Origin of the sequence: Pseudoxanthomonas sp. LjRoot143, from assembly GCF_964252945.1 — a bacterium.
Classification (GTDB): Bacteria; Pseudomonadota; Gammaproteobacteria; order Xanthomonadales; family Xanthomonadaceae; genus Pseudoxanthomonas_A.
In genome coordinates, this window is sequence record NZ_CAXUPM020000001.1 from 4,271,584 (window position 1) to 4,327,497 (window position 55,914).

Genomic DNA, 55,914 nt, shown 5'->3' on the forward strand with positions numbered 1-55,914 from the left:
CAGGCGCGGCCTGCCCGCGGCGGGCATCAGAAGTTCCGCATCAGGCCGCGCAGCAGCTTCTTCGCGCCACCTTCTTCCTTCTTCTCCGGGGCCTGCTTGCCGTCGCCATCCCCTTCGTCGGAAGGCATGCCACCCATGTCGCCGAAGTCCATGCCCAGCATCGCCACCGTGGTGGCCTTGGTGCGCACGCGTACGTTCCATTCCGGATCCCACGGCTGCTTCGGGTCCGTGGGCTTCGGCGGCCAGGCGATGTTGGTTTCGGGGCCGTAGGCGATCATGTTGAGCGAGGCGAAGCCGCCCTGCTCACCGCCCTTGGCGGTGTTCTTGAAGATGCCCTGTGGGATTGCGCAGCTGGTCGTGCCGGGCGCGAGCAGTACCTTCTGCTTCAGCCACCGGTCGATGTAGGAACCGGTCAGGTAGTTGACCAGCTCATGGCCGGCGCCGGCCACCTCGGCGCTGCTCCATGTGGTGAAGTTGCGTTCGTCCTGCATCGCGATCGCGTTGAGGAAGTAGGCTTTCGCGCGATCCACCGGCTGCCAGCTCAGGCCGATGCTGTCGGTCAGTTCGCCGCGCGTCTGCAGTGCGATCTTCGGCATGAAGTCCGCGCTCTGTCCCAGCTCGAACTGCAGCGAGGCCGGCACGCCGTCGCCGGTGATGCGGTGCTGGCCGACCATCGAGGACCGTTCGCCGACGCGCCGGTTGTTCTTCAGGTTGGGCCACAACGCGTAGCTGGGATTGACGTCGATGTCGCGGTCCGGGACGAACAGGCCGGGCGCGATCGCGCCGTCCTGCTGGAACTGCCCGTTCTTGATCTTGAGCGTCATCACCTTCGGCTGCCCCGGGCGCACGGTGGTGCCGCAGCCCCAGTACTGGCGGATGGTCACTTCGATGTCATGCATCTCGTGTTCCTTCGGCTCCTCCACGTTCTTGCCGGGAGGCGGCGGCTGCAGTGTCAGCGCCTTGCCGACGCCGAGGCCCGCCGGTACCGCCTGCTCCGCGGGTATGCCCGGCTTGAGGCGGTTGTGCATCGCGATGTCCAGCACGTGCCCCTGGGTGGCGGGGATGTTGCGCGACTGCGGATAGCCCTGCGGGCCTTTCTCGCCCCCCATCATCCTGCCCGCGAGCCCGCCGAGCATGCCCATGTCGGGCATGCCGGCCATCGAATGGGTGGCGACGTCGATCCACACCTGCGTTTCCGGCCCGGCAGGCGGCGCGCTGCTGGCGGGCAGCGCGATGATCAACGCGGTGGCGAGGGCGAGTTTCAGCGGGGGTCGGCGCATGGCGTGCAGCTCCTGGGATAGGCGATGGGGTGGTATGCGAAGAACCGCATCCACAGGGGACACGCAGCGGAAAGCCGGGATCGGTCCCGGAGCGGGACCGGACGCTCAGGCGCCGACGAATGGCATCGCGACGGCCGATACCCGTGCACGGGGCAACGGCCGGCGGCACGTACGCGCGCCGGGGATCAGGGGCCTGGAATCAGGAACAGACGCGGGCGTCAGGCCGCGAGGACGGTCCGGTGCGCGAGCAGGCGCGCATAGAGAGCCGCCCCGTAGTGGGGCTCGTGCAGCGGCGTCTGCAGGGTGAACTGGGGCGAGGCGGCCTGCAGGGCAGCGGCGAAGGGCGCCATCAGCAGGTCGCCCGCGCTGAAGGCCCCGCCGGAGTACGACACGGCGATGCGCTCTTCACTGTCGAAGGCGAGCCGCTGGCGGATGGCCAGCACGATGTCGGCCAGCTCCTGCCCGGCGCGCGCGTAGATGTCCAGGGCCGCACTGTCTGCTTGTCGCGCCGCGTCGGCGACGATGCGCGAGATCTGCGCGATCTCGGCACGTGTGCCCACGCCGGGGCCATAGATGCGCGCGCAGAGGTCCAGATCGGACGCGAGTTCGAGGCGTTCGTTGACGAGGGCATGCAACGGCCCTTTCGGCAGGCGCCCATCGCTCATCCGCGAATACGCGTTCAGCCCCTGCACCGCGATCCAGTAGGCTGAGCCTTCATCGGAGAATGTTTCGCCCCAGCCGCCGCCGCGCGCGTCCACGCCCTGGCGCTGGCCGTAGCCGATCGATCCTGTGCCGGCGACGATGTTGATGCCGTCACCGCAGGCCAGCGAGCCAGCCCAGCCGCAGACCATGTCGTTGTCGCAGCGGTAGCGGTCGTGCCCGAGGATCTGCGCCGGAATCGCATCAAGGCGCGCCGTGGCATGGGTATCCTCGCCATGCGCCGGCAGGCCGAAGAACGCATAGGCGATCGCGCCCGCATCGGCCACCGCCACTTGCCCCAGCACGGCGGCGATGCCGTCCGACAGGATCTGCTGTACGCCGTCGAAGCCGACTTCCGGATGGTAGGTGGTGCCCGTCTGGGTCTGCGCCACCAACTGGCCGTCGTCGTCCATCAGCGCGAACCGGGTCTTGGTTCCACCGCCGTCGACGCCCAGATAGAGGCCTCGGGTCATGGCACCGAATGCAGGCGGACGCCCTGCACGACGCGGTTCACCGTGCCCTGCTTGTTCGGATTGTCGGGCGACAGTCCGAGCGCGCGCGATACGTGGAACGCGAACATCTGGGCGACCGTGACGTAGGGCCACAGCAGGTCGACGTCGTCGGCCTCGGCGAGGAATGGCACGGGGATGGTGTCGGCCGTGGCCTCGGTCCGCGGTTGCGCACTGACTTCGATGACGCGCGCGGCCACACGATCGCCGCGCAGCTCATCGACCAGGTCGTGGTCGTACTGGCGCGTCAACGGATCGTTGGACACGAACACGACGACCAGCGTGCGCGCCTGCAGGAAGGTCTTGGGGCCATGACGGAAGCCGAGCGGCGTGTCGTAGCAGGTCGCCACGGCGCCATTGCTGAGTTCGCCCAGTTTCAACGCCGCCTCGCGCGCCAGTCCCTGCATCACGCCGCTGCCGAGGTAGACGACGCGCTCGTAGCCCGCCAGCGCGAGCGCCTGCGTGGTCGGGCCGGCGTGGTCGATGGTCTGCGCGGTGGCGCGACTGATCGCCGGGATGCGCGATTCCAGTCGGGGCGTGCCGATGAAGGCGGCGAGCGTGGCGTACATCATGCAGCTGAAGCTGGAGGTCATCGCGAAGCTGGCGTCGTGCGTTTCCTCGGGCAACTGCAGGGTCAGCAGGTGGCGCGCCGGCGCGCGACCGAGCGCACCCTCGGGATTGCAGGTGACCACGAGGTGGCGCACATCGGCGACGATCGATTCGACAAGTGCGACGGTCGCGAGGCTCTCGGGGCTGTTGCCCGAGCGGCCGAACGACACCAGCAGCAGCGGCTGTGCCGGATCGAGGTGCAGGTGCGGTGCGCTGACGATATCGGTGGTCGGCACCGCGTCGACGCGCGCCGGCAGGTGGCGGTCGAGCAGGGGTGCCAGGCACTGGCCGATGTAGGCCGACGTGCCTGCACCGGTCAGGATGACGCGCGCGCGCGGATCCTGCGCGATGGGTCCGGCGAACGCGTCGATCTGCGCCTGCAGCCCCGCGAGAAGCGCGTGCGTGCGCTCCAGCATCAGCGGTTGCTGTTCGATCTCGCGCGCGGTCCACAGCGCGCCGCCGGCCTGGAGGTCGGATTCGGGGACGCCGAGGTGGTCAGGGGTTTTCATGGGGATGGCAGGCATGATGGTAGTCGTCCAGGACGGCACTGACATGCGCCATCGCCAGCGACTGCGGATCGGACGTCGCGCGGTCGTGGCGGAGGGCGTGCAATGCGTGGGGGAGGTATTGGCTGATCAGTGGCAGCGGCGGCGGGTTGTCGCGCAGGTTGGCGAACAGCCGCGCGCGTGCCGCTTCGATCACCGGATCGGGCCAGTAATAGCGGATGCGGTCGCTCAGGCTGTACTGCAGATCGACCGTCAACGCATCGCCATCCGCGTGGTAATACCGCTGCCAGTGCTTCGGCTGTTCGCGCATGCGTTGCAACGCAACGTCGCGCAGGTTGGCGCGCTTGCCGGGCGCGATCCAGTCGCGTTCGATGGCATCGAGCGCCCACAGCGCCTCGCGCAGCGCGAAGGTCAGGCCGGGGCCGACTTTGAGGATGGCGAAATGGTCGCGCACCAGCGCCTGCAGTGCCTCGCGCGTCTGGTAGTCGGTGGAATGCGCTTCGTACACCATGCCCTGCAGCGGCACGATGGCGTCGCTCAGGGTCCGCGCCTTGTCGGGCGCATAGTCGATGACGTCATGATGGTCGAACTCGACGCCCGGCTGCACGACGGAGGCGATGACGCGTTCCCACGCGCGGCCGAGGCCGGCGGCAAGGAATGCTTCGCGGTGTGCCTCGATGGTCGCGCGCGCTGCGGCTGGCGTGGTGGTCTCCAGGCCCTCGATGGCTTCGGTGGCGCCACCCGGCACCGGCACTTCGGTACCGATCACGTACACCGGCGGTTCGCCGCCTGCCTGGCCGTAGGCTGCTTCCGCGGCACGGCACAGGCGCACGGCACGGCGCACGATCTCGCTTTCCGGCAACGGCGTGGGATCGCCGGCGCAGGCCATCGAGCAGTCGAGGTGGATCTTGCGGAAGCCGGCCGCGACGTATGCCGCGACCATCACCTCGGCCTTGTCCATCGCCGCGTCCGCGTCGAGCGATGTCCATGGATTCGGGCCCAGGTGGTCGCCGCCCAGCGCGATGCGCGCGGTGTCGAAGCCGGTCCGCCCGGCGATGCCGTGCACGAAGGCGACGAAATCCGCGGGCGTCATGCCGGTATAGCCGCCGTCCTGGTTGACCTGGTTGCAGGTGGCCTCGAACAGCACCAGCGGTGATGCGTTCTCCGCGGCGTGCCGCAGCGTCGCCTCGATGACGATCGGGTGTGCAGAGCACACCGAGGTCACGCCGACGGCGTGGCCTTGCTTGTGGCGGGCGATGAGGTCGAGCAGGGCATGCATGCGGTCGTTCCGGTCAGGCGTCGTGCGGGGTAGGGCGTTCGGGTTCCAGCACCAGCAGCAGCGAGGCAATCAGGGCCAGCGCCAGGCCGACCATCTTCAAGGGGCCTGGCACGACGCTGGCGAACACCAGCGACAGCACTGCCGTCACCAGCGGCGCGCCGGCATTGGTGAGCGGCGCGACGACGATCGCCTTGCCGTAGCGGAAGGCGTACACCAGCATCAGTGCGCCGACCGCATTCAAGACCTGGATCGCCGCGGTCATCCACGGACCGTCCAAGCCGGTATTGATCGGCTGGCTCCAGTCGGTCATCGCCCATGCCACCGGGGCCAGCAGCAGAGCACCGACCATCATGTAGAAGAAGATGCTTTCGGCGCTGACCGTGTGGTTGGCCAGCTTCATGAAGTACGCCTGCACGCCCCACGCCGCCATGATGATCAGCGCCAGCGCGAACCAGCCCAGGCCTTGCGTGCCACCGCCGAACGACAGGTCGAGCAGCGGCAGCGCGACCAGTGCCAGCACGATGCCCAATGCGCCCATCCAGCCGGTACGCTCGCGCAGCAGCGCGAACGACAGCACGATGGTGATGACCGGCGACAGCGAGATGATCGGGAAGATGAAGTAGGCCGGCCCGATGGTCAGCGCCTTGAACAGCAGCATCTGTCCGCCGGCGCCCAGCAGGCCGATCGCCAGGCCGTAGGCGACCGCGCGCGGCGAGCGGTCGAGTTGCCAGCCGGTGCGCCACAGGATGAACAATGCAGGGGGCACCATCGTCAGCGACCACACGCAGTACACCAGTGTGTCGGGGAAGCCGCGCTGTGCCGACAGGCCGGCCAGCGCGCCCCACACGCCCCACAGCGCGACGGTCGTCAGTGCATAGGCCAGCCAGCGGCGGCGCGGTGCGGCGTCGACGGCACTCATGCGGCGGCCTCCGGCGTGGCCTGAAGCAGCAGGAAGCGGCTGAAGCCGGCGCGCAGCGCGTTCGCCTTCGCATCGACCGTGCCGAGATCGGTACCGTTGAACAGGTTGCGCACGCGGTAGCGGCCTTCACCGAGTCCGCGCAGTTCCAGCGTGCCGTTCCAGTCCTTCGCATAGAAGGCGTAGTACATCGCTCCATCCTTGGCGATGGCGTGCGTCTCCGGCGCATCGAAGCCGATGTCGTACAGCTCGCCGCGATAGTCGCCCAGCGGCAGCATGTGTTCCCGGTACAGCGCGACCCACTTCTTCCACAGCACTTCCTTTTCCGGCGTCAGCACGTAACCGCCATCGGGCAGCGGTGCAGTCGGATTGTCGGTGTCGCGCGGCCAGGTGAACTTGGACGAGATCACGGCGCCGATGCCGACACTGGACGCGAAATCGTCGCGGCCGTCGGCCAGTTCCACGTGGTCGCCGGCATAGCTGCTGCCGCGACCCATCAGCGCCTTGACGCTCTTGCCCTTGCTGCGCACCTGCCAGGACGACAACGGGTCGGAGGACGGGAACTGGTCCGTCGCCGGCAGGTTGTGGAAGGCGAACGCGGTGCCGCACGGGCACAGCTCGACCACGGCGTCCGGATTGATATCGTGCGCGGCCTTGTAGATCGCGTTCCAGAAGTCGGGCAGCTTCTCGCAGGAATCGTTCGGGCTGGCGTGCTTGTGCGCCGGGTTGTGGCACGGCGCGACCGCGTTGAGATGCTGGCCGTCGAGCTTGATGCCTTCGAAGCCCCAGTCGCCAATGGCCTTCTTCACCAGCGCGACGTAGTAGTCGATGGTGGGCTGGTAGGCCGGGCATTGGGTCAGCGCATTCCACCAGCTGACCTTCTGGAAGGAGCCGTATTCGTCGAGCAGCAGCATGTCGCTGTGTTTGTAGAGGACTTCGCTGCCGGGATCGGCGGCCAGCGGCGCCAGCCACAGGCGCGGGCGCAGGCCCTCGGCGCGCACCGCCTTCACGAATGCACGCATGTCCTCGTCGCCGCGCGGGAACTTCCTGCGGTCGATCTGCCAGTCGCCTTCGTTGGTCTGCCAGCCATCGTCGAGCACGGCCCACTGGAAGCCGACCTCGCGCACCTTCGGCAACGTCGCCAGGATCTGCGCAACGGTGAAGTCGCGCTCGTAACCCCAGGCGCACCAGGTGGACTCGAAGGCGGAGGCCGGCGCCTGCGGCGCGGCGATGCCTTCGGCCTTCATGAAGTCGCGGTAGAGGACGAGCGGAGCGAAATGGTCGCCGGTGTGCGCACACAGGAAGGTGCGCTCGGTGGAGAGCGCCTGGCCCGGCGCCAGTGTCACCGCCTGCGCGCCTTCCACGGCGATGCTGGCGCCCTTACCGGTCTTGCGTACCGGCAGGTCGAGCGTGCGCGGCACGGGCTCGACATGGCCGACGGCCAGGCCCACGTCGCGGCGCCAGATGTTCGCGACCGGCGTGCCGCCGCCGTAATCCGATGCGTCCATGCCCAGCGTGTTGCGCTGGTCGAAGTCGTTGCCGAGCGGCTGCACCCAGTCGCGCCGGTCTTCATGCGTGGTGCCGGAGAAGCTCCAGAAGCCGCCCGGCGCGTCGGTCAGTTCGTGCGCGGCCGAACGCCAGCCCGCCACCTCGACCGGCTGGGTGCCGGCGTTGCGGTAGCGCACCTGCATCAGCGCCAGTCCGGGAGACTGTTCGAAGAAGGTCACGGCGACCTGCTTCTCGATGCCCTGCTTCGATACGCCGGTGAAGACGTGGCGCAGGCCGGCGCCATGGCGCGCGTCGGTCACCGCTTGCCGCTCCTCGCCACTGAAGGCAAAGGTATCGATGGCGCCGCCGTCCTTCAGCAGCAGCACTTCGCTGGCCTGGAACGGTGTCAGGGTCTTGCCTCGGTAGGCGACGCGGGTGCGCATGGCGCGATCGAACGTCAGCGACAGCAGGGCATCCTGGGCCGTCATGGCGGCGCTGCCGGCGGCCAGGGCGCGGCCCGGCATCCAGGGCAGGGCGGCCAGGGCGGCGCTGCCGACGGCAAGCTTCAAGACGGTGCGGCGACCAATGGGTGGCATGGGCGGCATTCCGGTTGAGGTGCGACCGATTGTGCGCGAGTCCGTGGAGTTGATGCAACACTTTTGTTGCGATATGTTTCGTTTCAGGTTTCGTTACGGTGCAGGTAGCGTGATGATCAAGCGGTGGAAAGTGGCGGCCGCGGCCGCCGTCCTGGGCTGGGTAGGCAGTGGTCTGGCGCAGCCGTCGTCGACGCCCTATGGCATGGACGATTTCGCACGCGTCCCCAAGTTCGACGCCCATGTGCACGCCAACGTCGACCATCCGGCGTTTCTGGAACAGGCGCGCCAGGACGGATTCGAGCTGATGTCGATCAATGTCGACTACCCGGACTTCCCGAGCATCGCCGACCAGCATGCCGCGGCGATCGCGCTCGCCAAGGCCGATCCCGCGAGGCTGCACTGGGCGGCGACGTTCTCGATGGACGGCTTCGGCAAGCCCGGCTGGGTCGATCGCGTCAACGCCGGTCTTGCAGAAGCGAAATCCGAAGGCGCGCGCGCGGTGAAGATCTGGAAGAACGTCGGCATGATCGAGAAGGACGCCGACGGCCGGCTGATCATGCTCGACCATCCCGGCCTGTCGCCGGTGGCGGAGCAGGTGCACTCACTCGGGCTGGTGCTGATCGGCCACCAGGGCGAACCGCACAACTGCTGGCTGCCGCTGGAGCAGATGACCACGGACAACGATCGCGAGTACTTCCGCAACCATCCGCAGTACCACATGTACCTGCATCCGGATCAGCCCAGCTACGACGACCAGATCGCCACGCGCGACCGTTTCGTCGCGGCGCATCCGGGACTGCGCTTCGTCGGGGCGCATATGGGCAGCTTGGAGTACGACGTCGATCGCTTGGGCGCGTTCCTGGATCGGTTCCCGGACGTCACCGTCGATCTGGCCGCGCGCATGAGCCAGGTGCAGTACCAGTCGTTGCGCGACCGCGAGAAGGTGCGCGGCTTCTTCATCCGTTACCAGGACAGGCTGCTCTACGGCACCGACCTGACCGTCAATCCGGACACCGAGCCGGCCGAGTTCCGGGCGGCGGCGCACGCCGTATGGACCGCGGACTGGCGCTATCTGGCGACCGATGGGGTGCAGCGCGTGGACACGCTCGATGCCGATGTGCCCGGACTGGCGTTGCCGCGCGAGGTCATCGACAAGGTCTACTACCGCAATGCCGTGCGCGTGTTCGGCACCGCGTCGCGCAATTAGGCGAGGATGATCTCGAAGCCGAGCTGTTCGGCCGCCTGGACGATGTCGCTCGGCGCACCGCGGTCGGTGATCAGTACGTTGAGGTCGCCGACCGGCACGATGCGGTGCAGGCAGATCTTGCCGAACTTGGAGCTGTCGGTGATCGCGACCACCACGCGCGCCGCTTCCACCATCTTGCGGTTGAGCATGGCTTCCGGCTCGTAATGCGTGGTGATGCCGCGCTCCAGGTCCAGGCCGTCCACGCCGAGGAACAGCATGTCCACGTGCAGGGCGTCCAGCGCCTCGACGGTCAGTCCGCCGTAGAAGGCCATGTTCTTGCGGCGCAGCTCGCCGCCCAGCATGACGATGTTGATGTTGTTCTTGGGCGCCAGCGCGCCGAGGACGCCGAAATCGTTGGTGACCACGGTGACGTCGATATTCGGCAGCGACTCGGCCAGCTGGATGGCGGTGGTGCCGGAATCGATGGCGATGGTATCGCCGGCCTTGACCAGTGCGGCCGCGCGCTGGCCGATGCGCCGCTTTTCGTCCAGGTGGGAGGTCCGCTTGGCTTCGTAGTGCGGCTCGCTGCTGGCGCTGCTGCTGGTACCGATCACGCTGCTGTCGATCGCGCCGCCGTAGGCGCGGGCCATCACGCCGCGCTCGGCCAGGTAGCGCAGGTCCTTGCGCACCGTCTGCATGCTCACCCCGAACCGGCGGGCGAGCGTGGCCACCTGGACGCTGCCGTGCTGGCGCACGAGCTCGCTGATCTGCAGGCGGCGTTGGCTGGTATCACGGGTGGCGGACATGGGACCTCCTTGTAGCGCGAGCAGTATGGATTATTTCGTTACATTTCGCTATTGATACAAAACGAAACATGCTATAGGCTCGGTTTCGTTTGGTTGCGTAACAAAACTGCCACCTTCTGAGGAGAGACCCATGAAGACCGCGCGGCTGCACCGGAACTTGCTCTTTTGTAGTGTGGCCCTGGCTCTGAGCGTGCCGGTCGGCGCGTTGGCCCAGCAGGCGGAGGCCGCGAGCGCGGATCCGGCGCCGGCAGGGCAGGAGAGCCAGGGCGATCCCGCCACCCTGGATACCGTGGTCGTCACCGGCGTGCGCGGCAGCATGGCGCGTGCCCTCGAACTGAAACGCGAGTCCGGCACGGTCCAGGATTCGATCAGCGCGCTGGAACTGGGCAAGTTCCCCGACGACAACGTCGCCGACTCGCTGAGCCATATCACCGGTGTGTCCATCTCGCGCACCGCCGGCGGCGAAGGCCAGAAGGTCAGCGTCCGCGGCCTTGGGCCCGAGTACACCCTCACGACCTTCAATGGCCGCATCCTCGCCACCGACGGCGCGGGCCGTGATTTTGCCTATGACGTACTGCCGGCCGACGTGATCAGCGGCGCCGACGTGGTCAAGGGCGCGCAGGCCTCTTTGTCCGAAGGCGCCATCGGCGGCCTGATCAACCTGCGCTCGGCCAGCCCGTTCGATCAGGACGGTCAGCAGGGCGTCATCCGCCTCGAAGGCGACCGCAACCAGATGTCCGAGTTCAACGGACACAAGTTCTCGGCGACGTACAGCAACCTGTTCGCCGATGACACCATCGGCGTCCTGCTCGGCGTGGTGTACGGCAAGCGCAAGGACCGTACCGACATCGCCGGCAACGACGGTGGCTGGAGCCGCAACGCGGACCCCAACGACGAGAGCTGGCTGTGGGGCAATACCTGGGGCGGCCACATCGACCCCAATGGCAACGGCAATCTGGACGAGGACGAGTACGGCCTGATCGCGCCGGGCCAGTTCCGCGTCGGTTCGATCCTGGAAGAGAAGAAGCGCCGCGCGCTGTCGGCGAAGATCGAGTGGCGTCCGAGCGACAGCTTCAAGCTGACCTTCGACGGCCTGAAGACGCGCCTCGATTCGCCGCAGGTCGGCTACCAGCAGTCCTACTATCCCCTGTTCGCGCCGGGACGCTGGTCCGACATGACGATCCAGAACGGCATCGTCACCGGCTTCACGATGGACAACCCCGATCCGGAACTGCGCCTCAACCCGGAGCTGCTCAACATGACCGAGCACCGGGTGGTCGACACCGACCTCTACGGCGCCAACGCCGAATGGCGGGTCAACGACGACCTCACCCTCACCGGTGACGTCTATCGCTCGACCTCGAAGCGCTACTCGGGCGGACAGGACACGTACGTCGTCCTGCGCATGAACCAGCCCAACGTCGCACGCATCGAGCTCAGCGGCGGCGCCGTGCCCAACGTCACCGCAGTGTTCGATGACGGCCGCCAGCTGGCGAATGGCCTGGCCAACGGGCAGTTCGAGGGTTCGGACTTCAATACCCACTACATGGAACTGCGCGGCGACAACATCGTCGACGAGATCACCGGTGGCACCGTGGGCGGCAAGTGGTTCGTCGGCCGCTTCAATCTGGACGATCTGCACTTCGGCGTCACCGCGACCGACCGCAAGAAGACGCGCGACCTGATCAACAACACGCTCAACGGCGGTGCGGACTACTACTCCGGGGACTATGCGATCAACGTCGGTGCGCTGGGCGGGAACGTGCTGTCGCACTCGTTCACGCTGCCGAACTTCATGCGCGGCGTGAACGCGGACTTCCCGCGGACGTTCCTCGCCTTCGATGTCCCGAACTACCTCAGCCAGCTCGCCGCCTACAACGGCAACGCGCGTCCGGGGGGAGGCAACTACGACTTCTCCAATGCGGCGCCGCAGTGGAATCCGCTGGAAAGCTACCGCGTCAGTGAGGACACCAAGACCGCCTATATCCAGGCCGACTTCTCCGGCGAACGCTGGAACGCCGACGTCGGCGTCCGCTTCGTCAAGACGCGGACCACCTCGCAGGCCTGGGACGCGCCGATCCTCAGCATCACCGAGAACGGGGCGTTCAACTACACCGCGAACTACGCCGATCCCACGCAGATCCGCCAGGATGGCGACTACAGCTACCTGCTGCCGTCGGGCAACTTCACGTGGCGCTTCACCGATGACCTGCAGTTGCGCCTGGGTGCGGCCAGGACGATGGCGCGCCCGCCGGTGGACAAGCTGGCGCCGACCAACACCACCGCCAGCGTGTCGTGGGGCGAGTTCACCCAGATCTACGGCGGCAATGTCGACCTGAAGCCGTACGAAGCCAAGCAGGGCGACGTGTCGCTGGAGTGGTACTTCAGCGAGAACTCGATCTTCAACGTCGCGGTGTTCTACAAGCGCATCGAGAACCAGCTGACGACCAGCTGGGAGCCGGGCCAGGACATCGGCGTCGGACCGATCCTGCGGCCGGACGGTACCCCGATCGGTACTGCGCCGACCCTGTTCAACGTGCAGCGCCCGATCAACGGCGACTACGCCAAGGTGCGCGGCATCGAGGCCGGCCTGCAGCATTTCTGGGAGAACGGCTTCGGTTTCCGTGCGCAGTACACGCGCAACTGGTCCAAGAGCTTCGTCGGCGACCAGGAGCGTCCGCTGGAGGGCATCGCGCCGTCGGTGTACTCGCTGGGCCTGATGTACGAAAAGGGCCCGTGGTCGCTCGGCGCCACTGCCGATCGCACCGATGGCTTCGTCACCGCCATCAACGTGCTGGGCGAGGGCTACAACGAGCAGGCCGATGCGATCACGTGGCTGACGGCGCACGTGTCCTACCAGTTCAACGACCGCTTCACCCTCTCGCTCGAGGGCAGCAACCTGCTCGACAAGGCGCAGACCTACAGCATCAACGGCAACCCGCTGCTGTCGCAGGGCTACTACCGTTACGGCCGCTCGCTGAACCTTGGATTGAGCTACCGGTTCTGATTCTCGCTGAGCATCGCGTACCGGAAGGGCCCCGACAGGGGCCCTTCCTGTTTGGATCGCGTAGGGACGACGACGGCTGCCGAGGAAGGATGCCTGGCACGTCGCGGCCTATGTCCGGAGACGGAAGCCGCTTGAAAAGCGTCGCTCGCTGCCGCTGAGGGGGTCGTTGAACGAGAGCGTCGTCGCGAGAAGCTGCAGCGGCGACGAATAGTCCCCGGCGGCGCGGTGCTGCACGGCAGGATAGATCGGGTCGTTGGCGATCGGTGCTCCCAGCGCGGCCATGTGCACGCGCAGCTGATGCTTCCGGCCGGTGACCGGTTTCAGCGCGTAGTGCCAGCGCCGCTCGCCGTGCGTGAGGACATCGATCCGGGTTTCGCTGTTTGCCGGCCCCTCGATTTCCTGCATCCGGAAGAATGGCTCGCCGGTGACCAGGCGGCTGGCGTGCGTGTACGGAAACGCAAGATCCGGCAGCGGCGGTGCGACTGCCTCGTAGGACTTTTCGATCCTCCGCTCACGAAACAATGCCTGGTAACGCGCGCGGCTATCCGGATTGGTCGAGAACAGCACGAGTCCCGCCGTCTCACGATCGAGGCGGTGCAGCGGCGTCAGCGCAGGGTTGCCGGTACGACGGATCAGCCGCGCCAGCAGGGTTTCATGGACATGGGGGCCAGCGGGCGTCACGGGCAGGAAGTGGGGCTTGTCGGCCACCAGCAGATGGTCGTCCGCATGCACGATGACCTCGTCAAACGGAATCGCCGGCTCGTCCGCCACTTCGCGGTAGTAGTGGACCTCGAGGCCCGCGCGGTACGCGGTTGACGGCGTCACGGCCCCGCCGGCGCTGTCCAGGACCCGTCCGCGCGCCATTCGTTCAACCCATTGCGCGCGCGGCACCGCTGGAAACCGCGCACACAGACAGTCCAGTACCGTCGTCCATGCCCCGGGAGGCAGCTGCAACGTGCTGGCGGCCACTCCATCGATGCAGGGCGGGCGTTCACTCACGTGTATCAGTGTCTCATCTGCGGGGAAGGCAACGGGAAGGGTTCGCGTCTGCCTTCGTCGCCGAACCGGTGCGGGACCTACAATCGCGCTGGCGCCGGTCAGTCGGTGGGACAGGAGAAGGGCATGATCGAACTTCCCGTCAGGCATCCGTGCGACCTTTGCGTGGCGGCACGGGAAGAGGGGTGGAAGATCATAGAGGAGAGCGAACATACGCTCACCGTGATCAACTCCTGGCAGTTCGAGGTTGGCCAGTGTTGCGTCATCACGCGACGGCATGTCGCCACACTGCTCGAGCTTTCCGACCAGGAATGCAGCGCGATACTGGTTTCGGCAAAACGGGTCGCTGCGGCGCTCGTCAGGACGTACCAGCCCCTCGGACTCCTTACGTTTCAGAACAATGGGGTCTACAGCGGGCAGGAAACGCCGCATTTCCATTTCCATGTCGTGCCACGGCAGCCGGGCAGCGACTGGGGAATCGGACCCCCTCAGCTCGCCACATTCGACGGCGCCGGCCGCCAGAGGGGGGCGCCACACGATCAGGGTGGCGATATGGAGCGTCGGGCGCGGGTCCTGGCCTCTGCCGGACAGCTTGCCGAGACGGTCAATCTGATCCGTTCGCACCTCCCCCGCTAGCTTCGCGAACGTGGGTCTGCCGGGGCTTTCGTCAGTCGGGGCTGCTGCCGGACTTTGCTGCGCCGGGATCGTGCCATTATACTACCCCCCACTATCTGGGTCGACGACATGCCGCACGCTCCCGCCGACAAGAAGAAGGCGCTCACCCGCGTAAAACGCATCCGCGGACAGCTGGATGCGCTGGAGCGCGCGCTGGAAGAAGGCGCCGACTGCGCGCCGGTGCTGCAGCAGCTCGCCGCGGTGCGAGGCGCCGTCAACGGCCTGATGTCGGAAATCCTGGAAAGCCATCTGCGCGAGGAGTTCGCGCATCCGGCCTCGACCCCCGAACAGCGCGAGGCCGGCATCGATGCCGCCGTCGCGCTGGTCCGTTCCTATCTCAAGTAAGCAGGAGTGCCCCCATGAAATCCCGTGCCGCTGTCGCCTTCGCCGCAGGCGAACCGCTGAAGATCGTCGAGATCGACGTCGCCCCGCCGCAGAAGGGCGAGGTGCTGGTGAAGATCACCCACACCGGCGTCTGCCACACCGATGCGTTCACGCTGTCGGGCGACGACCCGGAAGGCCTGTTCCCCGTCGTGCTGGGCCATGAGGGCGCCGGCATCGTCGTCGAGGTGGGCGAAGGCGTGACCAGCGTGAAGCCGGGCGACCACGTTATTCCGCTGTACACCGCCGAGTGCGGCGAATGCCTGTTCTGCAAGAGCGGCAAGACCAACCTGTGCACCTCGGTGCGTGCCACGCAGGGCAAGGGCGTGATGCCGGACGGCACCTCGCGCTTCTCCTACGAAGGCCAGCCGCTGTACCACTACATGGGGTGCTCGACCTTCAGCGAATACACCGTGGTCGCCGAGGTGTCGCTCGCCAAGATCAATCCGGACGCCAACCCGGAGCACGTCTGCCTGCTGGGTTGCGGCGTGACCACCGGCATCGGCGCCGTGCACAACACCGCGAAGGTGCAGGAAGGCGATTCGGTCGCCGTGTTCGGCCTGGGCGGCATTGGCCTGGCGGTGATCCAGGGCGCGCGCCAGGCCAAGGCCGGCCGCATCATCGCCATCGACACGAATCCGTCGAAGTTCGAAATGGCGCAGCAGTTCGGCGCCACCGACTGCGTCAACCCGAAGGACTTCGACAAGCCGATCCAGCAGGTCATCGTCGAGATGACCGGCTGGGGCGTCGATCATTCGTTCGAGTGCATCGGCAATGTCAACGTCATGCGCGCCGCGCTGGAATGCGCGCACCGCGGTTGGGGCCAGAGCGTCATCATCGGCGTCGCCGGTGCGGGCCAGGAAATCAGTACGCGTCCGTTCCAGCTGGTGACGGGGCGCAAGTGGATGGGTACGGCGTTCGGTGGCGTGAAGGGCCGCTCGCAGCTGCCGGGCATGGTCGAGGATGCGATGAAGGGCGACATCGAACTTGCTCCGTTCGTGACCCACACCATGCCGCTGGACGGCATCAACGAGGCCTTCGACCTGATGCATGAAGGCAAGTCGATCCGCAGCGTGGTGCACTACTGAGATGACGATGTCCTTGCAGAAGACGGCCCCGGACGCGATGCCGGGCGCGACGATGGATGGCATCTCCCTTGATCAGGACGCGCGCGATGCGATTGCACGCCTAGGCGAGCACGATCTGCAGAAGATCGATCGGGCGATCCTGTCGTCGCTGGGTCGGGAGTGGAAGAAGGCGGGATTCATCACCGCAGGCGTGATGATCGCGGCCCCGGACGAGTACGAGGATCTTCCCGAGGTGTTCTACGCGTCCCGGATCCGGCTGCTTGCCGAGGCATCGCGCATCGAGACGAAAGGCGATGCGTCTGCATTGAAGACCTTCGAGATCCGTCTCGCACCCGCAACGGGAGTTGCCTGACATGACGATCGAGCGCATCGAGCACCGCGCCTGCTTCGGCGGCTGGCAGGACGTCTACGAACATGCGTCGGAAAGCCTCGGCTGCACGATGCGCTTCGCGGTCTATCTGCCGCCGCAGGCCGAAGGCGGAAAGCTCCCGGTACTGTACTGGCTGTCGGGCCTGACCTGCACCGAACAGAATTTCATCACCAAGGCCGGCGCGCAGCGGTACGCCGCCGAGCACGGCGTGATCCTCGTTGCGCCCGACACCAGTCCGCGTGGCGAAGCGGTGGCCGACGCCGAGGGTTATGACCTGGGCAAGGGTGCCGGTTTCTATGTCGACGCGACGCAGGCGCCGTGGTCCGCCCACTACCGCATGTACGACTACATCGTCCATGAGCTGCCGGCGTTGGTCGAAGCGCACTTTCCGGTGACCGATGCGCGCGCGATCAGCGGACACTCGATGGGCGGACATGGCGCGCTGACCATCGCACTGAAGAATCCGGGCCGCTACCGCAGTGTTTCTGCGTTCTCGCCGATCGTCGCGCCGTCGCAGGTGCCGTGGGGCGAGAAGGCGTTCGGTGCATATCTCGGGACCGATCGCGAAAGCTGGAAGCAGTACGATGCCGTCGAACTGGTGCGCGGCGCATCGGAGCGGTTGCCGCTGCTGGTCGACCAAGGTGATGCGGACGAGTTCCTGCAGACCCAGCTTAAGCCGGAACTCTTGCAAGCCGCGGCCGACGCCGTTGGCCATCCGCTGACGCTGCGCCTGCAGCCCGGCTACGACCACAGTTACTACTTCATTGCCAGCTTCATCGGTGAGCACATCGCGCACCACGCGAAGGCGTTGAACGCGTAAGGCGGGCTCTGGCCCGCCATCCTGATCGTCGATGTGTGCGGGATGGCGATGGTGGGCCAAGGCCCACCCTACGAGGCATCCGCAAGCTCGAAGTCGGTGAAGGCGAAGCGCCCGTCGCGCAGTTCGGTGCCGCCCTGCGTCAGCGTGAGCGGCGCATCGAACATCGGGCCGGCCGAAACACAGGTGTGGAACTCGCCGTTCTCGCCACAGGGATCGATGCTTGCCGGCAAGGCGTCCCACAGCGCGGCATCGAAGGCATGGCCGGCGAAGCGCGCCTCCAGCTGTTGCGTATCCACGCAGCACAGGTGCGCACGCAGGCCGCCCTCGACCATCTCACGTGCCAGCGCGGCGGTGTCCGCGCCGAACAGCGGCGTCATCACGTCCCAGCCGATCTTCGCCAGGTTCTGCACGCGGTAGGCGCGGATGTCGTCCAGGAACAGGTCGCCAAAGGCCATCGTGCGCAGAGCCGGCCAGCGTTGCGCCGCACGGGCGAGCGCCTCCGTCATCGCGCGCTCGTAGTCGTCGTTGGTGCAGCGGGCAGGAATCATCGCTTCCAGCAGCGGCAGGCCGGTCGCGTGCGCCTGCGCATGCAGCACGCTGCGGCGGATGCCCTGCATCGAGACGCGGTCGTAGTCTTCGGTCACCGTGGTCAGCAGGCCGACCACCTCGACATCATCGCGCTGGCGCAGGGTGTGCAGCGTCCACGCCGCATCCTTGCCGCCGCTCCAGGCGAGCAGCACGGGCAGGCGCATCCCGCTCACGCGGCGGAGACGTCACGAAGCTCCCACGCGTGCCCCGCCAGCAGGCGAAGGCGGTGCTTGAGGACCTGCCCTGGAATGGATGACGTGGCCACCAGCAGGATGCTGAGGTCGTCCTGACGTCCGTTCACCGTCGCGCCGTCGTCGACCACGCCGAGGCCGGGGTCGACTTCATCGGGGTCTTCCTGGCGGGCGCGCCAGCGGTCGAACAGGTGGCTGGTGCGCAACGCGTGCTGGAGTTGTGCGGCGAATTCCTCCGCGCCATGCGCGTCGAAACTGAAAGCCGGATCGCCGCCGCGCGCGCGGCCGGGATCCGGCAGGCTGATGTAGTAACGGACGGCCATGGCACCCCCGGCAGAAACCTGGGGCATAGCGTTATCCACGGCGTGTTATCCCGCCGTTATGCCACCTTGAACGGGGCCGGTGGTGCGGCGAAGGCGGCGACCACGGCTCCCTTGCCCACGTTGACCATGCCGGTGAGGCTCATGACGCTTTCGAACACCTCGACCTTGTTGTTCTCGCAGACATCGCGCAGGCGCTGGTAGCCGGGCAGGGCACGCAGCTCCGACAGCTCGCCGCCGTAGCTCAGGCAGACGGTCGGCGTCATCAGGCCGGCCATCACGCGGTTGCCGGTGAACTTGAACATCTGCTCCACCGCGTTCTCGAAGCCCTTGATCTTGGCGACCGGCTCGGTGTTTCCCGCATGGCCGTACAGCACCGGCTTGATGTCCAGTGCGCTGCCCAGCGCGGCGCTGAGCAGGCCGACGCTGCGGTCGCCCTTGGTGCGCGCGCGGTTGCGCAGGTAGTACAGGTCGCGCGGGATCATATAGCCGTGCGTGTTCTGGGCCAGCTCTTCCAGGCGCACGCGGATCTGCTGCACGCTGGCGCCAGCGTCGCGCATGCGCACGGCTTCCACCGCGGTGATGCCCTGCGCGGCGAACAGGTTCTGCGTATCGATCACGCGCAGCGCGAACGGCGAGTTGTGGCCCGCCGCCTGGCGCACCGGCTTGTAGTCGTTGAGGATGGCGAAGCTGGCCTGCATCGCGTTCTCGTGGATGGGCGAGCGCGTCTTGGTGATCGTCATGCAGAACACGTGGTCGTAGTCGATCACCAGCCGGCCCAGGAACAGGTCGCGGATCTGGTTGACGGTGAACGGCGTGGTCTCGGCCTCATGGCCACGTTCCGCCACGTGCGCATGCAGGAAGCTCAGCGTCGCCTGCTCGTCGCGATGGTCGGCCAGCACGGCCTCGCCGATGCGCACCGTGATCGGCAGGATCACGATGTTGTGCTTCTCCAGGAACTCCAGCGGCAGGTCGCACGCCGAATCAACGACTATCCCAATGCGCATCTAGCCCCTCCCGGCATTCGTCGCATTTGTATCTATCTCCGGAAAACTAGCGGAGAACGGCAGCCAAGTCGCTGGATAAGCGCATGAAGTGTGCGGTACGTCACCTTTTTGTGACTTGAGCAATGGGAGAAAACGCGTGCCCCGTCAGATCCTTCCCGGGGTACAGGCCCATAATTTATGTGCTTCAAGTCACAAAACTATCGAAATCGGGCTTGTCCGATGCCGGGCCCGGCCCGACACTCGCCGCCAAGGGAAGGGGTGACATGACGCAGCGGTGGTGGTGTTGGCTGCTGCTGTTGGCCCTGCTGCCGGCGGGCGGCGCGCACGGGGAGAACATTGCGCGGATCGACCGCACCCAGCCGTTGGCGCTGGAACAGCAGGCCGGACAGCGTGCAGGACTGTTTTCGGAACGTCGCTTCGACAGCGGCGCCGTCGGCGTGCGCGTGGTCGGCAACGGTGAGTGGCGGGTGTATCCGGCGCCCGGCGTGGTCGAGCCGGTGCTGGTGTTCTATCACCCGTACACCGCCCGCGTGACCGTGCAGGCTCACAGCGGGGGGGCGCCGCGCCGCCAGGACATGTTCAGCCCCGACCTCGATCCGCAATACAGCCGGCGTGGGCTGGTGTTCCCGCTGACCGGCGACGGACCCGTGGACGTGAAGGTCGAAGGCGCGCGCTATCCGCTGCGGGTCGCGGTGGAATCCGCACCCGCCTACGCCGCCGCCGATCTCTGGCACGTGCGACTGGTGCTGCCGGCCATCGGCATGGTGGTGGGCGTGTCGCTGGTGGTGCTGCTGTTCTGGGCGATGCTGCGCGAGCGCGTCTATGGGCTGTACGCCGGCGCCATGCTGTTCCAGCTGCTGTACGCGATGTGCTCGTACGGCGAGGCCTACGCCTGGCCCGGGCTGTCCGCATTGGCGCAGTTCGGCGCGCAGGGCATCTGGTTTTCGGGATCGCTGGCGACTGTCCTGCTGGTTCTGTTGTGGCTGGACTACGCAGGCCTGCGCCAGGTCACGCCACGACTGGCGTTCCTGATGCGGCTGGTCGGCGTGTACGGCTGCGGATTGACGCTGGTGCTGCTGCTGTCGCCCTGGCCTGCGGACAAGGCCTGGTTCCCCGACGTCGCCAACGCGCTGTTCCTGCTGACCAACGCCATCGCTCTGGTCACCTTGATGGTGGCCTGGTGGCGGGGACAGGTGCATGCGGCCTACGTCCTGATCGCATGGGTGCCGACGCTGGTGTTCACCATGTGGCGTGCGCTGCGCTTCAGCGGCGGCGAACGTGCCGAGCCCTGGCTGGAATACGGCGTGCCATGGATGCTCGCGTTCACGGCGGTCGTGCTGGCGCTGGGCCTGGCCGACCGCATGCTGACCTTCCGCCGCGAGCGCGACAGCGCCAAGGCGCACGCAGAGCGCGATGGCCTGACCGGCGTGCTCAACCGCGGCGCGATCGAGCATCGCCTGGACTGGGCACTGATCGAACGGCAGCGCGAACACATCCCGGTGTCGCTGCTCTTCATCGATCTGGACCACTTCAAGCAGGTCAACGACCGTCACGGCCATGCCGTGGGCGATGCCTGCCTGCGCGCGGTCACGCGCGTGGTCAGCCAGCAGTTCCAGTACGGCGACCAGCTTGGCCGGTTGGGGGGCGAGGAGTTCGTGCTGGTGCTGTCCGGCGTCGAACTGCACACGGCGGTCCGCGTCGGCGAGGAAGTCGCCGCACGCATCCGCCACGACTGCGCGCGGGTGGATGGCGTGGCGGTCTACGTCACCGCCAGCATCGGCGCGGCGCAGGCGCGTGGCGGCGATACGGTCGCTGCGCTGATCGCGCGCGCCGACCAGGCCATGTACGCGGCCAAGCGCGCCGGCGGCGATCGCGTCGTCGCCGAGGAAGCGCCCTGCCAGGCCGCGGACAGCACGAAGGCGCCCGCAGGCGCCTCCGTGGACTGATACCGCCGCGCCGCTACTTCGAATACGCGCGCGGCAGCGGGCCGGACGGCTGCAGGTAGCGATCACGCAGCTCGGTCTGGCGCGAGCGCATCGGCATCGCGCGGCCACCCAGCCAGACCTGCTCCGCGGTGCTCGATACATCCAGCGGATCGGCGGTCCACAGCACCAGGTCGGCCAGCTTGCCCGGCGCGATGGTGCCCACGCGGTCGCCCACGCCGAACGTTTCCGCCGGTACACGCGTCAGGCCGGCCAGGCCGTCTTCCCACGGCAGGCCGTTGGCCACCGCATTGCCGGCGAGCTGGCGGATCTTGCGTGCGTTGTGCGAGGCGTCGCCGGCTTGCGAGAAGCTGACGCTTACGCCGGCGGCATCCAGCCGCGCGGCATTCTCCAGCGTGGCGCCGATCTGGTCGAAGTCCGCCGGCAGGTCCGCCAGCGCATCCACGAACACCGGCACCTTCGCCTGCGCCAGTTGCGGTGCGAGCTTCCACGCTTCGGCACCGCCGGCGATGGCGATGCGCACGTTCTCGCGCTGGGACCAGCGCAACAACTGGCGGATGTCCGCCGCGCGGTTCACCTGCACCACGATGCGTCCGTTGCCGGCCAGGTAGCGCGCCAGCGTCGCGCGGCCCGCGGGCGTCAGCAGCGCATGCGGCGAATCCACCGGCACGCGACCGCGCGCCTCGGCCACCATCTGGTCGAGCAGCATCCACTGCGCCGCGCGCGACTTGCCGGCCAGTTCCGCACCGCCGCTGCCCAGTCGCACGAATAGTGCGCGCGGGCCGACCGGATCGGCACTGCCGTCCAGTCGCATCACGCCGCCCTGGCCGGCGATGAAGGAGCCGCCGGTGGATGCCGCCAGCAGGGTGAAGCCGATGCCCTCCACGCGCGACACCGGAATCACCACCGACGCCGGGTTGTACGCCAGCGTCACGTCGAACTCCGGCCGCATCGGTTGGTCCTGCAGGGTCACCGATGCATCCACGGTGGACGACTCGCCCGACACTTCCTCCAGCCCGATCTCGGTGATGCCACCGAAGAGCGCGGGCGTCAGCGGGCGACCGTTGGCCTCCACCACCGTCGCGCCCGGCGCGGTCAGGCCGCTGCCTACCGCGTGCACCATGCCGTTGCGTACCAGCACGTCGGCGTTCTGCAGCGTGCCCTGCGCGCCGGCGGTATGCACGGTGGCGTTGCGGATCAGCATGTCCTGGGCGAGGGCGGTGAACGAGGTCGAGGCCAGTGCGATTGCGACGGCGAGTGATCTCACCGTCATCCCGGCGAACGCCGGGACCCAGTGCCTCCTGCTGTCAGTACCGCGACGCCCATCGGAAGTCGCTGGGTCCCGGCCTGCGCCGGGATGACGGGAGGAAAGATCATGAATGCGGCTCATGGCATCACCTCCTGGCCCAGCATGAAGTCCGACACCGGTTGCCTGCTCCGATCGTTGCGGTCGTAGATGCGCGCGCCGTCGATGTAGACCTGCTCGGCCTTGGCGTACACGCTGAAGGGGTTCTGGTTCCACACCACCACGTCGGCCATCTTGCCGGCCTCCAGCGTGCCGGTGCGCTCGGCGATGCCCAGCGACTTCGCCGCGTTGCTGGTCACCCAGCGGATCGCGCGTTCGGGTGCGATCTCGCCCATGCCGGCGCGACGCGCGTTCGCCATCACCTTCGCCGCTTCCTGGTTCAGGCGCTGGATGCCTTCGTCCGAATCCGAATGCACGATCGCGCAGCTGTTCGCCGGACGATCGACCAGTGCGATGTTCTCCTGGATGCCGTCGAAGGCCTCCATCTTGAAGCCCCACCAGTCGGCCCACAGCGCACCGCACACGCCGTCCTGCGCCAGCCGGTCGGCCAGCTTGTACGCCTCCACGCCGTGGTGGAACGCCGCGACCTTGAAGCCGAATTCCTTCGCCAGGTCGAGCATCGTGGTCATTTCATCGGCGCGGTAGCAGTGGATGTGCACCAGGATCTCGCCATTGATCGCGCCGGCCAGCGTGTCCAGCTTGAGGTCGCGCTTGCCGCCGCTGTCGCCGCCGCTGTCCGCCTTGTCGTCGCCGGACGCACGCTCCCACCAGCGCTTCTTCTTCGGCTGCTGCGGCTTGGGCGCGTTCTTCTTCAGGTACTCGCTGGCATCGATGAAGGCCGCGCGGTAACCGGCCACGTTGCCCATGCGCGTGGCCGGGCCGGCCTTGCCGCCGTAGACGCGCTTGGGGTTCTCGCCGCAGGCCATCTTCAGCCCCCATGGCGCATCGGGGAATTTCATGCCCTGGTAGCTGGTGGACGGCACGTTCTTCAGCGTCACGCCACGGCCGCCGACCAGATTGGCCGAGCCGGGCAGGATCTGCATCGAGGTCACGCCGCCGGCCAGCGCGGTGTGGAAGCCGGGGTCCTGCGCCCAGATCGAATGCTCGGCCCACACGTTCGCGGTCACCGGCGCGGTCATCTCGTTGCCGTCGCTGTGCGCCTTGACGCCGGGGCTGGGGTACACGCCCAGATGCGAGTGCACGTCGATCAGTCCCGGCGTCACCCACTTGCCGGTCGCGTCGATGCGCGTGGCGCCCTCGGGGGCGGACAGGCCGCGACCCACCGCCACCACCTTGCCGTCGGCCAGCAGCACGTCGGCGCCGTCCAGGCGTTCGCCGGTGCCGGTGAGCACGGTGGCGTTGGCCAGCAGCACGGGGCCGGAAGCGAGCGCACGGTAGGTGCTCGGATACGGGTCCTGGGTGAAGCGGGAAGTGGGCGCGGCGGCAAGTGCGCTGCTGCCCAGCGAAGCCAGGATGAGCCCGGCCAGCAAGGTGGGTCGCATGGATGTGTCCCCTGAAAGAGACCCGAAACCTAACCGCCCGTGCGCCACCTTGCCAAGTGCGCGGTGCCCGCTGCGTGCCCCCTACGACACAGGTCGAATGCGATGCGGCGCGGCCGCTTGCTATATTCCGCGCTCGCTCCGACAGGCCTCCATCGACATGCCAGCGCCCGTCCGGTCGTCTTCGCCGCCCCGCGCCACGCCTGCGCGGCGCATCCCGGGCAAGGGGGCGCAGAAGACCACTCCCGCGCGTGCATCGCAGGTGTTGGTGGCCGTCGACAAGGCACTGGTGCAGCACGGGCTGGTGCGATTGCTGGAAACCAGCGGAAAGCCCTTCGACATCCACGTCAGCGCCCATGCGCGCAGCACGCGCGAGTGCGTGCGCGAGACGCCGTTCGACCTGCTGCTGATCGATCCTGCCCAGGTGCGCGAGATCGGCGCGGCGTTGCATGTATCGCCCTGCAAGACCGTCCTGGTCACCGCACGCGACCATGTCGGCATGGCGCCGCTGCCTGGGCGGATGACCGCCTGCGGCATGCTCAGCGAATCCGACGCGGAAGCCAGCGCGCGCAAGCTGTTGCTGACCGTGGCCGAATGCACGTTGGCCTGCTTCGAGCGCGACCGCTGTGGCGGCTGCCTGGCGCAGCGCACCTGGCAGCAGGCGCACCTGCCGCTGTCGCCGCGCGAACGCGAGGTATTCCTGCATATCGGCGCCGGTGCGGGGCCCGCGAAAATCGCCCGCGATCTTGCGCTGTCGGTCAAGACCGTCGAAAGCCACCGCGAGAAGATCAAGCACAAGCTCGGGCTGGACAGCGCCGCCGCCCTGCAGTGCGCCGCGCTGCGCTGGCGGCAGGGCTATGCGTTGACCGAAGAGGGCTGACCGTCCTGCGCGCGTGCCGGCATCAGCCAGCGTGCGGCGAAGTCGGCCGGCGAAAGCGCGGCATCGAAGAGGAAGCCCTGCGCCTGCCCGCAACCGAGCGAAAGCAGCACGTCGGCCTGTGCGGCGCTTTCCACGCCCTCGGCGGTCAGTTGCAGGTCCAGGCTGCGTGCCATGGCGATGGTCGCCACCACGATGGCGTAGTCGTGGCGGTGCTCCAGCATGCCGCGCACGAACGTGCGGTCCAGCTTGAGCCGGTTGAGCGGAAAACCCTTCAGGTGCGCCAGCGACGAGTAGCCCATGCCGAAGTCGTCCAGCGACAATGAAAAGCCCGCCGACTTCAGTTCCGACAGCGTCGCCAGTGACGCGTCCGGATCGGCCATCAGCCCGCTCTCGGTCAGCTCCAGGTCGAAGCGCTGGGGCTGCAGTCCTGCGGCGGCGATCTGTTCGATCAGCAGGCCGGCCATCTCCGGCTCGTCGAACTGCCGCGGCGATAGATTGATCGCCAGCCGGCCCGGCAGCGACAGGCCAGCCGCATCCCAGGCGCGCAACTGCGCACAGGCCGTCGCGATCACCCAGCGTCCGAGCGGCTGGATCAGGCCACGATGCTCGGCCAGCGGTACGAACTCGTCCGGGCTCACCTGCCCCAGCACCGCGTCGCGCCAGCGCAGCAACGCCTCGGCGCCGACCAAGCGGCCGTCTGCGATGGCGACCTGCGGCTGGTAGTGCAGCTCCAGCGAGCCGTCGCGCAGTGCACGTTCCAGGCGGTCGGCCAGCTGCACGCGGCGCTCCAGCCGCGCGCTCATGTCGGGGTGATAGGTACCCACGGTGAGGCGCGACCGCTTGGCCTCGTACATCGCGGTGTCGGCGTTGCGCAGCAGCAGTTCGCTGCTGGCGCCATCCTGCGGATACACCGAAATGCCGATGCTCGCCTTCAGCCCGAACACCGTGCCGCCGATGGTCATCGGCTGGGTGATCGCGTCGTTCAGCCGGCGCGCGATGGCCTGGGCCGTCTTCGTGCGCGTGCCCGGCGCCAGCACCACGAATTCGTCGCCGCCCAGGCGCGCGACGTGCTGACCGGTGTCCAGTTCGTCGCGCAGGCGGCGGCCGATCTCGACCAGCACCGCATCGCCGGTGGTATGGCCCTTGGTGTCGTTGATGTCCTTGAATTCGTCCAGGTCGATGAACAACACCGAGAACACCCGCCCGGACGCGGCCGCATCGGTGATCAGGCGTTCCAGTTCCGCATAGAAGTGGGCGCGGTTCGGCAGTTCGGTGAGGTCGTCGTACAGCGCCAGCTGTTCGATGCGCGAGAGCTGCGACACCTGGTGCGAGATGTCCTGGATAGTGCCCACCACGCGCTTGCCGTGGCCATGGACATCGGCCAGGGCGCGACCACGCTCGCGTAGCATGCGCGGCGGGTGGCCGTCGCCCTCGACGCGGTAGCGCACGTCGTAGGCGATGCCGCTGGCGACCGCAGTGGCGAAGGCGGCGTCCAGCGCCGGGCGGTCCAGCGGATGCACCCAGCGGCGCAGGTGCTCATAGCCGCCGCACTCCAGCAGTTCCTCGGTGCGCAGCATCTCGCGCGCCCGTGCACAGCAATGCAGGCGCCCCTCCGGCAGCAGCAGTTCCCAGCGGGCGAGCTGCGCCAGGTCGTGCGCCTCGGACAGCAGCGACTCGCTTTCCCGCAACGAAGCGGTGGAGTCCGACAATGCCTTGCGGTCGGCCGACACGTAGGCATCCATGACCACGCCGATGTCGAAGAACAGCCGCTTGATGGTGGACTTCAACGCCTGCGCATGGAACTCCGGGTCCTCGCGCAACAGTGGCTTCAGCGAATCCATGATCGCGGTCAGCAGCGTGCTGCAGCCGGCCAGGTACCAGTGCGGTTCCAGTCCGATGCGGTGGTGTACCGCGCCGATCCGCCAGCGGTTCTCCACGTACTGGCGGTCGACATGGGCGGTGAACAGGTCGCGCGAGTAGCGCTTCTGAGCGTGGTGCAGCCGCTGCAGCTGCTGCCAGTCGCGGATGTACGCGCCGGTCTCGGCAAAGGCCCCCACCTGCGCGTAGAAGCGGTCGATGTTGGCGCTCTCGCTGGCCTGCACCACGTCCCACAGCTGCAGCAGGCGGTCGCGGTCGGCGCTGCCGAGATCGAGGAAATCCAGCCTCAGGCGGATGTCGTCGTCGCTGAGGAAGGCGGGATCACCGGGGGAAGGGGGTGTGCCGGGGTCCATGGGCGGTTCGCGGAAGCCGGCTCAGTCCTGCCAGGCGCGCTGTACAAGGGCGTGCCTGTCTCCGCCGGCGTCCGCCGTCCGCCTTCGTCCCCTGCGTGCTCGTTTGCCCAATGCCATTCCCCTTTCCCCGTTCAGGGACGAAACTAAAGGAAGGCAATTCCATGCCACCATCGGGGGATCCCCGATGTCCGTCGCGCGGCTCCTGTGCCGTGCGGCGTCGCGGGACGAACGCAGGCACGCAACGAGGGCAAGATGAAGGACAAGAACGAGATCGTCGACAACTGGCTGCCGCGCTACACCGGCGTACCCCTGGACCAGTTCGGCGAGCATGTGCTGCTGACCAATTTCGGCGGCTACCTCAACGTGTTTTCGCAGCTGACCGGCGCGCCCATCGTCGGCCTGGACCGGCCGATGGCCAGCGCCACCGCCGACGGCATCACCATGATCAACTTCGGCATGGGCAGCCCCAACGCCGCCACGATGATGGACCTGCTGTCGGCGATCATGCCCAAGGCGGTACTGTTCCTCGGCAAGTGCGGCGGGCTGAAGCGCAAGAACCAGCTGGGCGACCTGGTGCTGCCGATCGCGGCGATCCGCGGCGAGGGCACCAGCAACGACTACCTGCTGCCGGAAGTGCCGGCGCTACCGGCATTCGCGCTGCAACGCGCGGTGTCCACGATGATCCGCGACCTGGGCCACGACTACTGGACCGGGACGGTCTACACCACCAACCGCCGCGTGTGGGAACACGACCTGGCGTTCAAGGAGCGCCTGCGCGCGATGCGCTGCATGGCCATCGACATGGAGACCGCCACCGTGTTCGCCGCCGGCTTCGCCAACCGCATCCCCTGCGGCGCGCTGCTGCTGGTCAGCGACCAGCCGATGATTCCCGAAGGCGTGAAGACCGAAGCCAGCGACGCCAAGGTCAGCTCCTCGTTCGTGGAAAACCACATCACCGTCGGCATCGAAGCGCTGAAGCTGATCCGCCGCAACGGGAAGTCGGTACGGCATCTGCGGTTCGATGAGTGAGCTACGGCAATTTCTCGAGCAAATCTCTAACCCAGTAGGCTTCAATTATCCCAGCATTAGTTTCATGCTGGGATAATTCTTCCTTGGTTGTTCCGTGTATTGGATGCTCGACAACATAGCCTGAGATCGTTCCTACTATGCGGACATCGCTGGGCTTGTTTGGAGGTGACCACACAACGGGACCTCCTGAGAATCCCTTGTTGTTGTGGCCATCAAGAAAGAGCGTGTTGAATCCGTGCCGCTCAAAGTCCGTTGCTGACACGAGAGCGGCTTTCACGAAAGGAAGCGGATAGCCACGATTGATGCCGCGATCACTGGTTCGCATTCCACGCGGATATCCCAAGAAATACGCCCATGTGCCGATGATTAAGCCGGCCGGGTTGAGTGAAATTGGATGCCTTGGCGAAATATCTTCATCAAGTAGGAAAACTATGGTGTCTGCGGACCGGCTATCGGCGTTAAACACTACGGTGACAGGTACGCGAACCCAGTTGTCCCTACGATAGATGAGCAAAGAAGTGATGTCGGGAGAGCCGTCGAAGGTGTGTGAGGCAGAGACCAAATACTGCCGATGTCCCTTTTCTATCGTGTAGGCCGTAGCAAGTTTTTCGTTATGGAAGATCTGAAACACTCGCTGGATAATGCTGGTGGTAACGTACACGGCATACCCTCGCGCTAGTGCGGATGAGTTCCTGGTCGCTCATGATCAGCATAAGATGAAATCCCGTTGATTGATCGGGTTAACACTCTGCCGAGCGATTCTGGTTGAGGGGCTGTTGCTACGGCCCATGTTCTCGATGCCATCATCTCGATTAAACATCGGCGCTGACACCATGAAGGCTCTGACAAGGAGCTGGTCGATGCAGAAGCTAGGAAAGCTGGTTCTACGGATGGGTTCTGCGGTCGTCCTGATCGCATCCTTGGGAGCAACCGCAGCCGAAACGTCCACGGAGACCCCTGCCGGGTCCGTTTCTATCGAAGCGCACCACAAACAGCTCAAAGACATAGAAGAGTCGACACGAGACGACGCCCGCGAGCGCGCCCGCCGGATGACGGAGGCCTTCGATCGCGATCTCGCGGCGGTCTATGCGCCGGAGCGTCTGGCGGTCGCCTCCGACGAGGAGCTGGAGGAACTGTTCCAGGCTGCCAGCCGCGTCGTCTTCTACGCGCATGGACCGGCGCATGCGGTGCTGCTGCTGAGGACCGCGCTGTCCCTGGATGCGCGGTCGACGCTGACCGACGAGCATCGCCGTGATTTGTACCGTGCCTGGGTGGTGACGCGTCAGTTCGACGCCGCCAATGCGCTGGCACGCATGCATCCCGGCTTGCAGCTGCAGGTATTGCCAGCGATCCCCACTGCGGATGCCGCCGGAGCAGGCCGTGTCGTGGTGTGGCGTCCGGCGGACGACGCCGAGGCGTTGTCCGCGCAGGCCGTCGAACAGGACGTGCTGCGTATCGTCGTGCTGTCGCACCCGCGCTGCGGGTTCTCGCAACGCGCCATCGCCGCGATCGAGGCGGACCCCGTGTTGTCCGCACGGCTGGGTGATGCGCTGTGGCTTGCGCCGCCCAACGGGTCACTCGACCTGCGCGATATCCAGGCGTGGAATCGTGCGCATCCCGGCGCGCGCCTGAGCTACGCGGTGGCGATGGATGATTGGCCGCAGTTCGACAGCTGGGCGACACCGGTGTTCTATTTCATGCGCGAAGGAAGGGTCGTGGCGACCGTCACGGGCTGGCCCAGGGAGGGCCGTGCACGCGAGCTTCATGAGGCCTTCGCTCAGATGGACGCACCGGAAGACCCCTGAGGAGACAAGGATGCAGGACCACACGAAGCGCAAGCGCTGGATCGGCATGGCGTTGGCCATGTCGCTGGGAAGCACGGCAGTGGCGGCCGAGACGCCGGTGGAGACCGAAGCCCGCAACGCCGCCGCCGGGTTCGCCATCACCACCAGCCTCACCCTGCTGGAAGCCCTGGGCAAACAGTGCGGCACCTACGAAGGCGAGGCCGGCAGCCAGGCGCGTGCCGCGCTGCAGGGTTGGCAGCAGCGCAACCACCGCTACCTGGAGCCCTCGCTGCAGCGCGTGCTCATGCTGACGGATGCGGTCGCTGCGGCAGGGGGTGCGGCGCAAGGCAAGGCGTTCGCGGATGCGCGCAAGGCCGAATTCACCGGCGCCGCCACCACCGCGCTGCGCGCGATGTTCCCCGAAGGCGAAGTGACCACGGCCGCCTGCGCACGCATCGCGGCCGCGACCGCAGGTGGCGCCTATGATTACCGCCAGCATGCGGAGTTCTTCCCTACACTGCAGGTCCTGGAGCGGGGCACGGCCGCGCCGACCAAACCAGCCGCGGAGCAACGATAGGTGACAGAGTCCATGCCGTCCGACACAGCGAACAGCGATAGCGAGAAGTGGCTTCTCCTCCGCTCATTGACGGAAGATCGTCCGCATTTCGTCGGCGTCATTCCCGCGCTTCCGCCGCCCCATGTGCGGGCGGCGTTCCCGCAGCGGATCACGATCGTGGTCGCCTACGAAGAAAACGAGAAGGGCCTGCCTCTCTACGAGGATGACCTGACCGCGCTGAACCATCTGGAAGACGACATCCGCGAATGGGACCCCGAGCGACGTGTGTTTCTCAATGCGGCGCGGAGCACGGGTCTGGGGGAGCGGCGCTGGATCCTCTACGCGACGGACGTCGATGCCATGGAGGCGCTGGTGCCGGAGAACGACTTCATGGACATCTCCGTCGAGCACGATCCGGAATGGTCGGACATCGCCGCCATCCTCGCCGGGATACCGGCGGCCCACTAGCCCCGTCGAGGGAGCCTGCCTCGTCCGCCCCGAGGGTCAGCCCTGCAGGACAGATCGCATGAACCTTGAAACGATCGAGATGAAGGCGTTTGTTCCCGCGCGGGATCTGGCCGAATCCATCGCGTTCTACGAGGCGCTGGGCTTCGGGGTATCGATGGAGTCGGACGACCTGGCCTACATCCATCACGGCAAGACGGCGTTCCTGCTGTCGCAGTTCTACCTGCGCGAGCATGCGGAGAATTTCGTCATGCACCTGCTGGTCGCGAACGCGGACGACTGGCACCGGAACGTCGAAGCGTCGGGTGTGGTCGGGAGATTCTCCGTCCGCGTCAGTCCGCCGGACGATCGGCCCTGGGGCCTCCGCGACTTCACCCTCATCGATCCGACCGGCGTGCTCTGGCGCATCGGGCACGTCATTCCGGATCGATGAACGCATCCAGCGACGCATCCAGGTGGCGCACGAGGCGGGTCATCGCCCTGCGCGTCATCGGAGGGATGACCGTGTCGGCGGGGCTGCTTGTCTGTGCCCTGTGCGCCATCCTGTTCTTCAATCGCTCGCCGGAGGACTTCGAGGGCACGGCCCAGATGGCGGCGGTCCATGTTGGCCTCGTCTACGGTCTTCCCACGCTGTTGGCCGGTAGCATGGTGCTCGGGTTCGCCCACCGGGCACGCAGGGCGACGCCGTCTGATACTTCATACGAACCGAAGGTAACACCATGAACGAATCCAGTGACGTCATCACCTTCTGGAAGAACGCCGGCTACGAGAAGTGGTTCGCCAACGACGATGCGTTCGATGCCGAGTTCGACCAGCGCTTCCGCGGGCTGCACTTCCGCGCGGCGCGGCGCGAGCTGGAAGGCTGGATGGGCGATGCCGAAGGCGCGCTGGCGCTGATCCTGTTGCTGGACCAGTTCCCGCGCAACTGCTTCCGCCAGAGCGCGCACTCTTACGCCACCGACGGCCTGGCACGGCATTACGCCGATCGCGCCATCGAAGCCGGCTTCGATGCGCAGGTCGATCCGGACCTGAAGATCTTCTTCTACATGCCGTACGAACACTCCGAAACCCTGGACGACCAGCAGCGCGCGATGGACCTGTTCCGCGCCACCGGCAACGACGAATACCTCAAGTACGCGCAGCTGCACTACGACCTGATCGCCCGCTTCGGCCGCTTCCCGCATCGCAACGAGGCGATGGGCCGCACCTCCACGCAGGAAGAGCGCGACTACCTGGCGGCGGGCGGCTTCAAGGGCTGATGTAGGGTGGGCCTTGGCCCGCCGTTACCATGTGTCGTGGTCGCGGTCTTTGACGAAATCCCGGAAGTTCAACCGTGATCGAGGCCCGCGATGGTGGGCCAAGGCCCACCCTACGGAGCGCACACCCTGTCCGCCACGCAAAAAGAAAGCGGGCCGAGGCCCGCTTTCCCGTGTGTCGCTTGTGATCAGTACTTGCTGATCGTACCGTCCACGTCGTCGGCCCAGGCATGGATGCCGCCGGTGACGTTGTAGACGTTCGAGAAGCCGAGCGCGCGGAACTCTTCCGCGGCCTGCTGGCTGCGACCGCCGTGGTGGCACAGGAACGCCAGGGCGGTGTCCTTCGGCAGGGCTTCCAGCTCGCTGCGACCGGCGCCGTCGAAGGTCTTGAAGGGCAGCTTCACCGCCGCGAGCGCGCGCTCGTCGGCCGGGCGCACGTCGACCAGCAGCACCTCGCTGGCGCGGATCTTCGCATCGGCGTCCATCGGCGACAGCGCCTGCACCGGCTTCGGCGCGTTGGGGTTGTCGATGGCCAGGCCCTTGCCGCGGATGTCGTCGACCCAGTCGATGGTGATGCCGTCGGCGCGGCGCGCGCTGGCGATGTCGAACTGCACGCGCACGCCGTTGGATTCGGCGGCGATGGCGTTGGCGTCGAACTGCGCCAGCTGGAAGTTCGGCTGGAACTGCGCGTTGATCGACAGCGCCAGCGCGGCGCCCGGGCCGGCGTCGGCCACGGCGTTCTGCAGCATCTCGGCAGCGGCAGACGTGATCGTGATCGCCGGGGGCGTGCGGTCGGGGGCGGCCAGGCCCAGCACGGTGGCCAGCTCACCGGAGTTGGTCATCTGCTCGATGATGTCGCTGCCGCCGACCAGTTCACCGTCGATGTACAGCTGCGGGATGGTCGGCCAATCGCCGTAGACCTTGATGCCCTCGCGGATTTCCTGGTCGGCCAGCACGTTGACGTGTGCGTAGTCCACGCCCAGCGCCGACAGCGCGCCGACCGCCTTGGCCGAGAAGCCGCACTGCGGCATGGTCGGCTGGCCCTTCATGAAGAGCACCACGCGGTTGGACTGCAGGAGGGATTCGATGCGCGAGCGCAGGGCGGGATCAAGGGACATGGTCAGGCACCGGTAAGCGTGAAGGACAAGCGGAAGGGAATTTTACGCCCCGTGGCATCATGGGGCATGAGCACGACAGGAACACTGCATCGTCCGCCGCGCCGTCCCGGACTGATATTGGGCCTGCTGGCGCTGTCGCAAGTGGCCGTGGCGTGGCTGTGGTGGCAGTACGGCTGGCGGATCGGCCTGCCGGCGATGCTGGCCACCCACCTGCCGGTGGTCTGGGCCACGCTGCATCCGCGCGCCACCCTGTTCTGTCCCGCCCTGTCGCGCCTGCCCACCGATGAACGCGTGGTGTGGCTGACCATCGACGACGGCCCCTCGGCCGACACCGCCGCGATGCTCGACCTGCTGGATCGGCACGGGGCGAAGGCGACCTTCTTCCTGGTCGGCGAGCGCGCGGCGGCGCAGCCGGCGGTGGTGCAGGCCATCCGCGACCGCGGCCATGGCATCGGCAACCACAGCGCCACGCATCCGGACACGCGCTTCTGGCGACTGGGCCCGGGCGCGCTGGAGGACGAGATCGGCCGCAGCCAGTCGATACTCACCGCGATCACCGGCGAGACCCCGCGCTGGTACCGCAGCGTGGTGGGCATGACCAATCCCTTCGTCGGCCTGTCGCTGAAGCGCCACGGCCTGACCCGCGTGGCATGGAGCGCGCGCGGCTTCGACGGCGTCGACTGCCAGCCCGACAAGGTGCTGGCGCGCATCACCGGCGGCATCGCCCCCGGCGCCATCGTGCTGCTGCACGAGGGCGCGGCGCACGGGCACAACCTTGCGATCCTGGGGCAGTTGCTGGCATGGCTGGACGCGCAGGGGTATCGCACGGTGTTGCCGGATGAGGAACTCGTGCGTGATGCGTTGGGCGTTGCGGCTTGAATCCTTCTCCCGCCGGGATAAGAGCCCGCCCCGTACTCGATACGGGGTGGCGCGCAGCTATGGATGAGGGTGCCACCGCCGCCCATCCGGAATCTGCGTTGCCTGGAGAGTCAAATCGAGTGGATGATGCAAATAGCCGTTAGGCGGCAAGGGAGTTCCGCTTGAACCGAGAGAAGATCTGGGAGGCAATGTCCTACGCGTGGACTGAAATCGGCTTGGATGACCAGGACTTCCAGCGCTTTGGCAATGAGATTTCAGCTCAGCCCGAGGACATGCCCGAGTTCAATCGCGCTGTGTTCTGGGAGACCTGCGGCGCATTCGCAGTCGAGACGACTCTTGCCTTCCTGCTTCTCGGCATGACACTTCCGGATTGGTACTTTCCTGAAGCAGAGAAAAAGGTTTCCTGTTGGTTGCGTCGCCCCTTGATTCTTTCGCTTGTAAATCCGCTGTGGATAGTTGGCTACCCGATCTCCTGTCTCATGGCATTCAAATACTGGGTCCAATTACGTCGGGCGGTTACATCGTCCGCGTGCGCCGCCTAACCATGATGCAAGCCGCGTAGCGCGCGTCGTGCGCACGGCGCACGCTACGCCAGCAGGTGATGCGCGACCGGGAACGCGAGGCGCGTCCATTCTGTGTACATCGCGGCGGACGGATGCAGGCCGTCGTCGGCGAGCATCGCGGCCTCGCCACCGCGTGCGCGGCTGACCGGGGTGATGTCGACGAAGGCGACGCCGCGTTGCGCGCAGACCTCGCGCGCGGCGAGGTTGTAGGCGTCGAGTTCGCGGGCGATCTGCGCGGTGTCGCGACCGGACTGAGCGGCGAACGGGGTTACGCCCCAGTCGGGGATCGACAGCACCAGCACGCGCCCGGGCCGGTTGCGGGCGAAGCCGATGGCACGCCACACCAGCGCCGCGAACTGCGTGCGGTATTCCTCCACGTCGCGGCCGCGGTACTGGTTGTTCACGCCGATCAGCAGGGTGACGAAGTCGTGCTCGCCCAGCGGTTCCGCCGCGGTGATCGCGGCGTCCAGTTCGTCGGTGGTCCAGCCGGTGGTGGCGATGATGCGCGGGTCGCCGACAAGCACGCCTTCCATCCGCAGCAGGCGCGCCAGCTGCATCGGCCAGCGGCCGGCTTCGTCCACCGCTTCGCCGATGGTGTAGGAATCGCCGAGCGCGAGGTAGCGCAGCTCGGTGGTGAGGGCGATGGTGTGCGGGGCGGCGATGGTGGTCATGGGCGCATGATGCGCCCTTCCGGCTTGTTGTAGGAGCGACGTGAGTCGCGACCGCAAAGCTGGGCGGCCGTGAAAGCATCGATCATCCGCGATACATCACAGGGGGGCTCGCTGTGGGTCGTCCGATGGGGCTTCACCGGTGCGTCATGACGTGCGGTCGCGACTTACGTCGCTCCTACGTTCGAGCAACAGCAGGGCGGCTTACGCCGCCGCTGGCCGCGACTTGCCCTTGATCGGCACGACCTTGGTGGCGGCCTCGGCGCGACGCGAGAGGGCGCGGTCGATGCGGGCGAAGACTTCGCGCATCGTCGCCGCTTCCGGCAGCAGGGTGACGCGGAAGTGGTGGCGGTAGGGCACGTTGAAGCTGGAGCCCGGCACGACCAGCACGCCCTCGGTTTCCATCAGTTCCAGCGCGAACGCGTGGTCGTCGAAGTTCTTGGCCGCGTCGCCGACCACCGCCGGGAACGCGTACAGCGCGCCGGCCGGGTTCACCAGGTCCAGGTGCGGGCTGGCCTCGCAGGCCTCGATCACCGCGCGGCGGGTTTCGTACAGGCGGCCGCCCGGTGCGCACAGCGCGCTGATGGTGTCGGGGCCGTTCACCGCGGCATCGATCGCGTACTGGCCCGGCACGTTGGCGCACAGGCGCAGCGCGCTGAGCAGGTCCATCGCGTGCAGGAAGTCGCGCACCACGTCGCCGTGGCCGGACACCACGCCCCAGCCGACGCGCCAGCCGCAGGCGCGGTGCACCTTGCTCAGGCCGCTGAAGGTGATGCACGGCACGTCGCCTGCGAGGGGCGCGACCGGCACGAACGTGGCGCCGTCGTACAGCACCTGGTCGTAGATCTCGTCGACCATCAGCAGCAGGCGGTGCTTGGCCGCGATGGCGACGATGCGCTCCAGCAGCTCGCGCGAGTAGGTCGCGCCGGTCGGGTTGTTCGGGTTGATCAGCACGATGGCGCGCGTGCGGGAGCTGATCAGCTGCTCGATCTCGTTGGGATCGGGCTGGAAGTCGTTGTCGGGATCGCAGCGGTAATAGACCGGGCGGCCGTCGTTGAGGATGGTGGCGGCCGACCACAGCGGGTAGTCGGGCGAGGGCACCAGCACTTCGTCGCCGGGATTGAGCAGCGCACGCAGCGACAGATCGATCAGTTCCGACACGCCGTTGCCGACGAACACGCGGTCCGGGTGCGCATCCGGCGTGCCGCGCTTGGCGTACGCCGCAGCGATCGCATCGCGCGCGGAGGGCAGGCCCTGCTGGTGCGTGTACGGATCGGTGCGGCCCATGTCGTCGGCGATCGCGCGCTGCAGGTGTTCCGGCGCACGGAAACCGAACGCGCCCGGGTTGCCGATGTTGAGCTTGATCAGCTTCTGCCCCTGCGCTTCCAGCTCCCGAGCTCGCCGTGCCAGTTCGCCCCGGATCTCGTAGCGGACTTCGGACAGGCGTTCGCGCGTGGCGAGCGGTTTGACGGGCGGGGTGGACATGGCGGCGACCGCAGGAGGGCTGGAAGTGAGAGGAGGGCCAGCTTAACGGATATTTAGCCTGCCCGGCCCCGCTGGCTTCAGGGCCCGTCTAGAATGCGCGCCATGTCCGAAACCCCCGTCCTGCCTGTGTCCGACGTCACCCTTCTGCGGTCCATTGGCTGGCCGTACACGGGGGAACCGGAGGACAGCGCATGGCGCGAGGCGATGGCCGCGCACCCGCAGGCCACCCCGGCGCGGGTGATCGAGCAGCACCGTTCCGGCTACGTGGTGGCGAATGCCCCCGGTGTCGGCGTGAAGGCCGAGTCCCTGCCCGAGTGGCAGCGCCCCCGTTTCCCCGCCCATGAACGCCCCGCCGTCGGCGACTGGGTGCTGCTGGAAGACGCGACCTCGAAGCGTCCGCGCATCGTCGCGCTGCTGCCGCGCCACACCGGCATCAAGCGCGGCGCCGCCGGCGAGCATTACCACCAGCAGGTGATCGCGGCGAACATCGATACGGTGTTCATCGTCTGCGGCCTGGATGCCGACTTCAATCCACGCCGCATCGAGCGCTACCTGCTGCTGGTCGGCGGTGGCGGCGCGCAGCCGGTGGTGGTGCTGACCAAGGCCGACCGCACCGAATACGCCGCCGACGCGGTCGAGGTGCTGGCCGATCTCACCGCGCAGGGCGTGCCGGTGTTCACCGTCAACGCCAAGGATCCGGACAGCATGGCGCAACTGGCGCCGTGGCTGGACCCCGGCCATACCGTGGTGCTGGTCGGCTCGTCGGGCGCCGGCAAGTCGACGATCACCAACACGCTGCTCGGCGACGAGCGCATGAAGACCGGCGAAGTGCGCGAGAGCGATTCGCGTGGTCGCCACACCACGACGTACCGCGCGCTGATCCCGCTGGCGGCGGGTGCGTGCCTGATCGACACGCCCGGCATGCGCGAGCTGAAGCCGACCGGCGAGGAAGACCTGGCCGACGGCGGCTTCGCCGACATCGAAGCGCTGGCGGAAGAATGCAAGTTCCGCGACTGCTCGCACGACCGCGAGCCCGGCTGCGCGGTGCGCGCCGCGATCGAGCGCGAGGAACTTGACGAAGGCCGCTTCCTCAACTACCTCAAGCTGCGCGACGAAGTCGCGGCCGCCGCCGACAAGCTCGCCTCGCGCCTGGCCGACAAGGCAAGCGCGAAGGTACAGACCAGGGCATTGAACAAGCGCGTGACCGACAAGTACGGCAAGCGCTAGGTTTTCGCGCGAAGCGGGCGGGACGTTCGATGTGGTAACACGTCCTTGTCGTCATCCCGGCGAAAGCCGGGACCTAGCGTCTTTTCTTACGCTTACCGTCATCCGGACGTTGACGTCACTGGGTCCCGGCTTGCGCCGGGATGACGGTGGTTGGATTCCGGCGGGCGATAGAGTTCAACGGTTGATCGCCATCGATAGCGATCAATCCCAGAGGTTGATGAACCCGGTGATGATCAGCGCGTTGGTGAAGTCGATGAAGAACGCGCCGACCAGCGGGGCGACGAGGAAGGCGCGCGGCGCCATGCCGTAGCGTTCGACCAGCGTGCGCATCACCGCCATCGCGTTCGCGGTGGTGCCGAGCATGAAGCCGATGAAGCCGCCGCCCATCACCGCGGCGTCGTAGTCGCGGCCCATCACGCGGAACACCACGACGCAGAACAGCGCCACCAGCGCCACCTGCAGGCCGAGGTTGACCAGCAGCGGCGCGGCCAGGCCGGCCAGTTCCCACAGCTTGAGGTTCATCAGCGCCACCGACAGGAACAGCGCCAGGCAGACGTTGCCGATCAGGTCCGTGGTCGCCACCGGCAGGCCGATCCAGCCGGTGCGGTCGTCGAAGTAGCGGATCAGCGCGCCGACCATCATCGCGCCGACGTAGGCAGGCAGCGTGAGGCCCGCCGCCGCCAGTCCCTGGCTGACGCCGGCGCCCGCCCACATCGCCACCAGGATCACCACGATGCTCTTCAGCGCGGCCGACTCGCGGGTGGCGAAGTCCAGCGTGTCGCGCGCACCGGTGGGTTCGGCCGCGGATTCGTCGGGCTTGCCGAGGCGCACGCCGCCGTAGAGCTTGTGGCGACGGATCAGCATCGTCGCCACCGGCCCGCCGATCAGGCCGCCACAGAGGATGCCCGCCATCGCCGAGGCGACCGCGATCGATTCCGCGCCTTCCACGCCGGCCTGTTCGAACAGCGGCGCGAACGCCAGGCCGGTCGCAGGTCCGCCGGTCAGCGTGGTGGAGCCGGCCAGTACGCCGAACAGCGGATGCAGGCCGAAGCCCATTGCCACCGCCATGCCCAGCAGGTTCTGCACGACGGCGAACGCGGTGGCCAGCAGCAGGAAGATCACCACCTGGCGCCCGCTGAGCTTCAGCAGCGCCACGCTTGCGTTGACGCCGATGGTGGTGAAGAAGGCGATCATCAGCGGCGCCTGCAGGCTGGTGTCCAGCGTGAACAGGGTGACGTCGCGGCTGCGCGCCACCAGCACCGCCAGCGCCACCGCCAGGCCGCCGATCACCGGCGCCGGCAGGTTGTACCTGGAGAACAGCGGGACGAAGCGACAGAGCGCGTAACCGAGGAACAGGGCGAGGCCGGCGAACGCCAGCGTCTGCACCGCATCGAGCTCCAGCATGCTGCCCCCGCAACCGTTGGACGAGCCCCGAGCATAGTCGAGTGGCGGGCTTCGTGGGCTACAGTGGCGCCCGGAGGATCCCGATGCAGCCCGATATCGCCCATCACGCCGCGCTCGACGCGCGCCTGGTCAAGGCCGTGCGCGGCATCAAGCTGCTGAGCCTGGCCAGCTGGCCCGCCGAGGTGCAGGCGCCGTTCCTCGACGGTGTCGCCCGCGGGCAGCCGCAGCTGCCGGTGATCGACTACCCGCGGCTGGACTTCGGTGAAGCGCGCCGCGAACTTGCCGCCATCGCCGCTGCTGCGGACGAAGCACACCCGCTCGGCTGCTACCTGCGCGAGTCGGTGCGCAGCTGGGACATCGCCGCGCAGCTGCTGGAATCGCTGGGCACGCCGGCGGTGACGACGCACTCGATCGCCCTGTTCGGCACGCCGGAGGAATGCCTGCCCGGCGACGGCCCGACCACGCGCGATGCGGCCGGGCACTTCATCGCCATCGCCAACGACCTGGACCACGAACTGCTGGCGCCGGAGGAACAGATCCCGGTGTCGGCGACCGCGCTGCAGTTGCAGCTGCAGGCGGACCTGGACGACTTCTTCGATGGCCGCGTCATCACGGTGGAACTGGATCGCCAGCTGATCGCCAAGGCCGCCGCGGGCGCGACGCGCATCCGGTTGCGCCACGGCGCGGCCTTCAGCGACTACGACCGCCGCCAGTTGCTGCAGCACGAGGCGCTGGTGCATTCGCTGACCGCGTTGAACGGGCGCGAGCAGACCGTGCTGCCCAGCCTGGCGCTGGCGTCGCCGCGCGTGACCGCCACGCAGGAAGGACTGGCGACGTTCGCTGAGCAGATTACCGGCAGCATCGACATCGAGCGGATGAAGCGCATCAGCCTGCGCATCGAGGCGGTGGCGATGGCACTGGCCGGCGCCGACTTCATCCAGGTGTTCCGCTACTTCATCGAGGCGGGGCAGAACCCGGCCGAGAGCTTCTCGTCGGCGCAGCGCGTGTTCCGTGGCGTGCCCACCGGCGGCGGCGCGGCGTTCACCAAGGACACGGTGTACCTGCGCGGGCTGATCGGCGTGCACACCTTCTTCCGCCGTTCGCTGCAGCAGGACCGGCTGCGGCTGTGCCGGCGCCTGTTCGCCGGCAAGATGACGCTGGAAGACGTCGGCATGTTCGAGCCGATGTTCGACGCCGGCGTGCTGGTGCCGCCGCGCTGGCTGCCGAGCTGGGTCAGCCGCGCCAACGGGCTGGCCGGCATGCTGGCGTTCTCGCTGTTCGCCAACCGGATCCGCCTGGACAAGCTGGATCCGGCGGCGACGTGAGGTAGGGCAGCGGAGCAAGCGCCGCTCTACGAAGGCGACGCCGCTCCACCGTAGAGCCGAGCTCGGCTCCGCGAAGGTCGGCGGTACGGGTGATGGATCCCGAGGCAGCGGAGCAAGCTCCGCTCTACGGAGGGCGGTTGGCTCAGGCCGTCGGTCGCTTGTAGGCGATGCAGTCCACTTCGACCTTGCAGTCGACGACCATCCGCGACTCCACGCAGGCACGTGCCGGCGGATGCTCGCCAAAGTAGTGCTTGAACACGGTGTTGAACGCGTAGAAGTCGCGCGCGTCGTCGAGCCATACGCCGCAGCGCACGACGTGCTCCGGACCGTAGCCGGCGTCGGCCAGGATCGCGAGCACGCTCTGGATCACCACGTGCGCCTGTTCGGTGACGGTGCCGCCGACCAGTTCGCCGTCGCGCATCGGCACCTGGCCGGAGACGTACAGCCAGCCGTCGGCCTGCACCGCGCGTGAGAACGGCATGTGCTGCTTGCCCTGGCCGACGCCGCCCTCGGCGCCGTATCGCGTGATGTCGCTCATGTCGTGTACTCCGTAAAGAAGAAGTCAGGTCGGCGCGAGGAAGCGGCCGTGGCGGCCGACCACCTGTGTGCCGTCGTAGGCGAGCCGGCCCGCCACCCATACCGCGTGCATGCCGGCGGCAGGACGGATCGGGTCGTGGAAGTCGGCGACGTCGCGCACCGTCGCCGGATCGAACAGCACCAGGTCGGCCTGCGCGCCGATGCGCAGCACGCCGCGGTCACGCAGGCCGAAGCGCGCGGCCGGCAGTCCGGTCATCTTGTGCACGGCGGTATGCAGCGGGAACAGACCGACATCGCGCGCGTAGTGGCCGAGCACGCGCGGGAAGCTGCCCCACAGCCGCGGATGCGGGCGCGGATCGCGCGGAAGACCATCGGAGCCGACCATCGTGCGCGGATGCGCCAAGATGCGGCGCACATCGGCTTCGTCCATGCCGTGGTAGACCGCGCCCGCCGGTTGCAGCCGGCGCGCGGCGTCCAGCAACGAGACCTTCCAGTCCGCAGCGATCGCCGCCAGCAGGCGTCCGCCCTGCTCCGGATGCGGCTCGGACCACGTCACCAGGATGTCGTAGGCGTCGGTGACCTGCTTCAGGTCCAGCGTCGACGAACTGGCCGCGTACGGATAGCAGTCGCAGGCGACATCGTGGTCGCGCGCCTCGTGGTCGAGCACGGCGAGCACTTCGGTGCTGCGGCCCCAGTTGTCCGCGCCGGCGCACTTCAGGTGCGACACGCGCACCGGCGCGCCGCTGTGGCGACCGACACCGACCGCTTCCTCCAGTGCGGGCACGATGCCGGCGAACTCGTCGCGCAGGTGGCTGGCATAGGTGTGGCGGTGGCCATCGAGTTCTTCGGACAGCGCACGCACTTCGTTGTCGGGTGCGTGGAACGCAGAGGCGTAAGCCAGGCCGGTGCTGAGGCCGAGCGCGCCGGCTTCCAACGCGTCGCGCAGCTGCGTGCGCATCGCCGCGATCTCGTCGCCGGTCGCGGCGCGATCCAGCCGGTCCAGGTGGTTCTGACGCAACGCCGTGTGGCCGACCAGTGCGGCGACGTTCACCGCCGGCTGCGCGCGTTCCACCGCGGCGCGGTAATCGGCGAAGCGCGGGTAGCGGAACTCGTCGTCGGCGCCGAGCAGGTTCATCGGGTCGGGCACGGCGCGGCCCGGCACCACCGGACTCGCGCTGATGCCGCAGTTGCCGACCACGACGGTGGTGACGCCCTGGCTCAGCTTCGCGGGCATGTCCGGCTGGCGGATCACTTCCAGGTCGTCGTGCGTGTGTACGTCGATGAAGCCCGGCGCCAGCGCGTAGCCGTGGCCTTCGATCACGTGCGTCGCGTCGCCTTGCACGGTGCCGAGCGCAATCACGCGGCCATCGCGCACGGCGACATCGCCATGGACCGGCGGCGTGTCGTTCCCGTCATGGATCCACACATCGCGAATCAGCAGGGTGTCGTCGGGCGTCGTCGCCATGCTCAATCTCCCAGCGGCAGGCGTTCGTCGCCGCCGCCGCGCCAGGTGTCCAGCGCCAGCTTGATGCGGCGCAGGCGCTCGCGGTTGCCGGCGGGATCGCGCAGCGCCACCGTGGTGGCGAGCACGTCGATGGCCAGCAGCAGCGCGTAGCGCGAGGCCGACGGCTTGAATACGAAATCGGTCTCGTCCAGCACCAGCGGCAGCAGCCAGTGCGCATGCGCCGCCAGCGGCGTGTCCGCGCGAGTGAATGCGGCGAGCCGTGCGCCGTAACCGAGTGCGATCTCGCAGGCCTCCAGCAATTCGCGGTTGCGCCCGCTGACCGACAACGCGATCACCAGGTCGCCGTCTTCCAGGGTCGCCGCCAGCATGCGCATCGCCACCGCATCGCTGCAGGCGGCGACCGGCAGGCCCAGGCGGGTCAATCGCTGTTGCAGTTCCTGCGCGAACACGGCCGAGCTGCCGCCCATGCCGAAGATGTGCACGCGCCGCGCGGTCGCCAGCGCATCGGCCAGTGCATGCACGACGGATTCCGACAGGCCGGCGAGGTTGCGGCGCAGCGCGGCCTCGGCATCGCTGCCGATCTGCGCGTGCAGCGCGGGCAGTGGCGGCGCATCGGCGTCGTCGAGGAAACGGCGGCCGACGGTGCCAGCTTCGGCCAACCGCGCACGCAGCTCGCGCACGTGCGCGCAGCCCAGCGTCTTGGCGAAGCGCGACACGGCGGCGACGCTGACGCCGGCACGCGCGGCCAGTTCGCCCACGCCGGACTGTGCGGCGGCCGGCAGGTCGGCGAGGATGGCGTCGGCGATGCGCTGTTCGACCGGGCTGAAGCGGTCGCGGCGCTGGCGCAGCTGGTAGACGAGATCGTGCATGGCGGCCTCAGAGCAGGGCGGCGAGCGCCGCGGTCAAGGCCAGCGCGACCAGCGAGATGATCGTCTCCAGCACCGTCCAGGTGCGGAAGGTCTGCGCCACGCTCATGTTGAAGTACTCCTTCACCAGCCAGAACCCGCCGTCGTTGACGTGCGACAGGATCAGCGCGCCGGCGCCGGTGGCCAGCACCAGCAGTTCCGGGTGCGGATAACCGGCCGCCAGCGCGACCGGCGCGACGATGCCGGCGGCCGTGCTCATCGCCACCGTCGCCGAGCCCGTCGCGATGCGCATCAGCGCGGCGACCGCCCAGCCCATCAGCAGTGGCGACAGTTCGAAGCGGTGCGACAGCGCGGTGATTTCCGCGGCCACGCCGGTCTTCACCAGGATGCCGTTCAAGCCGCCGCCGGCGCCGACCAGCAGGGTGATCGCCGCGGTGGGGGCGAGGCATTCCTGCGAGAACTTCAGGATCTGCTCGCGGGTGAAGCCGCGCATCAGGCCGAGGGTGACGAAGCTCATCAGCGTGGCCAGCAGCAGCGCCACCACCGAGTTGCCGATGAAGTGGAAGAAGCCGTTGAGCGACGTGCCCGGCGTGGCCAGCACGTCGGCCCAGCCACCGAGCAGCATCAGCGCGACCGGCAGCAGCAGCGTGGCGACGGTGATGCCGAAGCCGGGCAGCGCGTCGTCCGGTGCCTGACCATGGCCTTCGTCGAGCAGCGCCTGTTCCATCGGGTGGTGCGCAGGCACCTGCACGCGCGGCGCGATGAACTTGGCGAATACCGGGCCGGCCAGTGCCGCCGTCGGCAGGCCGACCAGCAGCGCGAAGAACACGGTGCGGCCGACATCGGCGCCGTAGGCTTTCACCGCCAGCATCGCCGCCGGATGCGGCGGCACCAGTCCGTGCACGACCGACAGGCCGGCGACCATCGGCAGGCCGACCAGCAGCAGCGGCACGCCGGTGCGGCGCGCGACGTTGAACACGATCGGCACCAGCAGCACGAAGCCGACCTCGAAGAAGATCGGCAGGCCGATGCAGAACGCCACCAGCATCGTCGCCCAGTGCACGTGGCGCGTGCCGAAGCGCGCGATCAGCGTGCGCGCGATGCGCTCGGCGCCGCCGGACTCGGCCATCATCTTGCCGAGCATGGTGCCCAGCGCGACGATCAGCGCGATGTGCCCCAGCGTGCGGCCGACGCCCTGTTCGTAGGCGCCGACGATCTCCGTCGCCGGCATGCCCGCCACCAGCGCCAGCCCCAGCGAGACCAGGGTGAGGGTGATGAACGGATTGAGCCGGTAGCGCGCGATCAGGACGATCAGCGCGATGATCGCAACGGCGGCGTAGACCAGCAGCAGGCTTCCCGGGGACATGCGCGGTTCCGTTCGTGAGGGATCAGAAGTACGTGTGCACCAGGCCGGTCACGCGGACATCGTCGTCCACGCGCAGCAGGTGCCGCCACTTGTCGAAGGTCAGGCAGGGATGGCTGATGTCGAAACACAGCAGGTCGCCGACCTGCACATCGTCGTCGGCCTCCAGGTGCAGGAAGGCGTGCTGGTCCATGATCGCGTCCAGTCGCCAGTGCGCCGGCACCGGGGTCGGTGCGGCATCGCCGGTGCGGTAGCGCAACGCGGGCACCGGCAGACCGGCGTCGAACGCGGCATCGCGCTTGCCCAGGCCGACGATCGCGCGCGTGGCTTCCGGGCGCGACTGCACGCAGGCCCATAGCTGCAACGCCGGCTGCAGGCCTTCGGCCATTTCGCGCGCCACCGGGTTCGACGCATGGATGCGCGTGGCCGCCTCGCGGTAGGCGCCGACATCGTGGGTCAGGTAGCAGCCCGGGCGCAGCAGCACGTGCACGGCGTCGTCGTGCGCAGCCTCGGCGAATTCCTCCGCCACCACGTCGTACCAGGCCGAGCCGGCGCCGGACAGCAGGACGCGCGGTTCGGCGAACGCGTCCTGCGCGCGCAGCGACTGCAGGACGTCGACGCTACGGCGCAGCAACGCGCGCACGCCGGCCTCGTCCTTCAGTACGCCTTCGTAGGTCTCCACGCCGACCAGCGCCAGCGACTGCGGCCAGCGGCGGATGGCCTCGACGACCGCGGCGACCTGCGCGTCGTCGCGTACGCCGGTGCGGCCACCGGTGACGCCGATTTCCAGCAGCAGTCGCAGGCGTTGGCCCTGCCCGGCGAAGAACGCGCCCAGTGCATCGACGTTCGCGGCCGAATCGACCAGGCAGCAGAAGTCGAAGGCGGGATCGCGCAGCAGGTCGGCGACGATGGCCATGTTGGCGCGGTCGACCAGCTGGTTCGCCATCAGCACCCGGCGCACGCCATGGCGGTACGCATCGCGGACCTGCGGCGCGGTGGCCAGGGTGATGCCCCAGGCACCGGCGTCCAGCTGCATCGCGAACAGCTCCGGGCTCATCGTGGTCTTACCGTGCGGCGCCAGGTCGACGCCATAGGCGGCGATGAAGCGCGCCATCCAGTCCAGGTTGTGGCGCAGCGCGCTGTCGCGCAGCACCGCCACGGGCAGGCTGACGTCGCCGTCCAGGACCGACCAGCCGGCCGCGGCGATGGCGTCGGCGGTGCGGGCGTCGGCGCCGAGCCCCTTGCCGGCCGGTTCCGTATGAAATGGATTTTCAGCCATGGTGGCCTGTCTGTCGGGTCGAAGGCCCGATTTGTAGCATGTGTAGCGTCAGGCATGAAAATTATTTGCAGGCCGCCTGGCCGGCTGATGCTTTGGTACTAGGTCCGGAGCCGGGCGCAGGGTGCATGCGAGACTCCCCGCATGAGCACGACGATCCTGGTGGCCGACGACCATCCGCTGTTCCGCACCGCGGTGATCCATGCGCTGCGCGAGGCGTTGCCCGGCGCCACCGTCGCCGAGGCCGCCAGCGCCGCCAGCCTGGGCCAGGCGCTGGACGCGCGGCCGGACACCGACCTGGTGCTGCTGGACCTGACCATGCCAGGCGCGCACGGCTTCTCCGCGCTGCTGCACGTGCGTGGCGAGCATCCCGAAGTGCCGGTGGTGGTGATCTCGTCGAACGAACACCCGCGGGTGATCCGTCGCGCGCAGCAGTTCGGTGCCGCCGGCTTCATTCCGAAGTCGTCCCCCGCCGAGACCATCGGCGAGGCCGTGGCGGCGGTGCTGGACGGCGGCGCGTGGTTCCCGCCGCTGACCGCCGAACGCTCCGAACAGGATGCCGCGCTGGCCGCGCGGCTGGCGCAGCTGACACCGCAGCAGTTCCGCGTGCTGCTGTGCCTCGCCGATGGCCTGCTCAACAAGCAGATCGCGCACGAACTCGGCCTGGCCGAGAACACGGTGAAGGTGCACGTCACTGCGATCCTGAAGAAGCTCGAATGCCACAGCCGCACGCAGGCGGCGGTGCTGGTGAAATCACTGGAGCCGGAAGGCCCGCCGGTCGAGTGAGCCTCAGCCCAGCCAGCGCGGCAGCTGCATCGCCAGCGGCACGGTGGCGGCGGCGAACAGCGTCTGCCAGGTCACCAGCGAGGCCATCAGCGGTGCATCGCCGCCCATCTGCCGCGCCATGATGTAGGCGTTCGATGCCGTGGGCAGCGCCGCGTAGAAGCACGCCGCCACCGTCACCTCCGCACTCGCGTCCAGCCAGCGGCAGACCAGCACGGCCAGCAGCGGCAGCACGAGCATCTTCAGCGCGGAGGTCGCACCGAGCAGCAGCGGGCGCACGTGGTCGCGGTTGAACTGCAGGCCGCCGCCCACGCATAGCAGGCCGAGCGCCAGCGCCGCATCGGCAAGGATGTCGAGCGCGGCCGCCAGCGGTACCGGCAACGGCAGGCCGCTGAGGTTGAACAGCAGGCCGGCCAGCGTCGTCAGGATGATCGGATTGCGTGCCAGCGCCCGTGCGATGCCGCGCGCGCTGGCATCGCCGCTGCCCCAGACCGCCAGCGCGACCACCGCGATGACGTTGACCACCGGCAGGCAGATCGCCAGCGCCAGCATCACCATCGCGGTGGTTTCGGGCGGGAACAGCAGCGCCGCCACCGCCAGCCCGAAGTAGCTGCTCGGCCGTACCGCGCCCTGCACCACCGACGAACGACTGGGATCGGGCAGGCGTTTCGCGAACCGCAGCGCCAGCAGTACCAGGCCGGTCAGCAGCAACGTGGGCAGCAGCGCGGCGAGCGACAGGTCGAGCGCATCGTGGGCGGACAGCTTCAGTCGCGCGGCGCCGACGAACAGCAGCGCGGGGAAGGCGACATAAAAGGAAAACCACTCCATCGCCGGGAACAGGCCATCGGGGACGCGCCGCATCCGTCGCAGCGCGGCGCCGAGCAGCACGATGGCGAGGACGGGAATGACGTAGGTCAGCATCGGCCCGGCATCGGCTTGGTCCTCAGTGCGCGCGGCGCACGTGGAGTTGGGTCATCAGCGCGCGCAGCGCCGCGGGTTTCACCGGCTTGGCGAGGAAGCCCCAGCCGTGCCGCAGCGCCAGCGCGCGCAGCGCATCGTCGCGCTCGGCGGTCACCAGGATCACCGGCGGGGTACTGCCCCAGCGTTCGCACAGGCGGGTGTAAAGCGTCGGCCCGTCGGTGTCGCCGAGCCGCACGTCGAGCAGCAGCAGGTCGGGCGCCTGTCCCGGCATCGCCGCCGCCAGTGCGTCGTCGGGTCCGGAGGCGAGATCGACCTCGCATTCCCAGCGTTGCAGCAAGGCGCGCGTGGCTTCGCAGACGCGGGGATCGTCGTCCACGCACCACACGCGGCGCCCGCGCAGTGGCGAACCGTCATCGATGTCGGCCGCGACCGGTGACGGTTCCGCCGTCGCCGCGCTGGCAACGCCGCGTGGCAGCTCCACCCAGAACACGCTGCCGCGCCCGAGTTGCGAGCGCAGGCCGATGCGGTGGCCGAGCACGCGGCCGATGCGTTCGACGATGGCCAGTCCGAGGCCGGCGCCGCGATCGTTGGCGACGCCGTCGTTGAGGCGGCGGAACTCCTCGAAGATGTCCTTCTGCAGACTTTCGGGGATGCCCGGCCCCTGGTCGTGCACTTCGATGCGGACGCCGTCGCCAGTGCGGCGCACGCCCAGCAGCACGCGGCCGCGCGGCGTGTAGCGGATCGCGTTCGACAGGAAGTTCTGCAGGATGCGCCGCAGCAGGGCCTCGTCGCTGCGCACGACGGTGCGCGTAGGCACGCTGTCCAGCACCAGCCCGCGTTCGGTCGCGGCCATGCCGAACTCGCGGGCCAGTGCTTCCAGCAGCGGCGCCAGCGCGAAGTCGCGCACGCGCGTCGGCAGCGCGCCCGATTCCAGCCGGGCGATATCGAGCAGGCTGTTGAGGATGGCGTCCTGCGCGGTCAGTGCGTTGTCGACGTGGTCGGCGATGCGGCGCGCCTCGTCTTCGTGCAAGCGGCCGCGCAGCGCGGAGACGAACATGCGCGCGGCGTTGAGCGGCTGCAGCAGGTCGTGCACGGCAGACGCGACGAAGCGCGTCTTGTAGCGGTTGGCGTTCTCCGCCGCCTGGGTGGCGTCGGCCAGCGCACGCGTGCGTTCCTCCACGCGGTGTTCCAGCGCATCGGCCAGCGAGCGCAGTTCGCGGGCGGCGTTCTTGTAGCTGGTGATGTCGGCGTAGCTGGTGACGAAGCCGCCATCCGGCAGCGGGTTGCCACGGATCTCCAGCACCACGCCGTCGTCCTTCTCGCTTTCGCGCATGTGCGGCTTGCCGCTGCGCAGGTGCTCGATGCGGCGCTGGATCGCCTCGTCGACCGGACCCGGACCGAGCAAGCCGCGGCGCGCGTTGTAGCGGAATACGTCCTCGATCGGCCGGCCGACGTGGATCAGGTCGGGCGGGAAGCGGAACAGGTCCATGTAGCGCGAGTTCCACGCGACCAGCCGCAGGTCGGCGTCGATGATCACCACGCCCTGCGGCAGGTGTTCCAGGCTGCGGCTGAGGCCGGCGTCGGCCGAGCGCGCGGCTTCGACGATGCCGTCCTGCGCGGTGCGCAATTCCTGCGCGTGCTGCTGCAGGACGGCTTCCAGTTCCTCGCGGCTGCGCCGCTGCAGCAGCGCGAGGCGGCGCCGCTGCTGCATGAACAGCGCCAGGAACGACAGCGCCAGCCAGACGCCGCCGGCGGCGAGCGCGGCGGTGCGGCCCGCCGCGGTGATCGCCGACGCATCATGCAGCAGGTGCAGTTGCCAGCCTTCCTCGGGCAGGGCCATCGACTGCCACAGTACCGGCGCGGGCAGGGCGGGGTCGCGCAGCTGCACGCGCCGCGCACCGTCGCCCGGGGCCGACAGGTCCTGCCACTGCAGCTGACGCAGGGTCTGGCGCGCGTACTGGCGGGTGGCGTCGAGCTCGCGGCGGTCGGCGTCGGTCAGCGTGCGCAGCGTGCGGTAGCGCCAGGCGTCCTGGCTGGCGAGGAAGATCACCCCGTGCGCATCGCTGACCAGCACGATGTCCGGTGTCTGCAGCCATTCCTGTTCCAGCGCATCCAGCTCGATCTTGATGACGATGAGCCCGATGACGTCGCCGCCGTCGCCGATGATCGCCTGCGACAGGAAGTAGCCCGGCTCGCCGGTGGTCAGGCCGATGCCGTAGAACTGCCCCTGTCCGTCGCGCAGCGCCTGTTTCACGTAGGGACGAAAGCTGTAGTCCTCGCCGACGTTGCTGGTGGGCTCACGCCAGTTGCTGGCGGCCAGCGCGGTGCCGTGGCGGTCGATCAGCGTCAGCGTCGACGAGCGGGTGACGCTGTTGGCGTCCTCCAGGCGCTGGTTGAGCGCATTGCGGCGCGCGTCGTCGACCGGCGCGAGCAGCGCATCGCGCAGGTCGGGATCCTGCGCCAGTACCTGCGGCAGCGTGCGGTAGCGGTCGATGCGCTGCTGCAGGGCCTGCGCGTGCAGGTCGAGCTGGCGTTCCAGCTGAGTGGTCTCCGCACGCTGCGCGCGCGTGCCGGCCCAGTGGTAGGCCAGCGTCATCACCAGCGCCGCGCCGCCGAGGATCGCCAGCACGACGGACAGGATCTGGCGGTGGCGGCGGGCACGCAGCATGGGGGCCCAGTCTACTGGGCACTGCCGCAGGCGCGGGGGCTAGTACCAATAGGTTATCGGTGCGGCGGCGATGCGGGGGTACAACATGCCGGCCGCCGATCCGGGTGGCGCCGCCGTTTTCCGGAGTCTCCCCCATGCAACTGGCCGATACCCCTTTCGTGCCGCCGCCGAAGCAGCCGCTGTACAAGCAGCTCTACTTCCAGGTGATCGTGGCGATCGTGCTGGGCGCAGTGCTGGGGCATTTCGAGCCCGCGCTGGCCGAATCGATGAAGCCGCTGGGCGATGCGTTCATCAAGCTGGTGAAGATGATCATCGCGCCGGTGATCTTCCTGACCATCGTCACCGGCATCGCCGGCATGACCCATCTGCGGACCGTGGGGCGGGTGTTCGCCAAGGCGATGGCGTACTTCCTGTTCTTCTCCACGCTGGCGCTCGTCATCGGCATGGTCGTCGCGCACGTGGTCCAGCCCGGCGCCGGCATGAACATCAATCCGGCCGACCTGGACCGGTCCGCGGTCGACGACTACGTGCAGAAGTCGCACGAGCTGTCGCTGGTCGGCTTCCTGATGGACATCATCCCGAAGACGCTGGTCAGCCCGCTGGTGGGCGACAACATCCTGCAGGTGCTGTTCGTCGCGGTGCTGTTCGGCCTGTCGCTGGCGCTGGTCGGCGAGAAGGGCCGTCCGGTGCTGAATCTGCTGGAAGCGCTGACCGCGCCGGTGTTCCGGCTGGTGCACATCCTGATGCGCGCCGCGCCCATCGGTGCGTTCGGTGCCATCGCCTTCACCATCGGCAAGTACGGCGTCGGCATGCTGGTCAACCTGGCGTGGCTGGTCGGTTCGTTCTACATCACATCGCTGCTGTTCGTGATCGTCATCCTCGGCCTGGTGTCGTGGTGGTGCGGGTTCTCGATCTTCCGCCTGATCCGCTACCTCAAGGCCGAGCTGCTGCTGGTGCTGGGCACGTCGTCGTCGGAATCCGCACTGCCGTCGCTGATGGAGAAGATGGAGCGCGCCGGCGCGTCGAAGTCCGTCGTCGGCCTGGTCGTGCCGACCGGCTACTCGTTCAACCTGGACGGCACCAACATCTACATGACGCTGGCCGCGCTGTTCATCGCGCAGGCCACCAATACCGAACTGAGCCTGGGCCACCAGATCATGCTGCTGCTGGTCGCGATGCTGAGTTCGAAGGGCGCGGCCGGCGTGACCGGCGCCGGCTTCATCACGCTGGCCGCGACGCTGGCGGTGGTGCCGGAAGTGCCGGTCGCCGGCATGGCGCTGATCCTCGGCATCGACCGCTTCATGAGCGAGTGCCGCTCGCTGACCAACTTCACCGGCAATGCCGTCGCCACGCTGGTGGTCGCGCGCTGGGAGAACGCGCTCGACCGCGACGCGCTGGCGCGCGCGCTGGGCGGCCCGTCCGCCCCGATCGCCGCCGCGCCGGACCCGGCCGCAGGCCCGGGCGACCCGACACGACTCACGGCCGACTGACGCCGGCCATTTCACGTCTTCAGAGGAGGGACTGAACGATGCATACCTACAACCGACGCACCGCACCGCTGCGGAGCAGTCTGACCCTGGCCTTGCTGGCGGTGATCCACGCTGCCGCGGCCCAGGACACCACGCCACCGGCCGAGCCGGCGCCGCAATCGGCGCCCGCCGAGGAGCCGACCACGCTCGACAAGGTCACCGTGGTCGGCTCGCATATCCAGGGCGCATCGACCACCGACGCGTTGCCGGTGATGGTCGTGGGCGCCGAACAGATCGATGCCGCCGGCGCGATCTCCGGCGACGAGCTGATGCGCACCATCCCGCAGATGGGCGACGTGCTGTTCGACGCGTCCAACAATCCGCAGACCAGCAACGCCGCGCGCGGCGACGTCAACTCGGTCAACCTGCGCTCGCTCGGCGTCGGCAACACGCTGGTGCTGCTCAACGGGCGCCGGCTGGTGCAGCATCCGACCAGCCAGGGCACGTCCGACACCGGCACCGTGCCGGTGCAGAGCTTCAATTCCAATGCGATCCCGGTCTCGGGCCTGGACCGCATGGAGATCCTGCTCGACGGCGCGGCTGCGATCTATGGCGCTGATGCGGTCGCCGGCGTGGTCAACACCGTGCTGCAGACCGACTTCGACGGCGTCAGCGCCAGCACGCGCTACGGCAGTGCCGAAGGCACGGGCATGAACGAGTTCGAGGTGAACCTGTTCGCCGGCAAGAACTACGACCGCGGCAACGTGTCGGCCTTCATCAACTACACCGACCGCTCCGAGCTGATGGCCTCGGACCAGGACTTCACCGCGACCGACGACCTGCGTGCGCTGTTCGCGGACTACCCGGACTTCGCCGGCCTCGCCGCGTTGGACGGCCGTTCGTCGCATACGCCGTGGGCGCGCCTGACGGTCGGTCCGCGCGCGGTGATCCGTTCCAACGGCACGGCGGTGACGAATACCGCCGGTGCGTTCCGCATCCAGCCGTCGAGCTTCGGTTGCGGCGTCAGCGTCGGCACCGACCTGTGCCTGGCCAGCGGCAACCACAACTTCAACACCACCAACCGCGACATGCGTTACGACACGCGCCACGGCACCACGGTGCGGCCGTCGGTGGAGCGCATCAACGTGTTCGTGACCGGCCACCACGACCTCACCGATACGGTCGAGGCGTTCGGCGAAATCGGCTTCTATCATGCGGTCAGCGAAGCGACGCAGCCGCCGGTGGTGAACCTCAACAGCCTGTGGATTCCGGCGACCAACTACTGGAACCCGTTCGGCGCGGCCACGCTGCCCGACGGCACGCCGAACCCGAACCGCCTGCCCGGCTTGACCGGCGTGCCGGCCGCCGGCCTGCCGGTGCAGATGAGCAACTACCGCTACGTCGACACCGGGTTCCAGCGCGTGCGCGTGGAGAACTATCAGGCGCGCTTCCTCGCCGGCCTGCGCGGCGAGTGGAACGGCTGGAACTGGGAAACGGCGCTGCTGTATTCCGAGGCCGAAGCCGAGGACCGGTCGCCCAACATCAACATGACCAAGCTGCAGCAGCAGCTCGCCCTCGCCACCCCGGACGCATACAACCCGTTCAGCGGCGGCTGCGTGGCCACGCCGACCTATGGCGACTGCTCGCCGAGTTCGCAGGCGGCGATCGACGGCATCGTGTTCGACCTGGTGCGTGAATCGCGCACCACGCTGACGATGGCCGACTTCAAGATGAGCCGCGGCGACCTGTTCTCGCTGCCGGCCGGCAACGTCGGCATCGCCTTCGGTGCGGAAGCGCGCCGCGAGACCCAGCGCGACGACCGCGACGCCAACCTCGACGGCACCTACACCTTCACCGACATGGTCACCGGCGAGACCAACCTCAGCAACGTAGCCGCGGTCAGCCCGAATCCGGACACCCGCGGTTCGCGCAACGTCGGCTCGGCCTATGTCGAGTTCGCGGTGCCGCTGGTGTCGGAAGACATGGGCATCCCGCTCGTGCACCGCCTGGACATGCAGCTGGCCGGCCGCTACGAGCACTACTCCGACTTCGGTTCCGTCGCCAAGCCCAAGGTGGCACTGGCGTGGGATCTGGTGGAAGGCCTGCGCCTGCGCGGTTCGTACTCGGAAGGCTTCCGCGCGCCGAACCTCGAGCAGACCAACGCGACGCAGTACTCGCGCCTGGCCAGCGGCATGGACCACATCCGCTGCGAAGCCGACCTGCGTGCCGGCCGCATCGCCTCGTTCAGCGCGTGCGGGCAGAACACCGCCGGCGCGTCGCTGCTGGTGGCCGGCAACCCGGACCTGGAGCCGGAAGAGAGCACCAATACCTCGTTCGGCGTGGTGTTCCAGCCGACCTTCATCCCCGAGCGCTTCGGCAGCTTCACCTTCACCGTCGACCGCTGGAAGATCAAGCAGGAGCAGATCGTCGGCCTGCTCGGTGCGCAGACCGCACTGACGGTGGACTACCTCAACCGCGTCGACGGCGGCAGCAATCCGCTGGTGGTGCGCGAAGCGCCGACGCAGGAAGACATCGACTTCTTCGCCGGTACCGGCATCGATCCCGTCGGACGCGTCATCGCCATTAACGACCGCTTCATCAACCTGCAACCGCAGACGGCGGGCGGCATCGACTTCGGCATGGACTGGTCGCTGCGCCGCACGCGCTTCGGCTCGTTCTCGGTCAACCTCAATGCGACCCGCCTGCTGGAGTTCACCCGCGATCCGGGCGACATCGTCAATGCGCTGTACGCCGCGCGCGCCGCGGGTACCATCGATCCGCTGACCCCGCTGCCGGACCCGAGCCAGCTGATCGGCCAGAACGGGCGCCCGGAATGGCGCGCCAGCGGCTCGCTGACCTGGAACAAGTCGGCCTGGCGCGTGGGCTACTCGGCGCAGTACATGAGTTCGTTCGAACAGCCGCAGCTGCTGGGCGTGTCGGGTGATCCGTGGGTGGTCGAACAGCGCCTGACCCACAACCTGTACGGCCAGTACCGCTTCCCCGATGGCACCGCCGTGCGCCTGGGCGTACGCGACCTGACCGACGAGGGTCCGTCGCTGGCCGATGGCGGCTACCGCGGTTCGTTGCACAATCCGTGGGGGCGCTACTGGTACGTCAATATCGCTCGTTCGTTCTGAGGAGCCTGCACCCACGATGCGAAGCATGAGCTGCCGCTGGATCGTCACTGCATTGGCCGTGCTGGGGACGGCCGCACTGCCCGCCAGCGCGGCCGGGGCGGAGGACGAACCAGCCTTCGCACCCGTCGCATGCCCGGCATCGGCCAGTCCGCAGATCGACTGCTACGAAGCCCGTGACGCGAACGGGGCCTGGTTGCTGGTGGCGATGCCGCGTCAGTGGAACCAGCGGCTGATCGTGCACGCGCATGGCGGCCCGCGCCTTGGCGAACCCAAGGCCGGCGATTCGGCGGAGGATCTGGATCGCTTTGCGGTGATGGTGCGTGCCGGCTATGCGTGGATCGGTAGTACCTACCGCCGCGGCGGCTATGGCGTGCGCATGGCTGCGGCTGACGTCGACGTCAGTCGCCAGCTGTTCTGGTCGCGTTGGGGCCGCCCGCAGCGCACGCTGCTGCACGGACAGTCATGGGGTGGCAACGTCGCGGCGAAAGCGGCGG

The 55,914-nt window shown here is 67.9% G+C and carries 50 protein-coding genes (1 of these 50 only partly in view); 24 read left to right on the plus strand and 26 right to left on the minus strand.

The genetic code is table 11. The features are described 5' to 3' along the window. Positions 1-26: 26 nt before the first annotated feature. The 6 genes from ACSQ1W_RS20485 to ACSQ1W_RS20510 all read right to left on the minus strand — a co-directional run bounded on the left by ACSQ1W_RS20485 (position 27) and on the right by ACSQ1W_RS20510 (position 7,882). Positions 27-1,280 (minus strand): hypothetical protein, encoded by a 1,254-nt coding sequence (locus ACSQ1W_RS20485; protein ID WP_436045853.1) that lies wholly within the window; start codon positions 1,278-1,280, stop codon positions 27-29. Positions 1,281-1,498: 218 nt separating this feature from the next. Beyond that, positions 1,499-2,452 carry a BadF/BadG/BcrA/BcrD ATPase family protein gene (locus ACSQ1W_RS20490; RefSeq protein WP_436045855.1) on the minus strand — a complete coding sequence of 318 codons (954 nt, stop codon included), beginning with the start codon at positions 2,450-2,452 and terminating at the stop codon, positions 1,499-1,501. Continuing rightward, positions 2,449-3,606, minus strand: coding sequence for an SIS domain-containing protein (locus tag ACSQ1W_RS20495; protein ID WP_436045857.1), 1,158 nt, complete (start codon positions 3,604-3,606; stop codon positions 2,449-2,451). Before ACSQ1W_RS20495 ends, ACSQ1W_RS20490 begins: the two co-directional genes overlap by 4 nt. Further along, a complete protein-coding gene (locus ACSQ1W_RS20500) occupies positions 3,593-4,882 on the minus strand; it encodes a D-tagatose-bisphosphate aldolase, class II, non-catalytic subunit (RefSeq protein WP_436045859.1) in 1,290 nt (429 codons plus the stop codon). The genes ACSQ1W_RS20495 and ACSQ1W_RS20500 overlap by 14 nt, the downstream gene beginning before the upstream one ends. A 13-nt stretch (positions 4,883-4,895) precedes the next feature. Beyond that, entirely contained in the window at positions 4,896-5,801 is a 906-nt protein-coding gene (locus tag ACSQ1W_RS20505; RefSeq protein ID WP_192274321.1) for a DMT family transporter, read from the minus strand. Next, positions 5,798-7,882 (minus strand): glycoside hydrolase family 36 protein, encoded by a 2,085-nt coding sequence (locus tag ACSQ1W_RS20510; protein ID WP_436045861.1) that lies wholly within the window; start codon positions 7,880-7,882, stop codon positions 5,798-5,800. The genes ACSQ1W_RS20505 and ACSQ1W_RS20510 overlap by 4 nt, the downstream gene beginning before the upstream one ends. Before the next feature lie 112 nt (positions 7,883-7,994). On the opposite strand from ACSQ1W_RS20510, the gene ACSQ1W_RS20515 reads away from it, so the two are divergent. Continuing rightward, positions 7,995-9,089 carry an amidohydrolase family protein gene (locus ACSQ1W_RS20515; protein WP_436045863.1) on the plus strand — a complete coding sequence of 365 codons (1,095 nt, stop codon included), beginning with the start codon at positions 7,995-7,997 and terminating at the stop codon, positions 9,087-9,089. On the opposite strand, the gene ACSQ1W_RS20520 is transcribed toward ACSQ1W_RS20515, so the two are convergent. Then, positions 9,086-9,874, minus strand: a complete 789-nt coding sequence (locus ACSQ1W_RS20520) for a DeoR/GlpR family DNA-binding transcription regulator (protein WP_436045865.1) — start codon at positions 9,872-9,874, stop codon at positions 9,086-9,088. The genes ACSQ1W_RS20515 and ACSQ1W_RS20520 overlap by 4 nt on opposite strands. Before the next feature lie 130 nt (positions 9,875-10,004). On the opposite strand from ACSQ1W_RS20520, the gene ACSQ1W_RS20525 reads away from it, so the two are divergent. After that, the gene (locus tag ACSQ1W_RS20525; RefSeq protein WP_436045867.1) at positions 10,005-12,881 is read left to right on the plus strand and encodes a TonB-dependent receptor; all 2,877 of its coding nucleotides are present in this window, start codon (positions 10,005-10,007) and stop codon (positions 12,879-12,881) included. 108 nt (positions 12,882-12,989) lie between these two features. Here ACSQ1W_RS20525 and ACSQ1W_RS20530 read toward each other — a convergent pair whose 3' ends face one another. After that, entirely contained in the window at positions 12,990-13,880 is an 891-nt protein-coding gene (locus tag ACSQ1W_RS20530; RefSeq protein ID WP_436045869.1) for an RluA family pseudouridine synthase, read from the minus strand. 123 nt (positions 13,881-14,003) lie between these two features. Here ACSQ1W_RS20530 and ACSQ1W_RS20535 point away from each other — a divergent pair, with 123 nt between their 5' ends. The 5 genes from ACSQ1W_RS20535 (at position 14,004) to fghA (ending at position 17,211) form a co-directional block, all read left to right on the plus strand. Further along, the gene (locus ACSQ1W_RS20535) at positions 14,004-14,513 is read left to right on the plus strand and encodes an HIT family protein (protein ID WP_436045871.1); all 510 of its coding nucleotides are present in this window, start codon (positions 14,004-14,006) and stop codon (positions 14,511-14,513) included. A 108-nt stretch (positions 14,514-14,621) separates the two neighbouring features. Further along, the gene (gene frmR / locus ACSQ1W_RS20540) at positions 14,622-14,897 is read left to right on the plus strand and encodes a formaldehyde-responsive transcriptional repressor FrmR (protein WP_192274328.1); all 276 of its coding nucleotides are present in this window, start codon (positions 14,622-14,624) and stop codon (positions 14,895-14,897) included. A gap of 14 nt (positions 14,898-14,911) precedes the next feature. Then, positions 14,912-16,021, plus strand: a complete 1,110-nt coding sequence (locus ACSQ1W_RS20545) for an S-(hydroxymethyl)glutathione dehydrogenase/class III alcohol dehydrogenase (protein WP_436045873.1) — start codon at positions 14,912-14,914, stop codon at positions 16,019-16,021. A 7-nt stretch (positions 16,022-16,028) separates the two neighbouring features. Then, positions 16,029-16,373, plus strand: a complete 345-nt coding sequence (locus ACSQ1W_RS20550; protein WP_436045875.1) for a DUF3658 domain-containing protein — start codon at positions 16,029-16,031, stop codon at positions 16,371-16,373. Between the two features lie 7 nt (positions 16,374-16,380). Then, complete coding sequence (fghA, locus tag ACSQ1W_RS20555; RefSeq protein ID WP_436046263.1) at positions 16,381-17,211, plus strand: S-formylglutathione hydrolase; 831 nt, start codon at positions 16,381-16,383, stop codon at positions 17,209-17,211. 68 nt (positions 17,212-17,279) lie between these two features. Here the strand turns inward: fghA and ACSQ1W_RS20560 are convergent, their stop codons facing one another. The 3 genes from ACSQ1W_RS20560 to ACSQ1W_RS20570 are packed head-to-tail and all read right to left on the minus strand — an operon-like array spanning position 17,280 to position 19,317. Then, a complete protein-coding gene (locus tag ACSQ1W_RS20560; RefSeq protein WP_436045877.1) occupies positions 17,280-17,963 on the minus strand; it encodes an ATP-binding protein in 684 nt (227 codons plus the stop codon). Positions 17,964-17,968: 5 nt separating this feature from the next. Next, on the minus strand, positions 17,969-18,313 hold the full coding sequence (locus tag ACSQ1W_RS20565) for a hypothetical protein (RefSeq protein ID WP_192274457.1): 345 nt from the start codon (positions 18,311-18,313) through the stop codon (positions 17,969-17,971). A gap of 56 nt (positions 18,314-18,369) precedes the next feature. After that, on the minus strand, positions 18,370-19,317 hold the full coding sequence (locus tag ACSQ1W_RS20570; RefSeq protein ID WP_436045879.1) for a DegV family protein: 948 nt from the start codon (positions 19,315-19,317) through the stop codon (positions 18,370-18,372). 263 nt (positions 19,318-19,580) lie between these two features. On the opposite strand from ACSQ1W_RS20570, the gene ACSQ1W_RS20575 reads away from it, so the two are divergent. Continuing rightward, positions 19,581-21,263, plus strand: coding sequence for a GGDEF domain-containing protein (locus ACSQ1W_RS20575; RefSeq protein WP_436045881.1), 1,683 nt, complete (start codon positions 19,581-19,583; stop codon positions 21,261-21,263). Positions 21,264-21,276: 13 nt separating this feature from the next. Here ACSQ1W_RS20575 and ACSQ1W_RS20580 read toward each other — a convergent pair whose 3' ends face one another. Next, on the minus strand, positions 21,277-22,464 hold the full coding sequence (locus ACSQ1W_RS20580) for an amidohydrolase family protein (RefSeq protein ID WP_436046265.1): 1,188 nt from the start codon (positions 22,462-22,464) through the stop codon (positions 21,277-21,279). Positions 22,465-22,646: 182 nt separating this feature from the next. Next, positions 22,647-24,068, minus strand: coding sequence for an amidohydrolase (locus ACSQ1W_RS20585; RefSeq protein WP_436045883.1), 1,422 nt, complete (start codon positions 24,066-24,068; stop codon positions 22,647-22,649). A 157-nt stretch (positions 24,069-24,225) separates the two neighbouring features. Here ACSQ1W_RS20585 and ACSQ1W_RS20590 point away from each other — a divergent pair, with 157 nt between their 5' ends. Further along, on the plus strand, positions 24,226-24,945 hold the full coding sequence (locus tag ACSQ1W_RS20590; protein WP_436045885.1) for a response regulator transcription factor: 720 nt from the start codon (positions 24,226-24,228) through the stop codon (positions 24,943-24,945). Here the strand turns inward: ACSQ1W_RS20590 and ACSQ1W_RS20595 are convergent. Further along, positions 24,921-27,176 carry a putative bifunctional diguanylate cyclase/phosphodiesterase gene (locus ACSQ1W_RS20595; RefSeq protein WP_436045887.1) on the minus strand — a complete coding sequence of 752 codons (2,256 nt, stop codon included), beginning with the start codon at positions 27,174-27,176 and terminating at the stop codon, positions 24,921-24,923. The two genes, ACSQ1W_RS20590 and ACSQ1W_RS20595, sit on opposite strands and share 25 nt — an antisense overlap. A gap of 252 nt (positions 27,177-27,428) precedes the next feature. Between ACSQ1W_RS20595 and ACSQ1W_RS20600 the strand changes: the two genes are divergently transcribed. Continuing rightward, the gene (locus tag ACSQ1W_RS20600) at positions 27,429-28,205 is read left to right on the plus strand and encodes an AMP nucleosidase (protein ID WP_192274337.1); all 777 of its coding nucleotides are present in this window, start codon (positions 27,429-27,431) and stop codon (positions 28,203-28,205) included. A gap of 1 nt (position 28,206) precedes the next feature. On the opposite strand, the gene ACSQ1W_RS20605 is transcribed toward ACSQ1W_RS20600, so the two are convergent. Further along, entirely contained in the window at positions 28,207-28,866 is a 660-nt protein-coding gene (locus ACSQ1W_RS20605) for a trypsin-like peptidase domain-containing protein (RefSeq protein ID WP_436045890.1), read from the minus strand. A 127-nt stretch (positions 28,867-28,993) separates the two neighbouring features. On the opposite strand from ACSQ1W_RS20605, the gene ACSQ1W_RS20610 reads away from it, so the two are divergent. Genes ACSQ1W_RS20610 through ACSQ1W_RS20635 form a run of 6 tightly spaced genes read left to right on the plus strand, consistent with a single transcriptional unit; the run spans position 28,994 to position 32,269 of the window. Next, positions 28,994-30,010 (plus strand): hypothetical protein, encoded by a 1,017-nt coding sequence (locus ACSQ1W_RS20610; protein WP_436045892.1) that lies wholly within the window; start codon positions 28,994-28,996, stop codon positions 30,008-30,010. Between the two features lie 10 nt (positions 30,011-30,020). Further along, positions 30,021-30,566 carry a hypothetical protein gene (locus ACSQ1W_RS20615; protein WP_436045894.1) on the plus strand — a complete coding sequence of 182 codons (546 nt, stop codon included), beginning with the start codon at positions 30,021-30,023 and terminating at the stop codon, positions 30,564-30,566. A 12-nt stretch (positions 30,567-30,578) separates the two neighbouring features. After that, positions 30,579-31,013, plus strand: a complete 435-nt coding sequence (locus ACSQ1W_RS20620) for a DUF695 domain-containing protein (RefSeq protein WP_436045896.1) — start codon at positions 30,579-30,581, stop codon at positions 31,011-31,013. A gap of 58 nt (positions 31,014-31,071) precedes the next feature. Continuing rightward, positions 31,072-31,443, plus strand: a complete 372-nt coding sequence (locus ACSQ1W_RS20625) for a VOC family protein (RefSeq protein WP_192274341.1) — start codon at positions 31,072-31,074, stop codon at positions 31,441-31,443. Next, complete coding sequence (locus tag ACSQ1W_RS20630; RefSeq protein WP_192274342.1) at positions 31,440-31,733, plus strand: hypothetical protein; 294 nt, start codon at positions 31,440-31,442, stop codon at positions 31,731-31,733. The genes ACSQ1W_RS20625 and ACSQ1W_RS20630 overlap by 4 nt, the downstream gene beginning before the upstream one ends. Continuing rightward, positions 31,730-32,269 (plus strand): DUF924 family protein, encoded by a 540-nt coding sequence (locus ACSQ1W_RS20635; RefSeq protein ID WP_192274343.1) that lies wholly within the window; start codon positions 31,730-31,732, stop codon positions 32,267-32,269. Before ACSQ1W_RS20630 ends, ACSQ1W_RS20635 begins: the two co-directional genes overlap by 4 nt. A 185-nt stretch (positions 32,270-32,454) precedes the next feature. On the opposite strand, the gene grxD is transcribed toward ACSQ1W_RS20635, so the two are convergent. Then, positions 32,455-33,384, minus strand: a complete 930-nt coding sequence (gene grxD / locus ACSQ1W_RS20640; RefSeq protein WP_436045899.1) for a Grx4 family monothiol glutaredoxin — start codon at positions 33,382-33,384, stop codon at positions 32,455-32,457. Between the two features lie 51 nt (positions 33,385-33,435). Between grxD and ACSQ1W_RS20645 the strand changes: the two genes are divergently transcribed. Further along, entirely contained in the window at positions 33,436-34,263 is an 828-nt protein-coding gene (locus tag ACSQ1W_RS20645) for a polysaccharide deacetylase family protein (protein WP_436045901.1), read from the plus strand. A gap of 161 nt (positions 34,264-34,424) precedes the next feature. Next, positions 34,425-34,805 carry a hypothetical protein gene (locus ACSQ1W_RS20650; protein WP_436045903.1) on the plus strand — a complete coding sequence of 127 codons (381 nt, stop codon included), beginning with the start codon at positions 34,425-34,427 and terminating at the stop codon, positions 34,803-34,805. Between the two features lie 44 nt (positions 34,806-34,849). On the opposite strand, the gene ACSQ1W_RS20655 is transcribed toward ACSQ1W_RS20650, so the two are convergent. After that, positions 34,850-35,497 carry an SGNH/GDSL hydrolase family protein gene (locus tag ACSQ1W_RS20655; RefSeq protein ID WP_436045905.1) on the minus strand — a complete coding sequence of 216 codons (648 nt, stop codon included), beginning with the start codon at positions 35,495-35,497 and terminating at the stop codon, positions 34,850-34,852. Positions 35,498-35,698: 201 nt separating this feature from the next. After that, entirely contained in the window at positions 35,699-36,979 is a 1,281-nt protein-coding gene (locus ACSQ1W_RS20660; RefSeq protein WP_436045906.1) for a pyridoxal phosphate-dependent aminotransferase, read from the minus strand. 102 nt (positions 36,980-37,081) lie between these two features. On the opposite strand from ACSQ1W_RS20660, the gene rsgA reads away from it, so the two are divergent. Beyond that, positions 37,082-38,206, plus strand: coding sequence for a ribosome small subunit-dependent GTPase A (rsgA, locus tag ACSQ1W_RS20665; protein ID WP_436045908.1), 1,125 nt, complete (start codon positions 37,082-37,084; stop codon positions 38,204-38,206). A gap of 201 nt (positions 38,207-38,407) precedes the next feature. On the opposite strand, the gene gltS is transcribed toward rsgA, so the two are convergent. Beyond that, entirely contained in the window at positions 38,408-39,610 is a 1,203-nt protein-coding gene (gltS, locus tag ACSQ1W_RS20670) for a sodium/glutamate symporter (RefSeq protein WP_436045910.1), read from the minus strand. A gap of 83 nt (positions 39,611-39,693) precedes the next feature. Here gltS and ACSQ1W_RS20675 point away from each other — a divergent pair, with 83 nt between their 5' ends. After that, positions 39,694-40,935: a flavohemoglobin expression-modulating QEGLA motif protein gene (locus tag ACSQ1W_RS20675; protein WP_436045912.1), complete on the plus strand. Its 1,242-nt coding sequence runs from the start codon at positions 39,694-39,696 to the stop codon at positions 40,933-40,935. A 142-nt stretch (positions 40,936-41,077) separates the two neighbouring features. Here the strand turns inward: ACSQ1W_RS20675 and ACSQ1W_RS20680 are convergent, their stop codons facing one another. The 5 genes from ACSQ1W_RS20680 to ACSQ1W_RS20700 are packed head-to-tail and all read right to left on the minus strand — an operon-like array spanning position 41,078 to position 46,445. Continuing rightward, positions 41,078-41,473, minus strand: coding sequence for a RidA family protein (locus ACSQ1W_RS20680; protein ID WP_436045914.1), 396 nt, complete (start codon positions 41,471-41,473; stop codon positions 41,078-41,080). A gap of 24 nt (positions 41,474-41,497) precedes the next feature. Continuing rightward, positions 41,498-42,937, minus strand: a complete 1,440-nt coding sequence (locus tag ACSQ1W_RS20685; RefSeq protein ID WP_436045916.1) for an N-acyl-D-amino-acid deacylase family protein — start codon at positions 42,935-42,937, stop codon at positions 41,498-41,500. Between the two features lie 2 nt (positions 42,938-42,939). After that, positions 42,940-43,806, minus strand: a complete 867-nt coding sequence (locus ACSQ1W_RS20690; protein WP_436045918.1) for a MurR/RpiR family transcriptional regulator — start codon at positions 43,804-43,806, stop codon at positions 42,940-42,942. 7 nt (positions 43,807-43,813) lie between these two features. Next, the gene (locus ACSQ1W_RS20695; RefSeq protein ID WP_436045920.1) at positions 43,814-45,169 is read right to left on the minus strand and encodes a GntT/GntP/DsdX family permease; all 1,356 of its coding nucleotides are present in this window, start codon (positions 45,167-45,169) and stop codon (positions 43,814-43,816) included. A gap of 22 nt (positions 45,170-45,191) precedes the next feature. Next, entirely contained in the window at positions 45,192-46,445 is a 1,254-nt protein-coding gene (locus ACSQ1W_RS20700) for an amino acid deaminase (protein ID WP_436045922.1), read from the minus strand. 141 nt (positions 46,446-46,586) lie between these two features. On the opposite strand from ACSQ1W_RS20700, the gene ACSQ1W_RS20705 reads away from it, so the two are divergent. Beyond that, positions 46,587-47,228: a response regulator gene (locus ACSQ1W_RS20705; protein ID WP_192274359.1), complete on the plus strand. Its 642-nt coding sequence runs from the start codon at positions 46,587-46,589 to the stop codon at positions 47,226-47,228. 3 nt (positions 47,229-47,231) lie between these two features. Here the strand turns inward: ACSQ1W_RS20705 and ACSQ1W_RS20710 are convergent, their stop codons facing one another. Together ACSQ1W_RS20710 and ACSQ1W_RS20715 are read right to left on the minus strand one after the other, a co-directional pair. Continuing rightward, entirely contained in the window at positions 47,232-48,146 is a 915-nt protein-coding gene (locus ACSQ1W_RS20710) for an AEC family transporter (protein ID WP_436045924.1), read from the minus strand. Between the two features lie 22 nt (positions 48,147-48,168). After that, entirely contained in the window at positions 48,169-50,811 is a 2,643-nt protein-coding gene (locus ACSQ1W_RS20715; RefSeq protein WP_436046267.1) for a hybrid sensor histidine kinase/response regulator, read from the minus strand. A gap of 137 nt (positions 50,812-50,948) precedes the next feature. Here ACSQ1W_RS20715 and ACSQ1W_RS20720 point away from each other — a divergent pair, with 137 nt between their 5' ends. The 3 genes in view from ACSQ1W_RS20720 to ACSQ1W_RS20730 are tightly spaced (at most 38 nt apart) and all read left to right on the plus strand, a layout consistent with a single transcriptional unit that may run on beyond the window. Continuing rightward, on the plus strand, positions 50,949-52,304 hold the full coding sequence (locus ACSQ1W_RS20720; protein WP_436045926.1) for a dicarboxylate/amino acid:cation symporter: 1,356 nt from the start codon (positions 50,949-50,951) through the stop codon (positions 52,302-52,304). A 38-nt stretch (positions 52,305-52,342) separates the two neighbouring features. Further along, entirely contained in the window at positions 52,343-55,420 is a 3,078-nt protein-coding gene (locus ACSQ1W_RS20725) for a TonB-dependent receptor domain-containing protein (protein ID WP_436045928.1), read from the plus strand. Between the two features lie 25 nt (positions 55,421-55,445). After that, positions 55,446-55,914: the 5' portion of a hypothetical protein gene (locus ACSQ1W_RS20730; protein WP_436045930.1), read on the plus strand. 824 nt of this gene lie beyond the right edge of the window; only the first 469 of its 1,293 coding nucleotides appear in the window; its start codon is at positions 55,446-55,448; its stop codon lies beyond the right edge, outside the window.

Coding starts and splice junctions, on each gene's coding strand:
- ACSQ1W_RS20635 (WP_192274343.1), top strand. CDS start 31,730: ATGAACGAATCCAGTGACGTCATCACCTTCTGGAAGAACGCCGGCTAC.
- ACSQ1W_RS20600 (WP_192274337.1), top strand. CDS start 27,429: ATGAAGGACAAGAACGAGATCGTCGACAACTGGCTGCCGCGCTACACC.
- ACSQ1W_RS20695 (WP_436045920.1), bottom strand. CDS start 45,169: ATGTCCCCGGGAAGCCTGCTGCTGGTCTACGCCGCCGTTGCGATCATC.
- ACSQ1W_RS20535 (WP_436045871.1), top strand. CDS start 14,004: ATGATCGAACTTCCCGTCAGGCATCCGTGCGACCTTTGCGTGGCGGCA.
- ACSQ1W_RS20710 (WP_436045924.1), bottom strand. CDS start 48,146: ATGCTGACCTACGTCATTCCCGTCCTCGCCATCGTGCTGCTCGGCGCC.
- frmR (WP_192274328.1), top strand. CDS start 14,622: ATGCCGCACGCTCCCGCCGACAAGAAGAAGGCGCTCACCCGCGTAAAA.
- ACSQ1W_RS20595 (WP_436045887.1), bottom strand. CDS start 27,176: ATGGACCCCGGCACACCCCCTTCCCCCGGTGATCCCGCCTTCCTCAGC.
- gltS (WP_436045910.1), bottom strand. CDS start 39,610: ATGCTGGAGCTCGATGCGGTGCAGACGCTGGCGTTCGCCGGCCTCGCC.
- ACSQ1W_RS20690 (WP_436045918.1), bottom strand. CDS start 43,806: ATGCACGATCTCGTCTACCAGCTGCGCCAGCGCCGCGACCGCTTCAGC.
- ACSQ1W_RS20575 (WP_436045881.1), top strand. CDS start 19,581: ATGACGCAGCGGTGGTGGTGTTGGCTGCTGCTGTTGGCCCTGCTGCCG.
- ACSQ1W_RS20585 (WP_436045883.1), bottom strand. CDS start 24,068: ATGCGACCCACCTTGCTGGCCGGGCTCATCCTGGCTTCGCTGGGCAGC.
- ACSQ1W_RS20620 (WP_436045896.1), top strand. CDS start 30,579: ATGCCGTCCGACACAGCGAACAGCGATAGCGAGAAGTGGCTTCTCCTC.
- ACSQ1W_RS20510 (WP_436045861.1), bottom strand. CDS start 7,882: ATGCCACCCATTGGTCGCCGCACCGTCTTGAAGCTTGCCGTCGGCAGC.
- ACSQ1W_RS20630 (WP_192274342.1), top strand. CDS start 31,440: ATGAACGCATCCAGCGACGCATCCAGGTGGCGCACGAGGCGGGTCATC.
- ACSQ1W_RS20685 (WP_436045916.1), bottom strand. CDS start 42,937: ATGGCGACGACGCCCGACGACACCCTGCTGATTCGCGATGTGTGGATC.
- ACSQ1W_RS20490 (WP_436045855.1), bottom strand. CDS start 2,452: ATGACCCGAGGCCTCTATCTGGGCGTCGACGGCGGTGGAACCAAGACC.
- ACSQ1W_RS20725 (WP_436045928.1), top strand. CDS start 52,343: ATGCATACCTACAACCGACGCACCGCACCGCTGCGGAGCAGTCTGACC.
- ACSQ1W_RS20505 (WP_192274321.1), bottom strand. CDS start 5,801: ATGAGTGCCGTCGACGCCGCACCGCGCCGCCGCTGGCTGGCCTATGCA.
- ACSQ1W_RS20700 (WP_436045922.1), bottom strand. CDS start 46,445: ATGGCTGAAAATCCATTTCATACGGAACCGGCCGGCAAGGGGCTCGGC.
- ACSQ1W_RS20610 (WP_436045892.1), top strand. CDS start 28,994: ATGTTCTCGATGCCATCATCTCGATTAAACATCGGCGCTGACACCATG.
- ACSQ1W_RS20675 (WP_436045912.1), top strand. CDS start 39,694: ATGCAGCCCGATATCGCCCATCACGCCGCGCTCGACGCGCGCCTGGTC.
- ACSQ1W_RS20590 (WP_436045885.1), top strand. CDS start 24,226: ATGCCAGCGCCCGTCCGGTCGTCTTCGCCGCCCCGCGCCACGCCTGCG.
- ACSQ1W_RS20565 (WP_192274457.1), bottom strand. CDS start 18,313: ATGGCCGTCCGTTACTACATCAGCCTGCCGGATCCCGGCCGCGCGCGC.
- ACSQ1W_RS20550 (WP_436045875.1), top strand. CDS start 16,029: ATGTCCTTGCAGAAGACGGCCCCGGACGCGATGCCGGGCGCGACGATG.
- ACSQ1W_RS20705 (WP_192274359.1), top strand. CDS start 46,587: ATGAGCACGACGATCCTGGTGGCCGACGACCATCCGCTGTTCCGCACC.
- ACSQ1W_RS20625 (WP_192274341.1), top strand. CDS start 31,072: ATGAACCTTGAAACGATCGAGATGAAGGCGTTTGTTCCCGCGCGGGAT.
- ACSQ1W_RS20520 (WP_436045865.1), bottom strand. CDS start 9,874: ATGTCCGCCACCCGTGATACCAGCCAACGCCGCCTGCAGATCAGCGAG.
- ACSQ1W_RS20680 (WP_436045914.1), bottom strand. CDS start 41,473: ATGAGCGACATCACGCGATACGGCGCCGAGGGCGGCGTCGGCCAGGGC.
- ACSQ1W_RS20720 (WP_436045926.1), top strand. CDS start 50,949: ATGCAACTGGCCGATACCCCTTTCGTGCCGCCGCCGAAGCAGCCGCTG.
- ACSQ1W_RS20660 (WP_436045906.1), bottom strand. CDS start 36,979: ATGTCCACCCCGCCCGTCAAACCGCTCGCCACGCGCGAACGCCTGTCC.
- ACSQ1W_RS20570 (WP_436045879.1), bottom strand. CDS start 19,317: ATGCGCATTGGGATAGTCGTTGATTCGGCGTGCGACCTGCCGCTGGAG.
- ACSQ1W_RS20560 (WP_436045877.1), bottom strand. CDS start 17,963: ATGCGCCTGCCCGTGCTGCTCGCCTGGAGCGGCGGCAAGGATGCGGCG.
- grxD (WP_436045899.1), bottom strand. CDS start 33,384: ATGTCCCTTGATCCCGCCCTGCGCTCGCGCATCGAATCCCTCCTGCAG.
- ACSQ1W_RS20495 (WP_436045857.1), bottom strand. CDS start 3,606: ATGAAAACCCCTGACCACCTCGGCGTCCCCGAATCCGACCTCCAGGCC.
- ACSQ1W_RS20500 (WP_436045859.1), bottom strand. CDS start 4,882: ATGCATGCCCTGCTCGACCTCATCGCCCGCCACAAGCAAGGCCACGCC.
- ACSQ1W_RS20615 (WP_436045894.1), top strand. CDS start 30,021: ATGCAGGACCACACGAAGCGCAAGCGCTGGATCGGCATGGCGTTGGCC.
- ACSQ1W_RS20545 (WP_436045873.1), top strand. CDS start 14,912: ATGAAATCCCGTGCCGCTGTCGCCTTCGCCGCAGGCGAACCGCTGAAG.
- ACSQ1W_RS20485 (WP_436045853.1), bottom strand. CDS start 1,280: ATGCGCCGACCCCCGCTGAAACTCGCCCTCGCCACCGCGTTGATCATC.
- rsgA (WP_436045908.1), top strand. CDS start 37,082: ATGTCCGAAACCCCCGTCCTGCCTGTGTCCGACGTCACCCTTCTGCGG.
- ACSQ1W_RS20655 (WP_436045905.1), bottom strand. CDS start 35,497: ATGACCACCATCGCCGCCCCGCACACCATCGCCCTCACCACCGAGCTG.
- ACSQ1W_RS20515 (WP_436045863.1), top strand. CDS start 7,995: ATGATCAAGCGGTGGAAAGTGGCGGCCGCGGCCGCCGTCCTGGGCTGG.
- ACSQ1W_RS20525 (WP_436045867.1), top strand. CDS start 10,005: ATGAAGACCGCGCGGCTGCACCGGAACTTGCTCTTTTGTAGTGTGGCC.
- ACSQ1W_RS20580 (WP_436046265.1), bottom strand. CDS start 22,464: ATGCTGATCCGCAACGCCACCGTGCATACCGCCGGCGCGCAGGGCACG.